46 protein-coding genes are annotated in these 45,825 nt (G+C 56.6%); 42 read left to right on the top strand and 4 right to left on the bottom strand.

Features of this window, described 5'->3' with window-relative positions:
* Window positions 1-242 precede the first annotated feature (242 nt).
* The 34 genes from RQ738_RS05090 (at window position 243) to RQ738_RS04925 (ending at window position 31,840) form a co-directional block, all read left to right on the top strand.
* Complete coding sequence (locus RQ738_RS05090; RefSeq protein ID WP_314162580.1) at window positions 243-770, top strand: PilZ domain-containing protein; 528 nt, start codon at window positions 243-245, stop codon at window positions 768-770.
* 237 nt (window positions 771-1,007) lie between these two features.
* The gene (locus RQ738_RS05085; RefSeq protein ID WP_314162585.1) at window positions 1,008-2,456 is read left to right on the top strand and encodes a sigma-54 dependent transcriptional regulator; all 1,449 of its coding nucleotides are present in this window, start codon (window positions 1,008-1,010) and stop codon (window positions 2,454-2,456) included.
* 132 nt (window positions 2,457-2,588) lie between these two features.
* Entirely contained in the window at window positions 2,589-3,824 is a 1,236-nt protein-coding gene (locus tag RQ738_RS05080) for a sensor histidine kinase (protein ID WP_314162578.1), read from the top strand.
* Complete coding sequence (locus RQ738_RS05075) at window positions 3,824-5,194, top strand: sigma-54 dependent transcriptional regulator (RefSeq protein WP_314162577.1); 1,371 nt, start codon at window positions 3,824-3,826, stop codon at window positions 5,192-5,194. The genes RQ738_RS05080 and RQ738_RS05075 overlap by 1 nt, the downstream gene beginning before the upstream one ends.
* A gap of 24 nt (window positions 5,195-5,218) precedes the next feature.
* Window positions 5,219-5,542 carry a flagellar hook-basal body complex protein FliE gene (gene fliE / locus RQ738_RS05070; RefSeq protein WP_409929524.1) on the top strand — a complete coding sequence of 108 codons (324 nt, stop codon included), beginning with the start codon at window positions 5,219-5,221 and terminating at the stop codon, window positions 5,540-5,542.
* A gap of 27 nt (window positions 5,543-5,569) precedes the next feature.
* On the top strand, window positions 5,570-7,195 hold the full coding sequence (gene fliF / locus RQ738_RS05065; RefSeq protein WP_314162575.1) for a flagellar basal-body MS-ring/collar protein FliF: 1,626 nt from the start codon (window positions 5,570-5,572) through the stop codon (window positions 7,193-7,195).
* Window positions 7,185-8,213 carry a flagellar motor switch protein FliG gene (gene fliG, locus RQ738_RS05060; protein WP_314162574.1) on the top strand — a complete coding sequence of 343 codons (1,029 nt, stop codon included), beginning with the start codon at window positions 7,185-7,187 and terminating at the stop codon, window positions 8,211-8,213. The genes fliF and fliG overlap by 11 nt, the downstream gene beginning before the upstream one ends.
* A complete protein-coding gene (locus RQ738_RS05055; RefSeq protein WP_314162573.1) occupies window positions 8,194-8,877 on the top strand; it encodes a flagellar assembly protein FliH in 684 nt (227 codons plus the stop codon). The genes fliG and RQ738_RS05055 overlap by 20 nt, the downstream gene beginning before the upstream one ends.
* A complete protein-coding gene (gene fliI, locus RQ738_RS05050) occupies window positions 8,861-10,264 on the top strand; it encodes a flagellar protein export ATPase FliI (RefSeq protein ID WP_409929526.1) in 1,404 nt (467 codons plus the stop codon). The genes RQ738_RS05055 and fliI overlap by 17 nt, the downstream gene beginning before the upstream one ends.
* Window positions 10,261-10,707, top strand: a complete 447-nt coding sequence (gene fliJ, locus RQ738_RS05045; RefSeq protein ID WP_314162571.1) for a flagellar export protein FliJ — start codon at window positions 10,261-10,263, stop codon at window positions 10,705-10,707. The genes fliI and fliJ overlap by 4 nt, the downstream gene beginning before the upstream one ends.
* Before the next feature lie 84 nt (window positions 10,708-10,791).
* Window positions 10,792-12,018 (top strand): flagellar hook-length control protein FliK, encoded by a 1,227-nt coding sequence (locus tag RQ738_RS05040; protein WP_314162569.1) that lies wholly within the window; start codon window positions 10,792-10,794, stop codon window positions 12,016-12,018.
* 263 nt (window positions 12,019-12,281) lie between these two features.
* Entirely contained in the window at window positions 12,282-12,827 is a 546-nt protein-coding gene (gene fliL, locus RQ738_RS05035; RefSeq protein ID WP_314162567.1) for a flagellar basal body-associated protein FliL, read from the top strand.
* 2 nt (window positions 12,828-12,829) lie between these two features.
* Entirely contained in the window at window positions 12,830-13,855 is a 1,026-nt protein-coding gene (gene fliM, locus RQ738_RS05030; protein WP_314162566.1) for a flagellar motor switch protein FliM, read from the top strand.
* On the top strand, window positions 13,848-14,261 hold the full coding sequence (gene fliN / locus RQ738_RS05025; RefSeq protein ID WP_409929523.1) for a flagellar motor switch protein FliN: 414 nt from the start codon (window positions 13,848-13,850) through the stop codon (window positions 14,259-14,261). The genes fliM and fliN overlap by 8 nt, the downstream gene beginning before the upstream one ends.
* Before the next feature lie 11 nt (window positions 14,262-14,272).
* On the top strand, window positions 14,273-14,728 hold the full coding sequence (fliO, locus tag RQ738_RS05020) for a flagellar biosynthetic protein FliO (RefSeq protein ID WP_314162565.1): 456 nt from the start codon (window positions 14,273-14,275) through the stop codon (window positions 14,726-14,728).
* Window positions 14,729-14,787: 59 nt separating this feature from the next.
* Window positions 14,788-15,483: a flagellar type III secretion system pore protein FliP gene (fliP, locus tag RQ738_RS05015; protein WP_409929525.1), complete on the top strand. Its 696-nt coding sequence runs from the start codon at window positions 14,788-14,790 to the stop codon at window positions 15,481-15,483.
* 9 nt (window positions 15,484-15,492) lie between these two features.
* A complete protein-coding gene (gene fliQ, locus RQ738_RS05010) occupies window positions 15,493-15,762 on the top strand; it encodes a flagellar biosynthesis protein FliQ (RefSeq protein WP_314162561.1) in 270 nt (89 codons plus the stop codon).
* A gap of 24 nt (window positions 15,763-15,786) precedes the next feature.
* Complete coding sequence (gene fliR / locus RQ738_RS05005) at window positions 15,787-16,563, top strand: flagellar biosynthetic protein FliR (protein ID WP_314162559.1); 777 nt, start codon at window positions 15,787-15,789, stop codon at window positions 16,561-16,563.
* On the top strand, window positions 16,563-17,693 hold the full coding sequence (flhB, locus tag RQ738_RS05000; RefSeq protein WP_314162556.1) for a flagellar biosynthesis protein FlhB: 1,131 nt from the start codon (window positions 16,563-16,565) through the stop codon (window positions 17,691-17,693). Before fliR ends, flhB begins: the two co-directional genes overlap by 1 nt.
* A gap of 53 nt (window positions 17,694-17,746) precedes the next feature.
* Window positions 17,747-19,828: a flagellar biosynthesis protein FlhA gene (gene flhA / locus RQ738_RS04995; protein WP_314162555.1), complete on the top strand. Its 2,082-nt coding sequence runs from the start codon at window positions 17,747-17,749 to the stop codon at window positions 19,826-19,828.
* 80 nt (window positions 19,829-19,908) lie between these two features.
* The gene (flhF, locus tag RQ738_RS04990; protein ID WP_314162554.1) at window positions 19,909-21,192 is read left to right on the top strand and encodes a flagellar biosynthesis protein FlhF; all 1,284 of its coding nucleotides are present in this window, start codon (window positions 19,909-19,911) and stop codon (window positions 21,190-21,192) included.
* Complete coding sequence (locus RQ738_RS04985) at window positions 21,185-22,072, top strand: MinD/ParA family protein (protein WP_314162583.1); 888 nt, start codon at window positions 21,185-21,187, stop codon at window positions 22,070-22,072. Before flhF ends, RQ738_RS04985 begins: the two co-directional genes overlap by 8 nt.
* Window positions 22,069-22,800 (top strand): RNA polymerase sigma factor FliA, encoded by a 732-nt coding sequence (locus RQ738_RS04980; RefSeq protein WP_314162553.1) that lies wholly within the window; start codon window positions 22,069-22,071, stop codon window positions 22,798-22,800. The genes RQ738_RS04985 and RQ738_RS04980 overlap by 4 nt, the downstream gene beginning before the upstream one ends.
* Before the next feature lie 105 nt (window positions 22,801-22,905).
* On the top strand, window positions 22,906-23,298 hold the full coding sequence (gene cheY / locus RQ738_RS04975; RefSeq protein WP_314162550.1) for a chemotaxis response regulator CheY: 393 nt from the start codon (window positions 22,906-22,908) through the stop codon (window positions 23,296-23,298).
* A gap of 14 nt (window positions 23,299-23,312) precedes the next feature.
* Window positions 23,313-24,059 (top strand): protein phosphatase CheZ, encoded by a 747-nt coding sequence (locus RQ738_RS04970; protein ID WP_314162548.1) that lies wholly within the window; start codon window positions 23,313-23,315, stop codon window positions 24,057-24,059.
* Between the two features lie 20 nt (window positions 24,060-24,079).
* Window positions 24,080-26,107 (top strand): chemotaxis protein CheA, encoded by a 2,028-nt coding sequence (locus RQ738_RS04965; RefSeq protein ID WP_314162547.1) that lies wholly within the window; start codon window positions 24,080-24,082, stop codon window positions 26,105-26,107.
* 13 nt (window positions 26,108-26,120) lie between these two features.
* Window positions 26,121-27,176: a chemotaxis response regulator protein-glutamate methylesterase gene (locus RQ738_RS04960; RefSeq protein ID WP_314162545.1), complete on the top strand. Its 1,056-nt coding sequence runs from the start codon at window positions 26,121-26,123 to the stop codon at window positions 27,174-27,176.
* A gap of 4 nt (window positions 27,177-27,180) precedes the next feature.
* Window positions 27,181-27,921 carry a flagellar motor protein gene (locus tag RQ738_RS04955; RefSeq protein ID WP_314162544.1) on the top strand — a complete coding sequence of 247 codons (741 nt, stop codon included), beginning with the start codon at window positions 27,181-27,183 and terminating at the stop codon, window positions 27,919-27,921.
* 18 nt (window positions 27,922-27,939) lie between these two features.
* Window positions 27,940-29,133, top strand: coding sequence for a flagellar motor protein MotD (gene motD, locus RQ738_RS04950; RefSeq protein WP_314162542.1), 1,194 nt, complete (start codon window positions 27,940-27,942; stop codon window positions 29,131-29,133).
* Window positions 29,130-29,921 (top strand): ParA family protein, encoded by a 792-nt coding sequence (locus RQ738_RS04945; protein ID WP_314162541.1) that lies wholly within the window; start codon window positions 29,130-29,132, stop codon window positions 29,919-29,921. The genes motD and RQ738_RS04945 overlap by 4 nt, the downstream gene beginning before the upstream one ends.
* Window positions 29,918-30,616 carry a chemotaxis protein CheW gene (locus RQ738_RS04940; protein WP_314162538.1) on the top strand — a complete coding sequence of 233 codons (699 nt, stop codon included), beginning with the start codon at window positions 29,918-29,920 and terminating at the stop codon, window positions 30,614-30,616. The genes RQ738_RS04945 and RQ738_RS04940 overlap by 4 nt, the downstream gene beginning before the upstream one ends.
* Before the next feature lie 125 nt (window positions 30,617-30,741).
* Window positions 30,742-31,218 (top strand): chemotaxis protein CheW, encoded by a 477-nt coding sequence (locus RQ738_RS04935; RefSeq protein WP_314162533.1) that lies wholly within the window; start codon window positions 30,742-30,744, stop codon window positions 31,216-31,218.
* Between the two features lie 15 nt (window positions 31,219-31,233).
* Window positions 31,234-31,398, top strand: coding sequence for a hypothetical protein (locus tag RQ738_RS04930; protein ID WP_314162532.1), 165 nt, complete (start codon window positions 31,234-31,236; stop codon window positions 31,396-31,398).
* 31 nt (window positions 31,399-31,429) lie between these two features.
* Entirely contained in the window at window positions 31,430-31,840 is a 411-nt protein-coding gene (locus RQ738_RS04925; RefSeq protein WP_314162527.1) for a DUF2802 domain-containing protein, read from the top strand.
* A gap of 54 nt (window positions 31,841-31,894) precedes the next feature.
* On the opposite strand, the gene RQ738_RS04920 is transcribed toward RQ738_RS04925, so the two are convergent.
* Together RQ738_RS04920 and RQ738_RS04915 are read right to left on the bottom strand one after the other, a co-directional pair.
* Window positions 31,895-32,221 (bottom strand): EscU/YscU/HrcU family type III secretion system export apparatus switch protein, encoded by a 327-nt coding sequence (locus tag RQ738_RS04920; RefSeq protein WP_314162521.1) that lies wholly within the window; start codon window positions 32,219-32,221, stop codon window positions 31,895-31,897.
* Window positions 32,222-32,225: 4 nt separating this feature from the next.
* The gene (locus tag RQ738_RS04915; RefSeq protein ID WP_314162515.1) at window positions 32,226-33,641 is read right to left on the bottom strand and encodes a flagellar hook-length control protein FliK; all 1,416 of its coding nucleotides are present in this window, start codon (window positions 33,639-33,641) and stop codon (window positions 32,226-32,228) included.
* Between the two features lie 97 nt (window positions 33,642-33,738).
* On the opposite strand from RQ738_RS04915, the gene RQ738_RS04910 reads away from it, so the two are divergent.
* Window positions 33,739-34,641, top strand: coding sequence for a pentapeptide repeat-containing protein (locus tag RQ738_RS04910; protein ID WP_314162510.1), 903 nt, complete (start codon window positions 33,739-33,741; stop codon window positions 34,639-34,641).
* Window positions 34,642-34,717: 76 nt separating this feature from the next.
* Here the strand turns inward: RQ738_RS04910 and RQ738_RS04905 are convergent, their stop codons facing one another.
* Complete coding sequence (locus RQ738_RS04905; RefSeq protein WP_314162501.1) at window positions 34,718-35,566, bottom strand: class I SAM-dependent methyltransferase; 849 nt, start codon at window positions 35,564-35,566, stop codon at window positions 34,718-34,720.
* Window positions 35,567-35,627: 61 nt separating this feature from the next.
* Window positions 35,628-37,106 carry a leucyl aminopeptidase family protein gene (locus RQ738_RS04900; protein ID WP_314162500.1) on the bottom strand — a complete coding sequence of 493 codons (1,479 nt, stop codon included), beginning with the start codon at window positions 37,104-37,106 and terminating at the stop codon, window positions 35,628-35,630.
* A 98-nt stretch (window positions 37,107-37,204) separates the two neighbouring features.
* On the opposite strand from RQ738_RS04900, the gene pdhA reads away from it, so the two are divergent.
* The 7 genes from pdhA to RQ738_RS04865 all read left to right on the top strand — a co-directional run bounded on the left by pdhA (window position 37,205) and on the right by RQ738_RS04865 (window position 45,789).
* The gene (gene pdhA / locus RQ738_RS04895) at window positions 37,205-38,197 is read left to right on the top strand and encodes a pyruvate dehydrogenase (acetyl-transferring) E1 component subunit alpha (RefSeq protein WP_314162499.1); all 993 of its coding nucleotides are present in this window, start codon (window positions 37,205-37,207) and stop codon (window positions 38,195-38,197) included.
* Window positions 38,197-39,186 carry an alpha-ketoacid dehydrogenase subunit beta gene (locus tag RQ738_RS04890; protein WP_314162497.1) on the top strand — a complete coding sequence of 330 codons (990 nt, stop codon included), beginning with the start codon at window positions 38,197-38,199 and terminating at the stop codon, window positions 39,184-39,186. The genes pdhA and RQ738_RS04890 overlap by 1 nt, the downstream gene beginning before the upstream one ends.
* 90 nt (window positions 39,187-39,276) lie before the next feature.
* Window positions 39,277-42,321 (top strand): FAD-dependent oxidoreductase, encoded by a 3,045-nt coding sequence (locus tag RQ738_RS04885; protein ID WP_314162493.1) that lies wholly within the window; start codon window positions 39,277-39,279, stop codon window positions 42,319-42,321.
* A gap of 50 nt (window positions 42,322-42,371) precedes the next feature.
* Complete coding sequence (locus tag RQ738_RS04880; RefSeq protein WP_314162491.1) at window positions 42,372-42,860, top strand: cyclic nucleotide-binding domain-containing protein; 489 nt, start codon at window positions 42,372-42,374, stop codon at window positions 42,858-42,860.
* A 66-nt stretch (window positions 42,861-42,926) separates the two neighbouring features.
* On the top strand, window positions 42,927-43,787 hold the full coding sequence (locus RQ738_RS04875; protein ID WP_314162490.1) for a flagellar protein MotY: 861 nt from the start codon (window positions 42,927-42,929) through the stop codon (window positions 43,785-43,787).
* 118 nt (window positions 43,788-43,905) lie between these two features.
* Entirely contained in the window at window positions 43,906-45,126 is a 1,221-nt protein-coding gene (locus RQ738_RS04870; protein ID WP_314162489.1) for an argininosuccinate synthase, read from the top strand.
* Window positions 45,127-45,171: 45 nt separating this feature from the next.
* A complete protein-coding gene (locus RQ738_RS04865) occupies window positions 45,172-45,789 on the top strand; it encodes a hypothetical protein (protein WP_314162488.1) in 618 nt (205 codons plus the stop codon).
* Window positions 45,790-45,825: the final 36 nt, after the last annotated feature.

Genomic DNA, 45,825 nt, shown 5'->3' with positions numbered 1-45,825 from the left:
ACCCTGATACGCTGATAGCTAAACAGCCTATCGAGAGAGATACAAGGTCGGATTAGCGCGAAGGCGCGTAATCCGACACGAAACTGAAAATGGGCACGTCGGATTCACTCTAGTATCCACTGTGAGCTTCGCGTCGGATTAGCGCGGAGGCGCGTAATCCGACGCGGAACCTATCGCCCCTCCTGGCTTTTTTGCCCATTTGTGGGCTCAGTTTGTTCAATTTCTTCTGCTATAGTTAATATATGATGATAGATTCTTCACACAGTACCCTCGGTATGGGCATCAGTTTTGCGCTGTCGGCGCCTTTTGGCTGGCGCGCGGCCAGTGGCGAGCTGACTGCGCAGCAGTGTGAGGAGAATGAACAGCTGCTGCGCCTGATTCTGGCCCTGGAGGAGCATCCGCCCGAGCATAGCGAGGAGCTGGCGACGCTTGATTTCAAGCTCAATATTATTATGGAACTGCTTGGTGACCTGCTAACGCACCAGCTGGACCTGCCGGCAACGGTGAGTCTGCGCCTTGGTGCCACGGAACTGGTCTGGACCGATCCTGGTAATCTGCCGGCCATGGGCGAATACATCGAGTTATCGATTTATCTGCATCGCACCATTCCCCGGCCACTGCGCCTGTGCGGCCGGGTCACGGGTGTGGAGGCCGGGCACTGTCATGTCGAGCTGGATGCCCTGCCGGAAGGCTTGCAGGACCTGTTCGAAAAATACATTTTTACCCATCATCGACGTGAAGTTGCTCACGCGCGTAATAGTCAGTCATAACCCGCCACTCACGCCTGCCGGCGTCATGATTATGGCGTCTTCTCCCTGTTTGTAACTAATTGATATTACCGCTCTAAACTTCCAATTAACGGTTTTGATACAATTTTTTACGTATTTTTACTGACAAGTTTTTGACATGCCGGGAAGTGAGTGCTTAACTTATCTATTCCTGAAGAATATGTAGTGAATAAACGCCAAAAGGTCGACATTTCCCGGCCGACTGAGGACAAGGACACGATGCTAACCTCTAAATTGCTGATTATTGAAGATGATCCTGAACAACAGCATGATCTACAGGTCATTTTCGATTTTCTTGAATGTGAAGATCTGATAATCACCGGTTCCGCAAACTGGCAAGAGCAGATGGATGACATCAGCAGCCTGCAAACCATCCTGCTGGGCGGTTGCAGCAGTGACGAGCAACGTGACAAGACGCTGGCCTCCATTCAGGCACTCGACGAGGATGTTCCCGTATTATTGCTCGGCGAGGAAGACTCGGCCGCCCAAATGGAGAGCCTGAGTTCGGCCGTCGGCGTGCTGGGTTGCGTGATACTCCCTGCCAGCCATAGCCAGCTTACCAGCATGCTGCAAAAGGCACGCATTTACCGCGAAAGCCGACGCGTCCAGCAAAGCGAGCGTCCGGTGACGCTGTTTCGCAGCCTGGTCGGTAACAGTCGGGCCGTTCGCCAGGTACGTCGTCTTATTGAACAGGTCGCGGCCTCGACCGCCAATGTCCTTATCCTCGGCGAGTCCGGTACCGGCAAGGAGGTGGTGGCCCGCAACCTGCATTACAATTCCAGCCGCCGTGAACACCCCTTTGTGCCGATTAACTGTGGTGCGATCCCGGCCGACCTGCTGGAAAGCGAATTGTTTGGTCACGAAAAGGGCGCCTTTACCGGTGCCATTACCGCCCGCCAGGGGCGTTTCGAAATGGCCGAGGGCGGCACGCTGTTCCTCGATGAAATCGGTGACATGAGCCTGAATATGCAGGTGAAGTTGCTGCGTGTCCTGCAGGAACGAACCTTCGAGCGCGTCGGCAGCAACAAGAGTATCAAGACCAATGTGCGGATCATTGCCGCCACCCACCGCAACCTTGAAGAACGCATCAAGGAAGGGGAGTTCCGTGAGGATTTATTCTATCGCCTGAATGTCTTCCCGATCGAGATGCCGCCGCTGCGCGAACGCAGCAGCGATATCCCCTTACTGGTCAATGAGCTGATCAGTCGTTTTGAAAAAGACAAGCGTGGCTCGGTGCGTCTGACACCGGCGTCGATTATTTCCCTGTGCCAGTATCACTGGCCCGGTAATGTCCGCGAACTGGCCAACCTGATCGAGCGCCTGGTCATCCTCTATCCCTATGGTGTCGTGGACCTGGCCGAGTTGCCGGACAAATTCCGTATCCAGGGACTCAATATGGCCGAGTTCGGCGACGTTGAGGAACTGGATGACGACGGGATCGAGGATAATTACCGCAACGCTGCAGCCGTCACGCGCCTGCCGAATGATAACTTCGATCTCAAGGAACATCTGTCTAATATGGAATACACCTTCATCAAGCAGGCGCTGGATGAGGCCAATGGTGTCGTCGCGCATGCCGCCAAGCGGCTGAACATGCGTCGTACCACCCTCGTCGAGAAACTGCGTAAATATGATTTGCAACGCGGTGAAGAGGCGACAAACTTTTGACTCGCGAGGCACCCGTCCGGGGTGCCGTGTCCGTAACCCTTTGTTATAAAACATACTGACCCTGTTGGGCACGCTTCTTGCTCCATGATTGACGAACAACGATAAACGTCATGAACATGGAGCAAGAGCAACATGAGCCAAGCGGCCCACTCGAGCAACGCTGAACTACAGAATGCCTTCGAGGTATTCAATGATGTTTCGCGGCAGCTGGCCAATTCCTACCAGGAACTGGAGGGCCGGGTCGCCAGCCTGAACCAGGAACTGGTCACGGCACAGAACGAACGTCTGCGGGAACTCACCGAGAAGGTGCGTGTTGCGGATCGCCTGCAAAGCCTGCTCAAGGCCTTGCCGGCGGGGGTGATCGTGCTCGACGCCGAAGGCGTGGTGGTGGAATGTAACCCGGCGGCCGAAGGCCTGCTCGGCGAACCACTGGCAGGCATGTCGTGGCTCGAGGTTATCAAGCGCGCCTTTGCGCCGCAGGTTGATGATGGCCATGACATTTCCCTGCGTGATGGTCGCCGGGTCAGTATCTCGACCCAGGCCCTGGGCAACGAGCCGGGCCAGATCCTGTTGCTGCAAGATGTCACCGAAACACGCAAGCTGCAGGAAGGCCTGAGCCGGCACAAGCGCCTTTCAGATATGGGTGAGATGGCCGCCCAGCTGGCACATCAGATCCGTACACCGCTCGCCTCGGCGCTCCTGTATTGCTCACACCTTGAACACCCCGGGATTGAAAGCGACAAACGTCTGCGCGTCGCCGGCAAGATCCGCAACAGCCTGCATCAGCTTGAAGGGCAGGTGAATGACATGTTGATGTTTGCCAAGGGTGGCAGCTGCGGTGGTGAGCAGATTCATGTCAATGAATTCCTGAAGCAGATCCATGAATCCATGGAAGCCCAGCTACAGCAATGCCAGGCGCGACTTGATGTGCAGACGACGGCCGGGAACACCATCCTGACTGGTAACCGTGAAGCATTGCGTGGCGCGATTCAGAACCTTATTAATAATGCCATGCAGGCCTGCGGCGAGCAGGCGCAGTTGCGACTGGTCGCAAGCCTGCGTAAACAGAATGGCGTCCAGGCCGTGGTCATTTCCCTTACTGACAATGGTCCGGGCATCCCCAGGTCATTACAGGAACAAATCTTTGAACCCTTTTATACCACGCGCAGCCGCGGCACCGGCCTCGGGCTGGCCGTGGTCAAGGCCGTCGCGCATGCCCATAACGGCACCATGTGGGTGGAGTCAGAAGCAGGCCGGGGCAGTACCTTCAGTTTGTTCCTGCCACTGAATGTAAAGAACTCGGCATTGAGTTCAGGGCAGTCGGGCAACAATACTGTCCGCGCCGCAGCGATGAGTGAGGAGAGATAATGAGTCAGGCAAGCATACTCGTGGTTGAAGACGATGCCGCCTTGCAAGAGGCGTTATGTGACACCCTTGAACTGGCAGGCTTCAATACCCTGACGGCAGATGATGGACGTGTGGCGATGGACATCCTCGCCAACGAAGCGGTCGACATGGTGGTCAGTGATGTACAGATGCAACGCATGGATGGTCATGCCCTGTTGCGCGAGATTAAAAGCCGCAATGCCGTTCTGCCGGTATTACTGATGACTGCCCATGGTTCGATTGAGCGTGCTGTGGAGGCCATGCGCGAGGGGGCGATTGATTACCTGGTTAAGCCCTTTGACGCGGAAGTGCTGGTGAGCATGGTCAGTCAGTATGTCGCGGTGGATGTTGCCGAGACCGATTTTCTTGCAGTCTCCCCGGGTGGTCACGAGGTAAAGAAAGTCGCCGCGCGTGTGGCCGAGAGTGACGCCACGGTGATGATCACGGGTGAGAGCGGCACGGGCAAGGAGGTACTGGCCCGTTATATCCACCGCCAGTCACCGCGGGTCAAGGCACCATTCGTGGCCATCAATTGCGCAGCCATTCCCGAAAACATGCTCGAAGCGACCTTGTTCGGTTATGAAAAGGGCGCCTTTACCGGCGCCTACAAGGCTAATCCCGGCAAGTTTGAACAGGCCCAGGGCGGCACCCTGTTACTGGATGAGATCTCGGAAATGGATCTGGGGCTGCAGGCCAAGATCCTGCGTGTTCTGCAGGAACGTGAAGTTGAACGTCTCGGCGGCAGCACACTGGTCTCGCTTGATGTCCGCGTGCTGGCAACCTCCAATCGCAACATGCGTGCCGAGGTCAGTGCCGGTCGTTTCCGCGAGGACCTGTTTTACCGCCTGAATGTCTTCCCGTTGCACCTGCCGCCCTTGCGTGAACGAACCGAGGATATAGTGCCGATTGCTGAACAGATCCTGCGCAAGCAGGCCATTCGTGGCGGCAAGCCAGTGGCGGCGCTTACAGCAGGCGCCGCGCAGCAACTGACCCGACACCGCTGGCCCGGCAATGTCCGCGAACTGGATAACGTCATGCAGCGTGCCCTGATCATGAATACCGGTAACGGCATTGCCGCGGCTGACCTGGTCTTTGAGGCAGGCACGGCACTGCAGGGTGTAGCCGCTGAGCCACCAGAGTTTATTCAGCATGCCGCGGCAGAGGCCCCGGCGGTCATGGATGACTCGCTTGGTGACGACGTGAAGCGTCATGAACACAACATGATTATTGATATGCTGAAAAACTGTATGGGCAACCGCAAGCTGGCGGCTGAAAAGCTTGGCATCAGCCCGCGTACCCTGCGCTACAAGATTGCACGCATGCGCGATGACGGAATTGTTCTGCCCGGTTAAGACCGTGGCCCGGCTGAGGATGAGATGATGAGTGAAATGAATGTTAATCAATTACTGGCGCAGATGCGCGCCATGGGTGATATGGCCAGGGGCAGCCAGGTTAATCCGGCTGCGGAAACCGAAACGGCCAACTTTTCGGATGTGCTGAAAACCTCTATAGACAAGGTAAACGATACGCAGATGACCGCTGGCCAGCTGTCCGAGGCCTTCCAGAAGGGTGACCCTGACGTGGCCCTGTCTGATGTCATGATCTCCATGCAGAAGGCGAGTGTCTCGTTCCAGGCCATGTTGCAAGTGCGCAATAAGCTGGTCAACGCCTATACCGATATTATGAATATGCCGGTATAAGGCCGTCAGTAAAGAACGGATAAGAATATGGCACTAGTCAAAGCAGAAAACGTCGGCAACCAGTTTAATGGTTTCAGCGGCCTGCCGGTTCTTCGACAACTCGGGTTGATGATAGGCCTGGCGGCAAGTGTGGCACTCGGTGTCGCTATCGTTATGTGGTCACAGACGCCGAATTATCGCCTCTTGTATAACAACCTGACGGCCCAGGACTCGGCCCAGGTCGTTGATGCCCTGCAAAAGTCCGGCCTGAAATACCGGGTGGATGAAACGAACGGCAGTGTCTGGGTGCAGGATGATGCCATGCATGACGCGCGCATGAAACTCGCCTCGCAGGGTCTGCCGGAAGGGGCGGGCAACGGTTTTGAGCTTTTGGATGACCAGGATGGTTTTGGCAGTAGCCAGTTCGTCGAGTCGGTGCGTTACCAGCGCGCCCTCGAAGGTGAGTTGTCACGTACAATCAGAAGCCTGAAGTCGGTGCAACACGCCCGCGTACACCTTGCCATCCCGAAACAGTCTGCCTTTGTGCGCAAGCGTAAAAAGGCCAGCGCCTCGGTGACCGTGGGTCTGTTCCCGGGGCGGATGCTTGAATCTTCCCAGGTGCAGGCAATTGTAAACCTGGTGAGTTCGAGCGTGGCGGAACTGGAGGCTGGTCAGATCACCGTCGTCGACCAGTCCGGGCGCCTGCTTACTGATGAACTGGGCAACACTGACATGGCCTTCAGTGGCAAGCAGCTGGACTACAAACACCAGATTGAAAATTCTTATATCAAACGCATTGAAGAAATCATGACACCGATTGTTGGTCAGGGTAAGGTCAAGGCACAGGTTAATGCCGAGCTTGATTTTACGGTCACTGAACAGACCCAGGAGGTTTTCAATCCTGATCAGGTCGCCATGCGCAGTGAGCAGACCCTTGACGAGATGCGTGGCGGTAGAGGTTCTGCACAAGGCGTACCTGGCGCGTTGACCAATCAGCCGCCGGCCGCAGGCAGTCTGGAGGACAACGCTGAAGCAACGACGAATAACCCGGCGGCGGTGAACACCACGCGCCGTGCAACGCGTAATTACGAGGTGGACAAGACGATTAGTCACACCCGCCTCGCCACGGGCACAATCCGGCGTCTGTCTGTTGCTGTGCTGGTGGACAACAAGATATCGGCGGAAGGCGACCCCGCTGGCCAGACCTACACGGCAGAAGAGATACAACGTTTCGAGCGACTGGTGCAGGACGCGGTCGGTTTCAGCGTACAGCGAGGTGACCGTATCAATGTCCTGAATGCGGCCTTTAGTATCGTGCCTGAGCCCGAGCCGCTGCCGGAAGAATCTATCTGGAAACAGGCCTGGGTGCTGGAGCTGGGTAAGCAATTACTGGGTGCGCTGGCGGTACTTGTACTGGTCTTCAGTGTCTTGCGGCCGGTGATGCGTGAACTGGCACAAAAAGGTGTCGACATGAAACAATATGCAGGCTGGTCCGGGCAAGATGACGATGACGACGAAGGTGACAACGTGACTCTGTCAGGAAAGAAGGCTGCCAGGCAGCTCCAGCAGCAGACGCATGAATCACAGTTGTCGACCGCTCTGAGCATGGTCGATCAGGATCCACGGACCGTGGCACAGGTATTGAAGAACTGGGTGGGCACCGATGCCGGCTGATTTAGTAGAAGCTGAAAATACTCTCGACGGTGTGGAGCGCGCCGCCGTCTTCCTGCTGTCGCTCGGTGAGGACCGTGCTTCCGAGGTCCTCAAGCACATGGGGCCAAAGGAAGTGCAGGCACTGGGTGCGGCCATGGCCGATCTGACCAATGTCTCCAAAAGGCAGGTCACAACCGTGCTGGGCGAATTTATCACCATCGCCGAAGACCAGACATCGCTTGGCATCGGCAATGACGACTATATCCGCAACATGCTCACCAACGCCCTCGGCGCGGACAAGGCGAACGGGGTTATTGACCGTATTCTGTTCGGCAAGAACAGTAAGGGGCTGGAACAATTGAAGTGGATGGACGCCCGCCAGACGGCGGAACTGATCCGTATCGAACATCCGCAGATTATTGCCATCATTCTGGCCTACCTGGATAACGATCACTCCGCGGAAGTGTTGTCCATGTTGCCGCAAAACATGCGGCTTGATGTCATGATGCGGGTCGCCTCGCTGGACGGCATTCAGCCCAATGCCCTGAGTGAGCTTAACGATATTATGGAGCAACAGTTTGCCGGTGATAATGCCAGCAGCATCAAGTCCTCCAGTGTCGGTGGCGTCAAGGCGGCTGCCGACATCCTCAATGTCATGGATACTTCCATAGAGAACGAGATTATGGATCAGATGAAGGAAGCCGATCCGGACCTGGGCCAGCAGATCCTTGATAACATGTTTGTCTTTGCCAACCTGGTCGAACTCGATGACCGCGGCATACAAATGCTGCTGCGCGAGACCTCGACAGACAACCTGGTGACGGCCCTGAAGGGTTCGGATAATGCGTTGAAGGAAAAGGTCTTCAAGAACATGTCCAAGCGCGCGGGCGAAATGCTGCGTGACGACCTTGAAGCCAAAGGCCCGGTCCGGCTCAGTGAAGTGGAAGAGGCGCAAAAGGAAATTATTGCCATTGCTCGCCGCATGACTGAGTCGGGCGAAATATCACTGGGAGGCAAGGGTGACGAGTTCGTTTCCTAAAACGCACCTGATTGATGGTGAGGGTGTGGCCTGTGATCGTTGGGAAGCGCCCTCGGTACAGAAACCGACCGCGAGTGAAATAGCCGCCCAGGCAGCACAGAAGAAAGAAGTCGAACATCAGCACATGCTGACGGCCGAGGCAATTGAAAAACTGCAGGAGCAGGCCTATGCGGAAGGACGTGCTGAAGGCCTGCAGAAGGGCCTTGATGAAGGTCGGCAGGAGATACAACGCAGTGTCGCCAACCTCGAGGCGATCATCAACAAACTCAATCAACCACTGGAAGATCTTGACGAAGAAGTCGTCGGACAAATGGTCACCCTGTCGCTGAGCATTGCCCGGCAACTGGTGCGACGCGAATTGAGAATCGATCCCGCCCAGGTAGTCGCGGTCGTTCGCGAGACGATTTCCAGCCTGCCGGTGGCGGCCAGAAATATTCGGCTCTTGCTGAATCCGGAGGATGCCCGGCTGGTGCGTGATGCACTGTCGGTATCGGGCAGCGAACAGCGTTGGGAAATCGTTGAAGAACCGATAATGAAGCGCGGCGGCTGCAAGGTCATCACTGACACCTCGCGCATTGATGCCAGCATGGAGGCGCGTCTGACAGCGATTGCCACCAACCTGCTGGGCGGCGATCGGAAGTGTGATGATGCCGGCACAGACTGAACGTAGTCAGCAGTGGTGCGCAGAACTGGCGCGTTTCCAGGCATCTGCCGAGAACAGCGCCCCCATTGTTGTGGAGGGCAAGTTGACCCGCATGGTGGGGATGACCCTTGAAGCCATTGGTTGCCTGGCGCCGGTGGGCGCGGTCTGTGAAATCATTGCGCCCAACGGTAATATCGCCAAGGCCGAGGTGGTGGGGTTTTCCGGAGAACGCCTGTTTCTCATGCCCACCGAGGAGATCCGCGGACTGGTACCGGATTCACGGGTGATCCCCACCGGCGAGGTCTATAACGTGCCTGTCAGTGACGCCATTCTCGGCCGGGTGATCGACGGCGCCGGCCGGCCCCTCGACGGCAAGGGCCCAATCGAGGGTGACGAGTGCATCTCCCTGAACGGCGAGTTCATTAATCCGATGCAGCGCAAACCTATCCACGAGCCGCTGGATGTTGGTGTCCGCGCGATCAACGCGTTATTGACCGTTGGCCGTGGCCAGCGGATGGGCCTGTTTGCCGGCAGTGGGGTGGGCAAGAGCGTCTTGCTGGGCATGATGACACGCTTCACCACGGCCGACATTATTGTCGTTGGCATGATTGGTGAACGCGGTCGTGAAGTGAAGGAATTTATTGAGAAGACGCTTGGCGTGGAAGGTATGCGCCGGGCGGTGGTCGTCGCGGCACCTGCCGACAATACGCCGTTGATGCGTATCCATGGCGCGATGCTGGCCACCAGTATTGCCGAGCATTATCGGGACAAGGGCAAGAATGTCCTCCTGCTCATGGATTCATTGACGCGTTATGCGCAGGCGCAGCGTGAAATTGCACTGGCCATTGGTGAGCCACCGGCCACCAAGGGTTATCCCCCCTCGGTATTTGCGCGGCTGCCGCAACTCGTCGAACGTGCCGGTAACGGTGATCATGGCGGTGGTTCGATTACGGCCTTCTATACGGTGTTGGCGGAAGGGGATGACCAGAATGACCCGATCGCTGATGCCTCACGTGCGATCCTTGATGGTCATGTGGTCTTGTCTCGTGACCTTGCCGATGCCGGTCATTATCCGGCCATCGATATCGAGAAATCGATTAGTCGCGCCATGACCGAGATCGTGACCCCGGAACAGCAGGGCCAGGCGAACACGTTCAAGAAATTCTATTCCACCTATGAGAAAAGTCGCGACCTGATCGCGGTGGGCGCATACAGCCCCGGGCATGATGCGCGTCTTGATACGGCAGTAGAACTGCATCCCCGGCTGGTCGAGTTTTTGCAGCAGGGCATGAATGAAGCGGTTGATCTTGACCGGAGTTGTGCCACTCTTGAAGAAATAGTGAATGCCGTGCCGCAACAGGAGCCGGCCAACGGCATGTCTCAACATAGCCCGGTACAACAGTCATGACCAAGTCAGAACGCCTGAAACCTGTTACCCATCTTGCGGAAACCCGTGAGCGGGATGCGGCCCGGCTCATGGGAGAACAACAGCAGCACCTCGATCAGCAATACCGGAAACTCGATGAACTGCGCGGCTACCGGGCTGAATATGCTCAACGCATGCAGTCTGCCGGGACCAACGGCATCGGTGCCGGGCAAATGGTCGAGTATGGCAATTTCCTGCGTCGCCTCGATGAGGCAGCCCGCTTTCAGCAACAAAAGATAGAGGAGAGCAAGCGCCTCCTCGAGATCCGCAGCCGGGAATGGCGAGCCCTGCGGACCAGGACCGAGGCACTGAACAAGGTGGTGTCGCGGTTTCATGCCGAAGAGCAGCGTCTCGAGGACCGGCGGGAGCAAAACGAGAACGACGAGCGTGCCCAGCACCGGCGCAGCGACTTCAACAATTACTGAATAATCACGCACCACGCGGTTGTTGGCACACTCCTTGCTCCTTCCTGGGTAGAGAATATTTCAGGTGAGCACCGGAGTAAGACGATGTCTGATCAATTGCCGTTAAAAGTTGCCCCCAGCCCGGCGCCAGGTAATCATAAGGCCCCGGCGAGCGTGCTGAAAAGTGACGTAAGTGCGGATAAAAAAAGCCAATTTGGTGGCGTCCTCTCAAGCCAGGTGCAGCAACAGGGCAAAGAAAATACCGGGCCAGTCGCAGCCGACAGCAAGCTTTCCCCGGTAACGGCGAAAGCGGGGTTGCCGCAGGACGGCAAGGCCTTGCCATTACCGTTGCCGGAAAGCGCCGAGCAGCTTGAAGGGTTACTCGGTGACGCAGACCTTGAATTGGCGACCGAGGCGCTGGAGGTTAGTGCTGAAGCATCGCTGGAAACGGAGATCGTCCCCGAGGGTGATGAGAGTATCGCACTGGCCAGCCCCGTGGTGGTCGTGGACAGCAGGCCGGTAGCACCGGGCAGGCCGGAGACGGGGACCGACAAAACGACCCCGCCACCGACGCTGGCCGAAACCCTTGCCAGGCTTGCCCCCGTCTCGCCGGCGATAGAGGGCGAGGCCGCTGCTGACACCGCCCAGGCCCAGGCGGCACTGCAGTTACAGGCAGCCGAGTCACGGGAAGGCAAGGTTATTTCGCTGGTTAGCCGTGGCGATACTGAGAAACCCCCGCTGCAGATGGCCCAGGCCAACAAACTCATTGAGCAGTTCACTGAATTCAATGGCCGCCAGACGACGGCCACCAATCTTGCCAGCCCGGTCTCCGCAGGCAGCCCGGTGACGACCTCCGGCACGGCCACCACTTCCGCTACCGGCCTGCAACAGGTGAGCATTGATGTCCCCGTGCAGCATCAGCAGTGGCAACGCGCCTTTGCCGAGCGGGTGGTCTGGTCTGTGGGGAATAACCAGTCTGTACAGGTCCGTGTCAATCCGGCTGAGCTTGGGCCGATTGATATCCAGGTGAATGTGAGCAAGGAACAGACCAACATTACCTTTAATACTGTCCATGCAACGACACGCGAGACAATTGAACTGGCCATACCGAGGTTGCGGGAAATGCTGGCCAATGAAGGCCTCAATCTGGGCGATGTTGATGTGCGTCATCAGGACAGCTCCGCGGGTGGGCAGGCGGCTGCGCATGATCAGGGTAACGGTACGGAACGCAATGCCGGGCCGGGTAACCTCGAGTCACTGGCAGAAGGTCATGCCGAGGTTATGCTGCATCCGGTGATGATCAGCGAGCGCGCCGTCGACTATTACATCTGAATAACGGTTCTTCAGCCCCCGATAATCAGTAGCTTGGCGAATTTTTAACCACCGGTGTCATGTTTTTGTCGGCCCCGGTCATTGACCCGGCCGGAGACGGTCTCGCGGCGAGCCGTTTTTACCGCGCTTAACTGGCTGTTTTACATGCGTAACTTCCTGCCTGGCGCAGGATTCCTCACATTGTCCCTCACCTTCGATCCGGCTACCTCGCGGTGGCATGCGTCTTGCTACATCAGTGACCAGAAGGACGAGGAGTCACATTTATGGCAATTGACGAAGAAGATCTGGAACTTGGCGATGACGATGGCAAGCCGGTCAAATCAGGCAAGCTAAAGATAATCATTATTGTGTTGGTGGTGCTGGTCCTGATGGGGGCATCCATCGGCGGCACGCTGTACTTCCTCGGTGGGGCCGACGAGGAAGCAGTCGCAGAAGACACTGCTGGCAAGACCGCGAACAAAAAGGCGCAGGCCAAAGATGCCGGCAACACGAAGGTTATCTACCATCCCTTCGATCCACCTTTCGTGGTGAACTTTGAAGACAAGGGTGTGGTGCGCTTCCTGCAAATCGGCCTGAGTGTCATGACGCACGATGAAGCAGTGGTAGAGAGTCTGAAACAGCATGACCCGGTTATACGCAATAACCTGGTGCTGTTGTTCAGCAGCCAGAGCTTCAAGGACCTGAGTTCGCGCGAGGGCAAGGAAAAGCTTCGCACGGAAACCCGCAAGGAAATCCAGTCGGTTCTGCAGAAGTACACCGATGACAAGGGTATTCAGGAAGTCTTCTTCACCAGTTTTGTGATTCAGTAGCCATGTCTGTCAACGATTTACTCTCGCAGGAAGAGATTGATGCACTGTTGCACGGCGTATCAAATGGCGATGTCGAGACAGACGGTGACGATGGTGGCGATGACGGTTCAACCCGTTCATACAACTTTGCGGTTGAAGACCGCATCGTACGCGGCCGCCTGCCCACGCTGGAAATGATCAACGAACGTTTTGCCCGCCTGTTCCGTGCCAGCCTCTTCAATCTGCTGCGTCGTTCTGCCGAGATATCGGTCGGCAGTGTGCAGATGATGAAGTTTTCCGAATATATTCACAGCCTGTATGTGCCGACCAGCCTGAACCTGGTGAAGATGGCGCCGTTGCGGGGTACGGCATTGTTTGTCCTTGACCCCAAGCTGGTGTTTATCCTGGTGGATAATTTCTTCGGTGGTGTGGGACGACACGCGAAGATAGAAGGTCGCGAATTCACGCCGACAGAACTGCGCATTGTGCAGGTGGTGCTGGCGGATATCTTCAAGAGCCTGGCTAGCGCATGGAAACCGGTATTTGATATTGACTATGAGTACCAAAGCTCTGAAGTCAATCCGCAGTTTGCGAATATTGTCAGCCCGACCGAGGTTGTCGTATTAACCAAGTTTACCATTGAGCTTGACGGCGGCGGCGGTGACCTGCACATCACGATGCCTTATTCCATGCTGGAACCTATTCGGGAACTCCTCGATGCCGGCGTGCAGAGTGACCGCGCAGAAACGGATACGCGCTGGATAACCGCGCTCCGCGAGGAAATAAAAAGTGCCCGGGTAGATCTGAACTGCCAGCTGGCTGAAGCAGAACTTACCCTCCAGGAAATCATTGATATGAAACCTGGCGACATTATCCCTATCGATATGCCGAAGACGGTGTTACTCCGCTCGGGTGGTATTCCCATATTACGTGGGACCTATGGTGAGGCACATGGCAATAAGGCCGTGAAGATTACCCGTCCGGTTGAGAGGCCGGAAAGTAAACAACTTGTTGAATTGATACCGAAGAAGGACGTGTCGAATGAATGATACAACTGACGAGAACAGTCAACCGACTGAGGATGCTGAGGATATGGCCGCCGCCGCGGCCTCGACGGATGAGGCGGTCCCGACAGATGCCCCGGCGGCTCCTGTAGATCATTTGCAGGATGATGCTGCCGAGGTAACCGATGAGGATGCCAATATCGAAGTGATTCTGGATATCCCGGTTACCATCGCCATGGAGATTGGCCGTACCACCATCAGTATCCGCAACCTGTTGCAGTTAAACCAGGGTTCCGTGGTTGAACTGGACCGGCTTGCCGGGGAGCCAATGGATGTCATGGTAAACGGTACACTGATCGCGCACGGCGAAGTCGTGGTCGTGAATGACAAATTCGGGATCCGCCTGACTGATGTGGTGAGTGCCGCCGAACGACTGAAGAAACTCAAATAAGTATCGCCTGCATGACTATTCGAAATAAGCGTTTGCCGGGTTTGTTGTTCAGCCTTTTCTTTGCGACAGGCGCTATTGCCGCGGAAGTGACCGGCAAGACAGAAAAGCTGGCCGGCCGGGTCAATGTTGAACCACTCTCGGGCGGCAGCATGGCACAAGTGGCTCTCGGCTTGTTGTTTGTCCTGTTGCTGGTGATCGGGGTTGCCTGGTTATTAAAGCGCGTCGGTGGCTTTGCTGTTACCGGTAACGGTGCGTTAAAGATCCTGGGTGGTCTCTCCATGGGGGCACGTGAGCGCGTTGTCCTCATGCAGGTCGGAGAAAAGCAGATACTGCTGGGTGTCAGCCCCGGGCGTATCCAGACTCTGCATGTGCTCGATAAGCCGATCGATGTCGATGACAAGGGCACGACCGCGCCGGGGTTCGCTGAACGACTCAGCGAGGCAATGGCCCGGAGGCGTGATAAATGAAACGCCGGAGCCTGCATTTCCTTGCCTTAGTGATTCTGTTCTTCGGGGTTACCGCCGCCATGCCCGCATTAGCCGAGCAGGGGCTGACCGCACTGACGGTGACCACTGATGCGGATGGTGGGCAAAAATATTCCCTGAGCATCCAGGTGCTCATGGTCATGACGGTGCTGACCCTGTTGCCGGCCGCACTGATGATGATGACCGCCTTCACCCGTATCGTTATCGTCCTGTCTATTTTGCGGACGGCGATCGGTACCGCGCAAACGCCTACCAACCAGATTATTATCGGCCTGAGCCTGTTTCTGACCATCTTCGTCATGTCACCGGTAATCAGCAAGGTGCATGTTGATGCCGTCCAGCCTTATCTTGAAGAAAAGATCGGTGCCGAGCAGGCTCTCGAACTGGCTCGCAAACCGGTTTCAGGTTTTATGCTACGGCAAACACGCGAGGCCGACATAGAACTGTTTGCCGGGATTGCCGGTCTTGAAGGACTGGAGTCGGTTGAAGATGTGCCGTTCTCAATTCTGATCCCGGCGTTTGTGACCAGCGAGCTTAAGACCGCCTTTCAGATTGGCTTCCTGCTGTTTATCCCGTTCCTGGTCATTGACCTGGTGGTCGCCAGCGTCCTCATGTCCATGGGGATGATGATGCTGTCACCACTGATTATCTCGCTGCCGTTCAAGATCATGTTGTTTGTGCTGGTGGATGGCTGGTCACTGGTGCTCGGTACGCTGGCCTCAAGCTTCTATATATAGGATATCGATATGTCGCCACAAGACGTCCTGCAAATCATGCAAAATACCCTGCACATCATTGTCATTATGGTTTCCGTTGTTTTGTTGCCGGCACTGGGCATCGGTCTGCTGGTAAGCATGTTCCAGGCTGCGACCCAGATCAATGAAATGACCCTGAGCTTTATCCCCAAACTTCTGATCACCCTGTTAACCCTCGCCCTGGCCGGGCCATGGATGCTGCGCCTGCTACTGGATTTCACGCGACGGTTAATCGAAAACATTCCCTATGTAATAGGGTAACCGGGCAAGGCGAGCGTCGCGACGATGAACTTTACCAGTACCGAATTGCTTACGCTGTTAGCCGGTTACCTCTGGCCCCTGTTCCGTATTGCCGCGCTGATCACGGCCACCGCTGTATTTGGCGGCGCTCTGCTGCCGATGCGCATCAAGCTTGTTTTTGCTCTCGCGCTAACGATAGTCATCGCCCCTGTGCTGCCGCCCCCGCCGGCCATTGATATGTTCAGCCTGACGGGTTTTGTCGTGGTCCTGCAGCAGGTACTGATTGGCGTCGCCATGGGCTTTACCTTGCAACTGGTGTTTTCTGTCTTTGTGCTGGGCGGGCAGGTGATTGCTCTGACCATGGGGCTCGGCTTTGCCTCACTGAATGACCCGGCAACCGGTGTGATCGTGCCAACCGTCAGCCAGATATATTCGATCTTCGTTACCCTCGTGTTTTTCGCGATTAACGGCCATCTGGTCATGATCGAAGTTATCGCTACCAGCTTTTATACCCTGCCGGTCGGAGCCACGGGTCTGGGTGTCGATAGCCTGTGGAGCCTGCTGAGTTGGGCCGGCTACATGTTTTCCGGGGCCGTCCTCATGGCATTGCCGGCAGTGGCCTCGATGCTGGTGGTCAATGTCGGCTTCGGGGTGATGACCCGTGCCGCACCGCAGTTGAATATTTTTGCCATCGGTTTCCCTGTGATCATGACACTTGGTTTTGTCGTCATCCTGGTGTCCTTGCCGAGCATTATCCCGCAGTTTGAGAACATCTTGCAGGCCGGCTTTGCCCTGATGCGCGAGCTGGCAGGAGGTCGCTGATGGCGGAGAAGGGCGGTCAGGAAAGAACAGAGCAACCGACACCGAAACGTCTTAATGACGCCCGGGAGAAGGGCCAGATTGCGCGTTCCCGGGAACTGAATACCACTGCGGTACTGATGACGGGGGCTGCCGGCATGTTGTTCCTCGGCGATAACCTCATGCAGGGCATCAGTGGTGTCATGGCGCAGGGACTGACAGTAGAACGCCCTCATATATTTGATACCGCCGCGATGTTGCAGTTGCTGGAGGCGCGCAGTATCGACGCCTTGTTAACGCTGGTACCGCTGTTCACGCTATTGGTCGTGGCTGCTTTTCTGTCACCGATGGTCCTGGGGGGATTCTCTTTCAGTACCAAGGCGCTGGCCTTCAAATGGGACAAGCTGGACCCGATCAAGGGTCTTGGCCGGGTGTTTGCTGTGCGCGGCCTGGTGGAACTCCTCAAGGCGCTCGGCAAGTTTCTGATCATTGGCGGGGTGACGGTGACCTACCTGTGGTTTCATATTGATGATTTCCTGCAGCTTGGCGGCATGGGCATTGAAGATGCGCTGGCGCGCGTGGGTGATTTGTTGTTCTGGTCGTTTCTGGCCATTAGCAGTGCGTTGATCATGATTACCCTGCTCGATGTACCGTTCCAGCTCTGGGATCACAATCGTCAGTTGATGATGACCATGCAGGAAGTCAAGGACGAGAACAAGGAGACCGAGGGCCATCCCGAGGTCAAGCAGCATGTGCGTAACCTGCAGCAACAGATGGCCGAACGTCGCATGATGCAGGATGTGCCGAATGCCGATGTGGTCGTGACTAACCCGAGTCACTATGCCGTAGCCCTTAAATATGATCAGAACAGCATGGGCGCACCGCGTGTGATTGCCAAGGGCGCCGACCTGATTGCCGCGGAAATCCGTAACGTTGCGCACAAGCATAATGTACCGGTTGCCACCGCGCCGCCATTGACGCGTGCGTTGTTCTATAGCACTGAACTAAATGACGAGATCCCGGCCGGTCTGTACCTGGCCGTGGCGCAGGTGCTGGCCTATATCTACCAGCTGCGTGAACGTCGTAGCTATAAGCCGAATACAACAATCGAACTGCCGGATGTGGATATTCCGGATGACTTGCGACACGACTGATGTCGTAACCACCAACCGATAAGCGAGTAGCAAGAATGCAACAGGCAACAGTTATGGGAGGCTTACTCAGTGCCAGCCGCAGCGGTATAGGTGCACTGTTTATGCTATTGATGATGTTGGCGATGATGGTAATCCCGTTGCCGACAATCCTGCTGGATATCTTGTTCACCTTCAATATCGCCCTGGCACTGGTCGTGCTGCTGTCAGGAATCTATACTCAGCGACCCGTTGACTTTACCGCCTTTCCGACCATTCTTTTGATCGCCACACTGCTGCGCCTGGGACTGAATGTGGCCTCGACACGTGTGGTTCTGCTGGATGGGCACACCGGTTCTGACGCCGCCGGTGAAGTCATCTATGCCTTTGGTGACTTCGTGGTGGGAGGTAATTACACGGTCGGGCTGGTGGTGTTCGCGATCCTTGTGATTATCAATTTTGTTGTCGTCACCAAGGGCGCCGGCCGTATCTCGGAGGTGAGTGCGCGGTTTACCCTGGATGCAATGCCCGGCAAGCAGATGGCCATTGATGCGGATCTGAATGCGGGCTTGATCGATCAGGATGAGGCCCGTCAGCGGCGCAGTGATATTGCCAACGAGGCTGACTTTTACGGTTCCATGGACGGTGCCAGCAAGTTTGTTCGTGGCGACGCCATTGCCGGCATCCTGATCCTGTTTATCAATATTATCGGCGGTCTTGCCATCGGCATGGTGCAGCATGACCTGCCATTCTCCACGGCGATCGAATACTACACCTTGCTTACTATCGGCGATGGCCTGGTCGCACAGATCCCGTCACTGGTGTTGTCTACTGCCGCGGCGATTATCGTTACGCGCAGCTCCGGCAAGCACAATATGGGCGAGAATATTTTCAGCGAGCTGTTCAGCAATCCCCGTGCCCTGTTTGTGACCGCGGGTATTATCGGCATCATGGGCATGATCCCGGGCATGCCAAACCTCGCCTTCCTGACCCTGGCGGCGATCTGCGGCGGCGCCGGCTGGATGATCACGCAGCGGCAACAGGTTGCCGCGCAACATAAGGCGGCTGAAGCGGTGGCCGAGGCACAGGCAGAACCGGAGCATCTCAGTGAAAACAAGGAACTGAGCTGGGACGATGTCGTGCCTGTGGATGTGATTGGTCTTGATGTCGGCTACAAGTTGATTCCACTGGTGGACAAGAAACAGGGTGGGCAGCTACTGAGTCGCATTAAAGGTGTGCGCAAGAAGCTCACCCAGGAACTGGGCTTTTTGATTCCCTCGGTACATATCCGTGACAAGCTGGACCTCGAGCCCGGTCGTTACTCGATTTCGCTGATGGGCGTGCCGGTGGGCGAGGCCGAGATCTACCCGGAACGAGAAATGGCGATTAACCCGGGGCAGGTCTTCGGGGTCATTGACGGCCTCACCACCAAGGACCCGGCCTTTGGTCTGGACGCCTTGTGGATTGACCCCGCGCAACGCGATGAGGCGCAGACCATGGGCTATACGGTAGTGGATGCGAGTACCGTCATCGCCACCCACCTGAGCCAGATCTTGCACAACCATGCGCATGAATTACTGGGGCGCGAGGATGTGCAGCAATTACTCGAGAACCTGGGCAAGACGGCGCCGAAGCTGGTTGAAGGGCTGGTGCCGGAGACCCTGTCGGTCGGCGTGGTGCAGAAGGTTCTGCAGAACCTGCTCGAGGAGCGCGTTCCCATCCGTGATATGCGGACGATCGTCGAGACTTTGGCGGTCTCCGGTGCCCAGAGTCAAGATGCTGCCGCTCTGACCGCCCAGGTGCGAGTCGCCCTTGGCCGATCAATTGTTCAGTATATCAATGGGATGGAGAGTGAGCTGGCGGTTATCACCCTGGATCCGACATTGGAACAGATGTTGCAAGAATCTCTCCTGAGTGCCACGGATGCCGGTGCCGGGCTGGAACCCGGGCTCGCTGACCGCTTGCTCAAGTCGTTGCAGGATGCCGCGCGGCAACAGGAGACAGCAGGCAAGACCCCGGTACTTGTGGTCTCACCGGGGATCCGTCTGTTAATGGCGCGTTTTGTACGCTATGCGATTCCGGAACTGCACGTGCTGGCGTTCAGCGAAATCCCGGATACCAAGCAGATACGGATCGTCGCCAGTGTGGGGCGTGAATAGATGGGCAACAAACGGTACGGAAAAGTAAAAACAGATGACATTGGTTCAGGCGTTATAGCCAGAGTCAGGAGCAAGACAGAATGAAAATCAAAAGATTCTTCGCCAGGGACATCAGCGGCGCCATCCGCAGTGTGCGTGAAGAGCTTGGCCCGGATGCGGTGATCCTTTCCAATCTCGAGGTCAATGGCGGTATTGAGATCGTGGCCGCGACCGATTATGACGAGGCCTTGTTTGATGGCCTTGGCATGCAGGGCAGTGAAAGTAACAAGCGTCCCGCGCCTGCTGAAGCTGCGCCGGCAGCGGTTGCACAACCTGAACCTCCCCGGGCCTCGACGGCGGTGCAGCCCGAGACTGCAAGTCCAGCATCACAAGCCGGCGTCGCGACTGCCGCCAGGCCAAAGCCGGCCATGAAGATCGAATGGTCGCAGGAACCCACTCTTGTCGAAATGCGTCGCGACATGGAAAGCCTGCGTGGCATGATGGAAAATCGTCTGACCGGCCTGGCATGGGGTGAACAGGCGCGCTTGCACCCGCAACGTACCCGCCTCTTGCGCGAACTTATGAACATGGGCCTGAGCCCGTCACTGTGTCGGGAACTGACCGGTGAACAAGGCGAGGCTGACTACGATTATATGTGGCGTGAAAGCCTGGGTCGCCTGGCCCACAGGTTGCCCGTCAGTGATGAAGATATTCTTGATGAAGGTGGCGTCATTGCGCTACTCGGGCCTACCGGTGTTGGCAAGACCACGACCATCGCCAAGCTGGCGGCTCGCTATGCCTTGCGGCATGGCAGTCAGAGCGTGGCGCTGGTCACCACTGACAGTTACCGGATCGGCGCTCACGAACAGTTACGTATCTACGGCCGTATCCTTAATGTGCCGGTACGCATTGCCAACGACGGTCATGAGCTGCGCGAAACGCTCAACAGCCTGCAGGACAAGCGACTTGTCCTGATCGATACCGCCGGTATGAGTCAGCGGGATGTCCGTCTTTCCGAACAGATAGCGGTTATTCATGATGGCTCGGCTCAGGTGCGGAGCTTCCTGGTCCTGTCTGCCACCACGCAATACACGGCCCTTGATGAAGCCGTCAAGGTCTTTGCGGCAGCGGAGCCGGAAGGCTGTTTCATCACCAAGACCGACGAGGCCAGCAGTCTGGGGCCGGTCCTGTCAGTCGCTGTGCGGCATAAACTGCCGGTAGCTTACGTTGCCGATGGCCAGCGTGTGCCGGAAGACCTGCGCCTGGCGCGGGCCCATAACCTGGTCAAGCAGGCGATGGAACTGAAACAGAGTGATGAACGAATGCTCGAGCAGGACCTGCTCGCGATGGCCACTGAGAGGCAGAATACCCATGTACATGGCTGAAGCGAGTATGGATCAGGCCGAGGGTATGCGGCGTATCAGCCAGCCGAAAGCGGTTCGGGTGATCGCGGTTGCCAGCGGCAAGGGCGGGGTCGGTAAAACCAATGTCTCGGTGAATCTGGGCATGGCCATGAGCGGACAGGGCAAGCAGGTGATGTTACTTGATGCCGATCTCGGGCTGGGTAACGTCGATGTGTTACTGGGTGTGCATCCGGTACATAACCTGTCACATGTCATTAGCGGCGAGCGAACCCTTGAGGAAGTCATTGTTGACGGTCCGGCCGGTCTGCAAATCGTCCCGGCCGCATCAGGTATCAAGCGTATGGCCGAACTGTCACCCGAAGAACACGTCGGCCTGGTGCGCGCCTTCAGCGAGCTCAATAATAATCTCGATGTACTCATCATTGATACTGCCGCGGGTATTTCAGACAGCGTTATCACGCTGACCCGTGCCGCCCAGGAAGTGCTGGTCGTTGTCTGTGATGAACCGGCCTCGATCACCGATGCCTATGCACTGATCAAGGTACTCAACCAGGAACATGGTATTAACAAATTCCATGTGATGGTCAACATGGTGCAGAGTGTGCAGCAGGGGCATGACTTGTTTGCCAAGATGCTCAAGGTCACCGACAAGTTCCTTGACGTCACCCTCGACTTTACGGGGACGGTTCCTTACGATGATTATCTGCGCAAGGCGATTCAGCGCCAGCGCGCAGTCTCTGATGCCTATCCGCGAAGTCGTTCAGCCCTGGCCTTTAAAAAGCTGGCCCAGGCCGTCGACAAGTGGCCTATGCCGAATACGGCAGGTGGGCATCTGGAGTTTTTTGTTGAACGACTGGTTCAGAGTGAAGCCGATCAATGGCTTGTGGAGAATGTGTCATGAACGGACTTGCCATGTATACCGAAAACCAGGGGCGCACGTCGGATGCACTGGTCATAGAGCATGCGCCACTGGTGAAGCGCATTGTCTATCACATGGTGACCCGCCTGCCGGCAACGGTTGCGGTGGATGATCTTACCCAGGCCGGCATGATCGGCCTGCTGGAAGCCTCGCGTCACTATGACCCGACCCAGGGTGCCAGCTTCGAGACCTATGCCGGTATTCGTATTCGCGGCGCGATCCTGGATGAAGTGCGCAAGAATGACTGGGCGCCACGTTCAGTCTACAAGAAGGCTCGTACCATCTCGGAAGCGGTACGCCAGATTGAAAACCGTGAAGGCCGTGACGCACGCGACCTCGAGGTTGCCGAGGAACTGGGTGTCTCCATCGAGGAATACAACCAGATGCTGCAGGATGCCAGCGGTCAGCGCCTGACCAGTTTTGACGAGGTCAGCGGTCAGGATGAGGCCCTGCTTCTTGGCGCGAGCGGCGATACTTCTGAGCCTTTCGATGGTGTCCAGAATGGTCATTTTCGCAAGGCCCTGGCCGAGGCCATTGCTGGCCTGCCGGAGCGTGAACGTCTGGTTATGGCCCTGTATTATGATGAAGAGCTGAATTTGCGCGAAATCGGCGAAGTGCTCGGCGTGACCGAGTCACGTATCAGCCAGATCCACAGCCAGGCGATCCTGCGCTTACGGGCGCGCATGACAGACTGGGTCTCAGACAGCTAAACCATTTCGACTACCTGCCGACAACATAGACAGAACAGGGGGCATATCCCCTTTTAACCATGAGTGATTTGTAAGTTTGAGCGACTATATAGATGGGAGGTTGCTTTGGATAAGAATATGAAGATCCTGGTTGTTGATGATTTTTCGACCATGCGTCGCATCATCAAGAACCTGTTGAGGGATCTCGGCTTCAACAACACCAGCGAGGCCGACGATGGCCAGACGGCGCTGCCGATGCTGCAGTCAGGGAATTATGATTTTCTGGTAACCGACTGGAATATGCCCGGTATGTCCGGGATCGACTTACTCAAGGCAGTGCGTGCGGATGCCAAGCTGGCCTCGTTGCCGGTGCTGATGGTCACCGCCGAGCAGAAACGTGAGCAGATTGTTGAGGCCGCACAGGCAGGTGTAAATGGTTATATTGTCAAACCGTTCACAGCAGAGGTTTTACGCGAAAAGCTGAACAAGATCTTTGAGCGTGTCGACAGCGGTTCGTGAACGGGGGTGGGGTAATGGAAGAAGACAGTAATATCAAGGATAAGTATTTATCCAAGGCTGAGTTCCTGCTTGCAGCGATCGAGTCGGGCAACACCGGCGCCGCGGATCAGATTATTGAGGAACTGGCGAGTGTGCGCGATAAGAGCATGTTCCAGGAGATCGGCAAACTCACTCGCGAGTTGCACGAGGCCCTGAACAGTTTTCGCCTGGATGCCCAGCTGACTGAAATTACCGGCAAGGATATTCCTGACGCGCGCGAGCGTTTGCAGTATGTCATTACCATGACAGAGCAATCTGCCAACAAGACGCTGAATGCGGTCGAAGAAAGCATGCCGGTATGCGAGGTCTTGGAAGCGCGCAGCAAGGAGATCCACGAACGCTGGCAACGCTTCATGCGGCGCGAGATGGAACCGCAGGAGTTTCGAGGGTTATGCCAGGAAATTACCGAGGTGTTCGAGCAACAGCATAAAGGCTCGGCCCAGGTAAAAGGTGCATTGACCGAGATCCTGATGGCGCAGGATTTTCAGGATATCACCGGCCAGATTATCACGCGCGTCATAACCCTGGTTTCTGATCTCGAGACCAGCCTGGTCAAATTGATCAAAGACAGTGGTGGCATGCTGGCAGAAGGCAATACATCTGAGAAAACAAAAACCGAACGCGACAAGCTCGATGGACCCCAGGTTCCGGGAGTGAAAAGCGAAGGTGCGGTATCTGGTCAGGATGAAGTAGATGATCTGCTCTCCAGTCTCGGATTTTAGGATTTTTAGGGAGTACCCGTATGTCTTTCGATGCCGATGACGAAATCTTGCAGGACTTTCTCGTTGAGGCCGGAGAGATCCTGGAGCAACTCGGTGGGCAGTTGGTCGATCTCGAGCAGAGTAGCGGCGACAGCGAGCTGCTCAATGCTGTTTTCCGTGGATTCCACACCATTAAAGGTGGTGCAAGCTTCCTGAGCCTTGAGCCACTGGTGCAGCTTTGTCACCTGGCTGAAGATGTCTTCAATGCACTACGTAACGGTGAGCGCGCTGTTGATGCCCAACTCATGGATGTCATCCTGCCTGTTCTCGACAGCGTCAATGAGATGTTCGATCACCTCAAGGCAGGTCAATACCCGCCTGATGCCGATCCGGCACAACTGCAGGCACTGAATGCCCTTTTGCATGGGGAGGCTGCCGCACCGTCGCCGGTCGAGCAGGCACCGACAGCAGAAGCCGATATCACGGATGAGGAATTTGAGGCCATGCTCGAGGCCGCCAATGCAACCAGCGGTGCGCCGGTAGCCGCCGCCAATACCTCGGATGAAATCAGTGATGACGAGTTCGAGGCCTTGCTGGATGATTTGCATGGCAAGGGCCAGTTTGGTGCCGTGGTGGCAGGTAATGAGGACGCGACGAGTGAACCACCCCCATCACCAGCAGCCGCCAGCAGTGACATGATCAGTGACGATGAGTTCGAGGCCCTGCTGGATCAACTGCATGGTGAAAAGGCTGCCCCGGGCGCCAGCGTGGCGACAACCGCCGAACCCGTGGCAGCGACACCCGCCGCCGCAGCACAACCTGCCGCGCAAGCGACGGGGCAGGCTGTCGAGAAGAAGCCCGCAGCCAAACCTGCAGCAACCCGCGAGGCGCCGGCGCAGGCTGAAACCAGTGTGCGTGTTGATACCAAACGTCTCGATGACATTATGAACCTCGTCGGTGAACTGGTGCTGGTGCGTAACCGTCTATCAACGTTGCAGAGCAGTGTGGAGAATGAACATGTCTCCTCGGCGGTTGCCAACCTGGATGTGGTGACGGCCGATTTGCAAAATGCGGTGATGAAGACGCGTATGCAACCGATCAAAAAAGTCTTTGGACGTTTCCCACGGGTTGTTCGTGATCTGGCGCGCACGCTGAACAAGGAGATCGTCCTCGAGATGGAAGGTGAGGATACCGACCTCGACAAGAACCTGGTGGAAGCGCTCGCCGACCCGCTTGTCCACCTGGTACGAAACGCAGTAGACCATGGTATTGAAATGCCTGATGCCCGTGAAGCGGCCGGCAAGACACGCGCCGGCACGGTCTTGTTAAAGGCCTCCCAGGCAGGTGACCATATTGAATTAATCATTGCCGATGATGGCGGAGGCATGGACCCTGACAAGTTGCGCAGTATCGCCGTGTCGAAAGGCTTGATGGACGAGGATGCCGCAGGGCGTCTCTCAGATCACGAATGTTACAACCTGATCTTTGCGCCGGGGTTTTCGACCAAGGAAGAAATCTCCGACATCTCGGGCCGCGGGGTGGGGATGGATGTCGTCAAAACCCGCATCGTGCAGCTCAACGGTTCGGTCGAGATTGACTCGAAGCTCGGCGAAGGCAGTCAACTGGTTATCAAGGTCCCGCTGACACTGGCGATTATGCCGACCCTGATGGTGGTCCTCGGCAAACAGGCCTTTGCCTTGCCGCTGGTGAATGTTTGCGAAATCTTTGATCTTGACCTGAGTAAGACCAATATCGTCGATGGCCAACAAGTAGTCGTTGTGCGCGATAAGCCGCTGCCACTTTATTACCTCGGGGAATGGTTAATCAGGAACCGTAGCAAGGCCGACCGTCAGAACAGTGGTCATGTCGTGATTGTTGGTGTGGGCACACAACGCGTCGGCTTTGTAGTGGACGAATTACTTGGCCAGGAAGAAGTCGTGATCAAACCGCTGGGCAAGATGATCCAGGGAACCGATGGACTGGCCGGTGCGACGATCACCGGTGATGGCAATATTGCCTTGATCCTCGATGTGCCGAGCCTGTTAAAGGCTTATGCGCGCAGAATGTAAAGGTAGGCACTAAATGGCAGTACGCGTTCTGGTTGTTGATGACTCGAGTTTTTTCCGTCGCCGGGTCACTGAAATGCTGAATGCCGATCCTCGTATCGAGGTGATCGGTACGGCGGCTGACGGGCTTGAGGCCATCAAGCAAACCGCGACCCTGAAGCCGGATGTGATCACCATGGATATCGAGATGCCGGTCATGGATGGCATCACCGCGGTGCGGCGTATTATGCGCTCCTTGCCGACGCCGATCCTGATGTTCTCTTCGCTTACCACTGACGGTGCCAAGGCAACCCTGGATGCACTGGACGCCGGTGCGGCGGACTTCTTGCCGAAGAAATTCGAAGACATTTCCGAAGACCGTGACGAAGCACGCCGGATACTCTGCGCGCGAGTCCGGCTCATCGGCGCACGCGGTGTGGCCAGGGCGGCAACACCGGCAGCGGTCGCCAGTAAAGCGGCTGCCACACCTTCCCCGGTTGCGCCGGGCAAGCGGCCACGCAAGGGCGACTACGACCTGGTGGCGATTGGTACCTCGACCGGAGGACCCGTCGCGCTGCAGGATGTTCTGACCCGGCTACCGGCAAATTTCCCCAAGCCGATTATCCTGATCCAGCACATGCCGGGCAGTTTCACGCCGGCGTTTGCCCAGCGACTGGATTCGCTGTGCCAGATAGCGGTAAAGGAAGCAGCCGATGGCGATATATTAAAACCGGGGCTGGCGCTGTTGGCGCCGGGCGGCAAGCAAATGGAACTGGAGTCACGGGGTGGCAGTGTGCGTGTCCGTATCAAGGAAGCTGCGCCGGGACAGACTTACAAACCGAGCGTCGATCTCGGCTTCAGTTCTGCGGCGAAAGTGTTTCCGGGCAAGGTCCTGTCGATCATCCTCACCGGCATGGGCGCCGATGGGCGTGAGGGTGCCCGTGAACTGAAGCAGGGTGGTTCCACGCTCTGGTCACAGGATGCAGACAGCTGTGTTGTTTATGGTATGCCGGCGGCCGTCGCCGATGCCGGCCTGTCTGACTATATTCTGCCGCTCAGCGAGATCGGCCCCAGCCTGGCCCAGGCGGTATAGTTTTATGGATATTCTCAGTATCGTCGGCGTCATTGTTGCGCTTGCCGCGATCCTTGGCGGGAATATCCTCGAGGGTGGGCATACCGAGTCGCTTGTACAGTTAACCGCATTTGTCATTGTCATGGGTGGCACAATCGGCGCGATCCTGTTGCAGGTGCAGATGAATGTGTTTATGCGTTCCATGCGCATGGGGCTTTGGGTTTTCGTGCCGCCCAAATTTGGCAGTGCGGCAGCGATCCAGCGTATCGTTGAGTGGAGTAACACGGCGCGAAAAGAAGGCCTGCTCGGGCTGGAGGCCATCGCCGAGGCAGAGAAGGACCAGTTCTCCAGCAAGGGCCTGCAGTTGCTTGTCGATGGCAGTGAGCCGGAGGTGATTCGTAAAATCCTCGAGGTCGAAGTGGACGTGAAAGAACATCATGACACCCAGGCGGCCAAGGTTTACGAAGGCATGGGTGGCTATTCACCAACCATCGGTATTATCGGTGCGGTGATGGGGCTCATTCACGTCATGAACAACCTGGCAGATCCCAGCAAGCTTGGCCCGGGTATTGCGGTGGCCTTCGTCGCGACCATCTACGGGGTCGGCATGGCGAACCTGTTTTTTCTGCCCATTGCGAGCAAGCTCAAGGCCATAATTCACCAGCAGACCCAGTACCGGGAGATGGTAGTAGAAGGCATTATCTCGATCGCGGAAGGCGAAAATCCACGCAATATCGAAACCAAGCTGCAAGGTTACCTGCACTAAGTGACAGGATGAACCGACATGGCCAGAAAAAAGAAACACGAAGAGCACGAGAATCACGAGCGTTGGCTGGTCTCCTATGCTGACTTCATTACCTTGCTGTTTGCGTTCTTCGTGGTGATGTATTCCATTTCATCCGTTAATGAAGGCAAGTACCGGGTGCTTTCCGACACCATGGTCGCGGCCTTCAAGGACACTGGCAAGCGCTTTGACCCGATCCAGATTGGCACACCTTCAAAGATGCTAAATCCACTCAGCCACGGAGTGATCAGTCCAGAGGTAAGTCCGAAACCCCAGGCACCCATCCAGCAGGTCCAGAATGCGGCGGGCTATTCGGAAACAGGAAGCGGCCGGCCGGATGTGAGTGGCAGTGCAGTGGGGTCGACCTACACCGAGAGCACGGCAGGCAAGGGCGGTTCTCAAGAGATGCTGGATTCAATGAATAAAGAACTGCAGACGAGTATGGCCTCGCTGATTGATCAGAACATGATGACGCTACGTCGTCACAAGGATGCGCTGGAGATCGAATTAAAATCGAATATTCTGTTTGCCCGCGGTCAGGCACGGTTGTCTATCCCGGCAGAGAAGATCCTGATTCGCCTTGCCGCGACATTGGCCAGGTTCCCTAACTCCATGCAGGTTGAAGGGCATACTGATAATCTGAATATCAGCTCGGCACAGTTCCCGAGTAACTGGGAACTGTCTTCGGCACGGGCCTCGGCGGTCGCGCATTTATTTGCCGAGCACGGCATCGACCCGGAGCAGATGTGGGCAACCGGCTACGCGGAGTACCGGCCAAGGGTTGAGAACCTGAATGACGAAATGCGGAGCCAGAATCGTCGCGTGGTATTAATGATCCGTCCGAACCTGGCAGGGGCAAAGGAAAAGCCCGAATCACGGCAGAGTGCGCCGGCCGTGTTGAATAATGCCGAGCCGCAGCCTGAAGCGCAGACCGGTGCCGGTGAACTGAATATAACCCCACAACCGATGTTACAGGACACCGCAGATAGCGGTGAGGTGAGTGAGCTGAATACTACCCCGCAGTCGATGCTACAAGATGCCGGGAGCCAACGTGACAGCCTGGATCCTGACTCTGGGCACTCTGCCGGTCAGGGCGCGGAGAAGATAGCGCCGCAGATCGCACCGATTCAATTGCCGTTTCCGTCGCGGCCAGCGCTCATTCGTGAGACACCACCCACCGGAGCCGGGCAATGAAAATATGGGCAATAGCAAACCAGAAAGGCGGCGTTGGCAAGACGACCACGGCCGTGACCCTGGCCGGTCTGTTAGCACAGGCCGGCTACCGCACCCTGCTGATGGACGCCGATCCCCATGGTTCCATGAGTGTCTATCTCGGCCACGATCCTGATGTCATGCAGGGCGGCCTGTACCAGTTGTTCCACGAAATCGATAACCTGAGTACCGCGTCGGTGCGCGATATTCTCCTGCATAGCGAATATGAAAATATCGACCTCATGCCGGCCTCGAGTTCCATGGCCGCCCTCGACCGACAGATGGGCACCCGCGGCGGGATGGGGCTGGTCTTCAGCAAGGCGCTGCAGCTGATAAAGGAAGACTATGACTTTGTATTGATTGACTGCCCGCCCTTACTGGGCATTCTCATGGTCAATGCCCTGGCCGTATGTGATGAACTGCTGGTGCCGGTACAGACCGAATTTCTGGCCCTGAAGGGGCTTGAACGCATTGTGCATACCCTGAATATGATCATGCAGTCACGCAACGAGGTCTTGCATTATACGGTAATCCCGACCTTGTATGACCGGCGCACCAGGGCCTCCCGCGGGGCGCTCGAGGCGTTGCAGGAGCAATATCCGGAGACGCTATGGCCGGGCGTGATCCCGGTAGACACCCAGTTTCGCGAGGCCAGCCGGGTGGGTGCGCCATTGTCCATGATGTCCCCGCAAACGCGAGGTGCCCAGGCCTATAGCAACCTGCTGGAGTACCTGCTTTCGGCCGATCAACAAGCAGCAGCGAACTCATGAATACGCAGCCCGAAACCGGGAAAAGACCCACCAGGCTCGTAGACCCGGACGAGGTCTTGACCGACTACCTGAATGCCTTGCTCAGTGAGGTCGAGACAGTCGAGTCGACGGAAACTGCAGCGGAGATCATTACCGAAATGGTCGCGCCGGCGGTGGTAGCCGAGGCCGAGGTCACGGTGGCAGGCGAGCCGGCAGAGGATAGCCTGCCCGCCACGGAACAGGCCATTGAAACGGCCGCGCCGGCGGCGGCCAATGACATCCAGATCCTGTTGTTCGAGGTGGCGGGCATTACCCTGGCCGTGCCGCTGGAACAGCTGAACGGTATCCTCGAGTGGAATGACGAGGTCACACCGATGCCAAACAGGTCGGCGTGGTTTCTGGGACTGTTGGCCGAACGGGGGCAACAGATCAAGGTCATTGATACCGGGATGCTGGTGGTGCCATCGAAGTTTCGCGGCAGCCATAGCCGCGAGGATATGCAAAAAATAATCCTTATCGGTGACAGCAAATGGGGACTGGCCTGCGACAGCGTTTCCGAGGTCATTACCCTGTCCCGTGACAAGGTGCGCTGGCGTGGGGAGAACAGCAAACGGCCCTGGCTGGCGGGCATGGTCGTGGATCGTATGTGTGCATTGCTGGATATCGACAAGTTTGTCGAGCTCCTGGGATCGGAGCAGTTGACGCCCGCGGAGTAAGATGTGGCACGAAAACTGCTTTATTTTACTAATAACAGGCAAAAGTGACGGATTTTTGGCAATATCGGCAAATTCCGCGCCAGTAACCTGAAAAACAAAGATTAATCAGAGATGAGGTCGTAGTCATGACAAACGCGGCAGAACTGACAGACGATATTATGTTGCAGTGGGTCACGTTCAGGCTCGAGGATGAGCTGTATGGCATTAACGTGATGCAGGTGCAGGAAGTGCTCAGGCATACCGAGATCGCGCCGGTACCGGGTGCGCCGGATTACGTCCTCGGGATTATCAACCTGCGGGGCAACGTGGTTACCGTCATTGAGACTCGCCGCCGTTTTGCACTGATGGAGCGCGAGGTTGACGACAATACCCGCGTCGTCATTATCGAAGTGGATGGCCAGGTAGTCGGCTTGCTGGTGGACAGTGTTGCCGAAGTCGTTTATCTGCGGGAATCCGAAATTGAAAAGGCCCCGGAAGTCGGTAATGACGAAAGCTCAAAATACATTCAGGGTGTAGTTACCCGGGAAAAGGAATTACTGATCCTGATCGATGTGAACAAGTTGCTGAGCACCGAGGAATGGCAGGAGATGGCCGAAATATAATCGGCCGCTATCGAGATGGTCGAGATCAGGGATATCAGACCACTGGGGCCGATTTGGCATAAGCGGCCGGGCGAGAAAGCCCGCAAGAGCGAGGATAAACCCTCCTCCGACCAGCAACATCCCGATAAGGATACCGGCAAGGATGATGATGATCATCCACATGTGGATGAATATGCCTGAGCAAGCGGAATATTAAGAGGTAAGGATGGCGATGGAAGTTTATTCACTGACCACATTTCAGGGCATGCTGCTGGCCATTCTCGCCGCGAGCCTGTGCCTGCATATGTTGCAGGCGCGCCGGCTGCGCCGGAACCAGCGCCAGCTTACCGGCATGGATGAACAGCTTCAGAACCTGGGTAATGATCTGCGCGCCCTGTTCAGTGCCTCAACGGGTGTTGATAAGCGCCTGGCAAGAATTGAAAAGAAGCTAAAGATGCAGACCGAGCGACAGGATAAACTCGAACTGCATGAACCCAACCTGCAGGCCTATGGGCAGGCGGCAAGAATGGTGCGCAAGGGCGCAGATGCCGACGAGCTGGTGGACACCTGTGGCCTGTCACGCGGTGAAGCCGAACTCATTATGTTTCTGAATGCCGAGCAAAGCACGCAACCGGCGCACTGAAATAAACGGCCCGTGCCTTGTGGCTAATGTTTTATACTGATTGATTTGTTCGTATCAACTATAGTCCGGGGCCTTGCCACTTATCAGGTAGGCGAAGGCAATCACTTCAGCAACCGCGATATACAGTTCCCGCGGAATCTCATCACCGATATCCAGGCGTGATAACAGGGCTGCCAGATCAGCATCTTCGTGCATGGGCACATTGTTTTCGCGCGCCAATTCAAAGATACGCCGGGCAATCTCGTCGTTGCCTTTGGCCGTGATCCTGGGCGCATTTTCGCCGTCATATTTGAGGGCGATGGCGCGACTAATGTCTTCCGAGGCTGGCCCATTGACAAGTTCACCATGCAAGTGGCGGTGCTTGTGCTGTTTCTTCTTCATCGCCTCATACCTCTGTATTTAGCAGGTTGCTCGACCCCGGCGTATCGATATCCACCGGGGTTTCGCCTGTCGAGAAACGGAAACTGCCGGTTTTCAGTCCGGCCTCCTGCAGGCGTTCCTCGAGCAGGTCGATATGCTGGCGGAACAATTCGGTGGCGGCATCATTCTCGCTGCGAAACTCAGTACTGACCTGATGCTGTTGAATACTGACAATGGCCTGGACCTTGCCGAGGCCCGGTAAATCAAAGTTCACCACGGCCCGCCAGTTATGTTTGCTCTTTTCCTGTTCCTGGGGGGAAACGTCTTCCTGTTCGATACGCACACCGACATTGCCGAATTGCTGGTTATTGGCTACCGCTATCTCGACGTTGAGGAGGGTACGTACCGGTTCATCGCCGGGCACCGCGGCGAGTTGATGTTGCTGAATCCGCGCCAGCCCGGATTCGAGCTGGTTGAGAATTTCAGCGGCGATACGCAACAGCGCCTGACCAGCCGTGACACTATTGTTATTCGCTGTATTGGCACCTGCTTGCACAGTCGGCACAGGGGGCGGTGTTGATAATGAGGCCGGCAGGAGACGTTCGAGTAACTGTTGCAGGCCGCTAAACAGGGGTTTGTCCTGTGACGCAAGAGGTACAGCCGTTGGCAAGGGCGGCAATAGCGGACGTGATGCCAATGGCAGGTTGTTAGCTTGTGGTAGTGATTTGCTGCCCGCGGCGTTGAGCAGGGCATGGTAAAGCTCGACCCCGGCAGCACGTGATGCGGTATTTGTGGATGAGCCTGGCGCACCGGCCGTTATCGGACTGGCCGGTTGCTGTGACTGCCATTGTAAAACCTGTTGTGCCACTCGCAGGAAAGCCGCCTTTAGATCCTGTTGGGTAGCCGGGGGTTGTTGCTGCAGCGAAGCGCGTAGCAGCCGGGCCTCTAGTCGCGTACCGGCGTTTTGCAGCACTTGGCGCAGGTTGTCGGCGCGGCTCAGGTTTTCTACAGAGGCGGCCTGCTGCACGAGGCCCTGAATAGCACGGTGAAGCGGCTTGGGCAGTTGCTGGCTCGCGGGCTGGCTGAGCAGCTGTTGCAGTTGTGTGAAGACCTCGGCAAGGGGTTTTTGCCGGGGAATGGCACTACGCCAGGCGTTGGCAATGGTTTCAAGTTGCTGGACTTCCTGCGAGGCCCTCAGGACGGGGCCCTGTTTCGTGATCTCAACACTCAGGGTGAGTGGCTGACCGACCGCAAGGTTTACCGGCGTATGCACGCGCAGCAAGGAGGAACCAAGACGGATGTCGGCTTCTCCGCCCGGCAAGATGCGTTCCACACTGGCATGCAGGGTCTGTCCGGAACGTAATTGCAGCAGCAGCTCACTCGGCCGAGAAGGACTCAGCAAGGGCTGACCGGGCGGGGCTGTCGGACCGACTGTATTCATTGCAGGCTATACCGCTATTGTATGAATCGTTATTATGACTAGTATATAGATGTGACAGAATCTTGCCCGGAAAGCCTGGATTAAGCGACGGAATAATATGAGTAAACAGATTGGTGGACGTTGGTATACAAGACGCGGTGACAGGATCAAGGGACCTTTCACTGCGGGGCTGATAGGCCGCCATATTCTCATCGGCCGGCTGCGTCTCGACGATGAAGTCAGCAATGACAAGGAAACCTGGACGCGTCTCGCCAGTGTGCCTGAACTGATTCCGGAGGTTATGAAAGGGGATCAGGATGACCCCTTTGTTAAGGAACGGTTGCTGGCAGCCCAGCGCTGGGCCGATGAACGGCTGCAGACAGAGCCCCGTAGCGGGGAGGTCGCTTCCGGATATACCGAACGGCGGCGTGCCGGAGATCGCCGTGAAGGCGAACTCGATGAGGTCCTTGAACACCGTGGCGTCTTGCGGCAACGCCGCCTTGGCATGAATAGCGAAAATACCTTGCCGGGCTGGATTCTCTTGCTGTTGATCCTCGGCGGGATTGGCTGGGGTGGTTATTACGCTTATGAGAATCGTCCGGAGGAGGTGGTTATTGATTGCCAGTCGCCGCCCTTGCCGAAGGTTAATTGGCAGAATTGCATGTTACCGGGGCGCCAGCTAAGTGCGGTAGACCTGAGTGGCGCGATTTTGCGTAATGCCAATCTGAGCGGTGCAGACCTGCAGTCGGCTATGCTGGCGAATGCGATTGCTGACTTTGCAAATATGAGCGAGGCTAAACTGGCGAATGCGGATCTCGGCCAGGTCAGTCTGCTCGGGGCGAACCTGCATAATGCGGACCTGCGCAATACCAACCTGCAAAACGTGAACCTGTCATTTGCCAACCTGATGGGGGCAAAGCTTGATGGCGCGAACCTGCAAGGTGCCAACCTGCACAAGACGATCTGGACGGATGGTGTTACCTGTGCCGAAGGTTCGCTGACCATCTGCAATAAGCCGTAACAGTTTCTTGAAGATGATTAACGGCTTGACGGGATCACCGGCACAGCCCGGTTAGTTGCGCCGGGCTGTCGGGGCATTATTTCTCGGCGACGATATAACAGACCCAGCCGGCGTCGGCGTCACCGACATCGGTCGGCTCATAGTTGCCGTCACCCTCGCCATCTTCATCCTCGCCTTCCCAATAGGTCTGGACATTGACGAAACCGGCTTCCTTGAGCAGCTCATGGAGTTCCGGCATGGTCCACAGGCGCCATTCGTAGGTGAAGGCCTCCTTCAGTTTTGAACCATCAGGGAACTCGAAATGAATATGGCAAACATAGTCACCATTAATGGGGTTGTACTCGGACTGATCCCAGGTATAGGTGAAGTTGTCGTGCTCGGTGCTTTCTTCCAGCAGGCGGAAGGCCTCATACCCACCGAAGCAGTCGAGGAAGAAGACGCCATCATCTTTCAGGACTTCGTGAATGCGTTTGAAGTAACTGCGCAAGGTGTCACGATCCTTGAAGCACCAGTAGCTGAAGTTCATGGCCAGTACCGTATCCATGGGCTCGGTGGTGACGGTCAGCACATTGTCTTCCAGCAGGGTAACGCGAGACAGCTGGTCTGCATTGAGCTGCGAGAGGTTGTGTTCACGGCCCCATTGCAGCACCTCCGGGTCGAGGTCTACGCCAATGGCGCGGTTATCCGGGCGACGGCGTACCCACTCGCAACAGACCTGCGAGGTGCCGGAGAAATCTTCGCGCAACAGGCTCATCTTGCGGCCGCGAATTTTCTCGAAAGTCTCGTCGACAAAGTCGATTTCGGTTTCGGCGTTTTGCACTGACTCCTGGTAATAGACGTGGCGGTCAGCCTGCTCGGCCATGGTTGGGCCAGTGTCCTGCCGGGCGGTGGATTTCTTGCGTTGTTTTCGGGATGGTTTAGCCATAATCAAACTACTCTATCATGGCCCGGCTAAACGGAGAAAGCCGGGCGCCTTTATTATTCGGTTACAGGTCGTCCTGTGCCTGGCGAGATAATAACAGCTCGAGGGTAAAACGCACGCCAAAGCCGGTAATATCAGTCGGTATGTGTGCGAGACCGCCCTTGTTGTTGCCGGCGGAGAGGTCAACATGTAGCCACGGCACATCATCAACAAAACGTTGCAGGAAACGACTCGCGAGGATGTGATCAGCCTCGCCATCGAGGGTGCACTGTTTGACATCGGCAATCTGACTCTCCAGTGCCTTGTCATAGTCTTCGTCGATCGGGAAGGGCCAGACACGTTCACCACTCTCGTGGCCGGCCGCGATGATGTGCTGGTGCAAGCCGTCGCGGTTGGTAAAGGCGCCGCTGTAACAGGTGCCCAGCGCGGCGACGCAGGAACCGGTGAGCGTCGCATAGTCGATGATTAGCCGGGGCTTTTTTCTGGCCGCAAAGGTCAGGGTATCGGCGAGTACCATGCGCCCCTCGGCATCGGTGTGTATGATCTCGATGGTTGTGCCGTTGCCGGCAGTCACCACATCATTCTGTTTGTAGGCCTTCGGACCAATATGATTCTGTGCCAGGGCCAGCCAGCAGTCGACGGGGAAGTCGACCTTGAGCTCGCTCAGGGCGAGAAAGCTGCCGAGGGCCACGGCACTGCCTTCCATGTCCTCGTGCATGCCGTGCATGTAACGCGCCGGTTTCAGGTTCATGCCGCCGGTATCAAAACAGATCCCCTTGCCAACCAGTGCACAGGCCGGCTTTGTGGATTTTTTCTTCGGTTCATAACGCAGGTGCACGATACCGGCATCGTCCTCGGGACTGCCCTGGGCGACGGCGACAAACGCGCCGGCCTTTTTCTTGCGCAGCGCAGCCATGTTATGGAATTGCATTTTCCAGCCATGCTGCCGGGCCAACCCGGCGACGCGTTTTTTATAAAGCGCCGGGGTCAGTTCATTGGGCGGCAGACTGGTGAGGTAGCGGGCCAGGTTATTGCCGGCCGCACTGGCCTCGACGCGGCGCGTGTCGAGCGGCTTTTTCTGGTTATATATAAGAATGGTCTTGAGCCGGCTGGTCGGGGCCGGCTTTGACTTCATGCTGGGCATGGCCTCGTTGGCGGCGAGCAGGGCGGCAAGCAGGGCCTCGGAGACGCGACTGGCCAGCTTCGCCGGCAGGCCGGGCATGCACAGGCTGATACTGGCCGGGTTCTGGGCCAGCTGGGGGGCTACCAGCTGGCGCGCCAGGCTGAGCAGGGCGAACGGGCTGATATCCTCTTTCACACAGCCAAAGCTGACGTGGGTATGGGCGGCATTCGGCAGGTCACATTCAAGTACGGCCGATTCGGCCGGATCCCGGCTCAGACGCGACTTGAAGACATCGCGCCAGGCCACGGTCGGCCATTTTTCGTCCCGAACGGCTTGCGGAAGGACCATGACGAGGTGCTGGCAGGTCTCCAGATCTGACTTTGTGAGTGTGCTTACATGTTGTTTTATCTTGATTTTCATATCATTAGCCGCCTTTAACGCAAGTGAATTCCTTGACCTTGAGGTCTAAAACGTCGATCATAGCGCGCCTATTTGTTAACGGGTAGTAAAGGATCCGAATGAAAGCCGCTGACAAGAAACGAGTTTTACGCGAAATGCTTTTCGCTCGCCGCTTCGAAGAACGTTGTTACGAAGCCTATGTTGAACGCAAGATCGGTGGATTCCTCCATTTGTATCCCGGTGAAGAGGCCTGTGCCTTCGGGGTGCTGGAAGCCGCCAGGCCCGGTCATGACTATGTCATCACCAGTTACCGTGATCATGTGCATGCCCTCAAGTGCGGCGTGCCGGCGAAAGAGATCATGGCCGAGCTGTTTGCCAGGGAAACCGGTGTCTGCAAGGGCCTCGGTGGCTCCATGCATATCTTCGGTGTCGATCACCGCTTTATGGGTGGTTACGCGCTGGTTGGTGGCCCCTTCCCGCTGGCGGCTGGTATCGCCAAGGGCATCAAGATGAAGGGTGGTGACGAGATCAGCATCTGCTTCCTCGGTGATGCGGCCAATAACCAGGGCGTGTTCCATGAAAGCCTGAATATGGCCAAGCTCTGGGATCTGCCGACACTCTACGTGTGTGAAAACAACCTGTATGGTATCGGTACCCGTATCGATCGCTCGACGGCCGTGATTGACCAGTACAAGCGCGTCAGTGGTTATGATATCCCGTCGGCGCAGGTCGATGGTCAGGACATTGATAAGGTCTACGAGGCCGCGCAGCTTGCTGTCGAGCATGTGCGCAGTGGCAAGGGGCCGTATTTCCTCGAGCTGATGACCTACCGTTACCGCGGTCACTCCATGTCTGATTCGAATGCCTACCGTGCCAAGGAAGAAGAGCGCATGTGGGGCAAGCGTGACCCGATCATTATCCTGCGCGACCGTCTGATCGAGGCTGGCGAAATCAGCCTGGATGAATACAGTGCAATGGATACCGAAATCCTTGAAGAGATCGAGACGGACGTGATCAAGTTTGCTGAAGAATCCCCGGAACCGTCCGCCGAGCTGCTGGACAAGTACGTGCTTGCCGAGAATGACCCCTGGGTTCATGGAGGTGCCAAGTAATGGCTGAGATTATGTATTGGGAAGCTTTGCGCCGCGCCCACGACGAAGAAATGACGAGTGACCCACTGGTGATCTGCATGGGCGAAGATATTGGTGTCGCCGGTGGTACCTACAAGGCCACAAGTGGTTTGTATGACAAGTACGGTCCGGAACGTGTGATTGACACCCCGATTTCAGAAGGTGGCTATACCGGTCTGGGCATCGGTGCCTCCTTCCTCGGTGTGCGGCCGATTATTGAAATCATGTCGGTAAACTTTGCCTGGCTGGCGATGGACCAGATTTTCAACACGGCGGCCAAGGTACGTTACATGTCCGGTGGTCAGTTGGAGGCCCCCGTCGTGATTCGTTCACCAGGTGGTACCGCGCATCAGCTGGGTGCCCAGCACTCGGCACGCATGGAAAAGGTCTTTATGGGCATTGCCGGTCTGCGTGTGGTCACGCCGTCCAATCCGCGCCAGGCCTATGGTCTGCTGAAGTCCGCAGTGCGCTGCAATGACCCGGTGTTCATTAATGAACACGAACTCATGTACAACATGAAGGGCGAAGTGCCGGATGAGGAATACTTCCTGCCGCTGGAAGGGTCTGAAGTGGCGCGTGAAGGTGCCGACGTCACCCTCTTCGGTTACAACATTTCCGTTCACTGGTGCATGCAGGCTGCGGAGACGCTGGCCAGCAAGCACGGTATTAATTGTGAAGTGATCGATCTGTTTTCGCTGTCGCCACTGGATCGTGAGGGCATCAAGGCATCAGTGAGCAAGACACACCGGGCTGTGATAGTTGAAGAAGCCGAGCCGGCTGTCGGTGTGGGTTCCGAAGTGATGGCGATCATTAACGAAGAATGTTTCTTTGAGCTGGATGCGCCACCGGTACGAATCTCGGCGAAAAACGTGCCCATCCCGTTCAACCACACCCTGGAAAAAATGGCGATCCCGAATGCACAGGATGTGGTTAATGGCGTGCTGAAGATGTTCGGCCTCGCTGATAAATAACCGCTGCAAGGCAACAACCACCATTTCTGAACCCCACCGGGCCGGTCATCAATCGACCTGCCCGGCATAACCAGATATAACGACAAGACTATGGCTGAATCCTACATGATCAAGATGCCGCAGCTTTCGGACACAATGACCGAAGGCGTAGTGGTGAGTTGGGAAAAGAACATTGGCGACAAGGTGTCGCGCGGCGACATTGTTGCAACGGTGGAGACCGATAAGGCCATCATGGATGTGGAAATATTCCGTGAAGGCTATCTGTCCGGGCCACAGGCTGCCGTCGGTGACACGGTTGCCGTCGGTGATGCGATAGCCTTTCTGGTCGCAACCGAGGCCGAGGTTCAGGGTGCCGATGCCGAGACGCCGGAAGACAGTGTCAGTGCCGGTAGCGAGGGCAAGCCGGAGATCGAGGTCGCCGCGGATATCGGTGTGCCCGACGGGGTCACGCACACCATCAAGATGCCACAGCTTTCTGACACCATGACCGAAGGTCTGGTGGTAAGTTGGGAAAAGGCCATCGGTGACAAGATCGAGCGCGGCGATATTGTCGCCACGATTGAGACCGACAAGGCCGTGATGGATGTGGAAGTTTTCCGCGAGGGCTTCCTGTCTGGACCGATTACGGCTGTGGAGAGCACGATTGCCGTGGGTGAGCCGCTAGCCTACCTCGTCGACAAGGCTGATCAGGTCGTTGAAGCTGAGCACGCCGGCGCGGGCGGTGCACCCGCTGCGGCGAGCACTGAAGCCGCTGGCCGGGGAGCCGCGGTCAAAAAGACGACGGCGCCCATGCCGGTTATCAGCGATGACGTAACACCGGCCGCGCGCCCGGATAACAGCTACGCCACGCCATTCGCGCGCAAGCTGGCTGCCTCGTTACATGTGAATCTGAATACCCTGCACGGCAGCGGTCCGGATGGTGTCATCACCGCCAATGATGTTCGCTCCGCGCAACCCATCGAGCGTCCGACCGAGATCGGCGCGCAGATCCCGGCGCACGTCATGCCGGAGATCCAGGTGCCAGGTCATGGTCGTAACATGACGGCAATGGAAAAGGCGGTCAGCCATTCCATGACTGCCTCGTTGACCATGCCGACCTTCCACGTTGCCATTAACGCCAAACCGGGCGCGATTATCAAGGCCGCCAAGGCACAGGGTGTGTCGGTGACCGTGGCTATCGCCAAGGCCTGTGCCGTGGCAATGGAAAAACACCCCAGCATGAACTGGGCCTACCAGCCGGTTGACAGGATCGTCGAGCGCAGCAATATTGATATCGGCATGGCCGTGTCTGCCGATGGTGGTGGCCTCGTGGTGCCGGTGTTGCGCCATTGCGAATCACGTAGCCTCGAAGAACTGAACGAGAGCTGGGGCGATTTGGTTGAACGCGCCCGCAAGCGTCGTCTCGCCCCCGAAGAATACGCCAACCCGACCTTCATGGTCTCGAACATGGGGATGATGGGGGTCAGTTACTTTGATGCCATCCCGACACCGGGCACGGCGGCGATCCTCGCGATCTCGGCTGCCGGTCCGGAGGGCATGCCACTGACCATTACCGCTGACCACCGCGTCGTCAACGGCGCCGAGGTCGGTCTGTACCTGAATACCCTGAAGAACGCGATCGAGAACCCGGAAGAGTGGATGGGGCCATCCGGCCCGGCCATCCCGGAAGGTGAGTGGGACTATGATGTCGTCGTTATCGGCGGCGGCCCGGGCGGTGAAGACTGTGCCCGTGACCTCGCTGGCCATGGCATCAAGGTTGCCATGATCAACGACGCGGCGTTCCCGGGCGGCGAGTGCCTGTGGCGTGGCTGTATCCCGTCCAAGGCCTGGCGCGCCGCCGCTGATCGCATCCGCGACCGTGCCCACGATGAGCACCTTGGTGTCACCGGCACTAACAAGGCCAGGCTCGACTGGGCGGCCCTGGAGAAGACCCGTCGCCACGTCCTTGAGACCCGTGGCGAGATGGCGTTGAAGACCGACAAGGGCGTCAAGGTCGATGTCATCCAGGGGTATGCCTTTTTTGAAAGTGACCACCGCGTCTTCGTCGACACGAGTGCCAACAACGACAATCCGCACGCGCGCGCGCCACTCGGTGATGCCTCTGAAGGTAAACACCTCAGCTTTGGCTGCGCCGTGATTGCTACCGGCGCACCACCATTCGTACCGCCGATCCCGGGCGCCGCGGAAGGGGTTGAAAACGGCAGCGTGCTGACTTCGGATACTGTCTGGGGTCTGGAGGGCGTGCCGAAGAAACTCGCCGTTGTCGGTGGCGGCGCCATCGGCGTTGAGATGGCGCAGATATTCCAGGATTTCGGAACCAAGGTCACCCTGTTCGAGGCCCAGGAACGCATCCTCGCCGAGGTTGAGCCGGAGATCGCGAAAAACCTGACTGCCGTGCTGAACGATGACCCGAACCTGACCATCCTGACATCTACCGGTCTTGGCTCCATCAAGGGCAAGCCGGGCGCGGTGAAGCTGGCTTACAAGGATAGCGATGGCAAGTCCCGCACGCAGACGGTTGATTACGTCATCATGGCCACCGGCAAGCGCCCACTGCTCGAGCCGCTGCAACTCGACAAGGCGGGTGTGGCCGTTGAAAACGGTGTTATCAAGGCCGATTCACGTTGCCGCACCAGCGTGCCGCACATCTTTGCCGTCGGCGATGTCATCGGTGGCCTGATGCTGGCGCACACTGCCGGTCAGCAGGGTCGCGTCGCGGCCATGACCATCCTCGGTGAGGACATGCAGTACGATCAGGATATGGACTCCGGGGTGATCTTTTCACGTCCGCAAGCCGCCTTTGTGGGGCTGTCGGTCGAGCAGGCCAAGGCCAGTGGGATCGATGCCGTTGAGGTGAAAATGCCGATGAGTATCGATGCCAAGGCCATGATCACCAACGAGACCCACGGCATGCTCAAGATCGTCGCCGACAAGGCGAGCCAGCGTGTGATCGGGGTTCATTATCTGGCCGACCATGCCGATACCCTGATTGGTGAGGGTGTGATGATGGTCTCTGGCCGGATGACGCTGGAGCAGGTCGCGAACGCCATCCACCCGCACCCGACACAGACAGAAATGTTTGGTGAAATGGCCCGGCGCCTGCTGTCACGTTTGCGTCGCAGCAAAAAGAAGTAATCAGTCTGCCCGCCTCTGCGCGGGCAAGCCGCTAACCGTGAGGAAGTGGGATGTCTGACGGTCTGAAAAATCTTGAGCAACAGGCTGTTGATGATGCTCGTTTGTGCCAGATGCTGGAAAACATCTCCCTGCTGCAAGGCTTCGAACGTGCCGAGATCGAGAAACTTGCCCAGTATTGCCGCGCCTATAAGGCCACGAACGGGACAGTCATTTTCAAGGAAGGTGAAAAAAGCCACTTCATGTGCCTGCTGGTCGCCGGTCGTGTCAATATCCTCAAAGAAAACAAGCAAGTGGCAACAATCCGTGCCGGTAAGAGCATGGGTGAGATGTCGCTTATCGACGGCTTTCCCTATTCCGCCACCGCCATTAGCGCAGTCGATTCCGAACTCGTCATGTTCACCCGTCTCCAGTTTGAACGTCTTGGCGAGACAAACCCGTTAGTGGCCCTGAAACTGTACAAGGCCATCGCCCGGCTGATGAGTTTGCGCCTGCGCCAGACCACGGGCGTATTGATCGATTATCTTCAGGATCCGGCCTAAAGATCCGCTCGCGATTACCGCTATATAGCCTATAGCTTGCTTGTTATGCGGGAACGGAGCGGTGTTTTGTCCAGCTTATTGATTCGTATCGTATTTTTCATCAGCGCGGGGTTCCTCTCCAGTGCTGCCATGGCCAATACCCTGCATTATGAGGCGCCCCTGCACCAGGCCAGCTGGCAGGCCCAGGGTTCGCCACTGGTCTGTCGGCTCAGTCACGAGATAGGCTTCTATGGCAGTGCCGAATTTGTCAGATATGCCGGCCGGCAGATGTACCTGAGTGTGAATGTTGACCAGGGTGGTCCACGTGATGGCAAGGCCCGCTTAAGGGCTCGCCCGGCGGCCTGGCAGCATGGCCTGGCGGAGCAGAACCTCGGTGCAGTAGCCTACCGCGGTGGACGTGACCCGTTCCGTTTTAGTCGTAAGCAGGTGAAGCGTATCCTCGCCTCGCTGGAACAGGGCATGCGGCCTGCCTTGTATTACCATAGTGGTGCCGACGGTATTGAGGTGGTGCTGTCGTCAATGAAATTCCGGGATGGGCTGGCAGATTTTCGTCGCTGTATGGCCAGTTTGATCCCGGTGGACTACGCGTCAGCCAGTGATAGCCGGATCTTGTTTGGTATCGGCGATACGCTTCTCGACAAGCAGGCAAAATACCGTCTTGATGCGATTGCCGCCTTTGTCGTCAGCGACCCGGATATCAAGCAGGTCGAGATCCAGGGGTACAGTGATAATGTGGGGACCCGCGGGGATAATTATGCACTCTCCCGGCAACGGGCGGTGGCGGTGCGTGAATACTTGCTTGGTCGTAAGGTTCCGGCTGAAATGATCAAATTTGATTATTATGGCGAACACAAGCCGCTTAAATCCAATCGGAGTGCGGCGGGACGGGCTGCCAACCGTCGTGTCGAAGTGAAGCTGCAGAAGTAAGCTGACAGCGGCGACAAGCCCGGGCTCTCTCAGGTATAATTCCAGGCTATCTTATTCATTTACAGTCATTTTCATGACGGTCACTGGCCGTCATGAGTTGAACGTTCGGGAAATAAATATGGCAAAGCGCAACGTAAATAAAGTGGTCCTCGCATACTCGGGTGGTCTGGATACCTCGGTGATCCTGAAGTGGCTGGAAGATGTCTATGACTGCGAGGTGGTCACCTTTACTGCCGATATCGGGCAGGGCGAGGAGGTCGAGCCGGCGCGAGCCAAGGCCCAGGCAATGGGTATCAAGGAAATTTACATCGAAGACCTGCGCGAAGAATTTGCCCGTGACTTCGTCTTCCCGATGATGCGGGCCAATGCCATTTACGAAGGTGAATACCTGCTGGGTACCTCGATTGCCCGACCGCTGATTGCCAAGCGCCTGATAGAGATTGCGAATAAAACCGGTGCCGATGCGATTTCACACGGCGCGACCGGCAAGGGCAACGATCAGGTACGTTTCGAACTCGGTGCCTATGCCCTGAAGCCCGGGGTGGAAGTGATCGCCCCCTGGCGCGAGTGGGATCTGAACTCGCGTGAAAAGTTGATGGCCTATGCCGAGGAGCATGGTATCCCGGTAGAAATGAAGCAGGGCAAGAAATCACCTTACTCAATGGATGCCAACCTGCTGCATATTTCCTATGAGGGTGGCATTCTCGAAGACCCGTGGGCCGAACCGGAAGAGAGCATGTGGCGCTGGACGGTCTCGCCGGAAACAGCACCGGATAAACCAACTTACATTGAGCTTGGTTACGAACAGGGCGATATCGTCAGTATCGACGGTCAGACCCTGTCACCAGCCCGGGTCATGGAGGCCCTCAACAAAATCGGTGGTGAGAATGGCATCGGTCGCGATGACCTCGTCGAGAACCGCTTCGTCGGAATGAAGTCACGTGGTTGTTATGAGACCCCGGCGGGCACCATTATGCTCAAGGCGCACCGCGCGATCGAATCCATTACCCTGGACAGGGAAGCGGCACACCTGAAGGATGAACTGATGCCGCGTTACGCCACTATTGTCTATAACGGTTTCTGGTGGAGTCCGGAACGGGAAATGTTGCAGCAGATGATTGACCTGTCCCAGCAGTATGTAAATGGTAGCGTTCGGCTCAAGCTCTACAAGGGCAATGTGATCGTGGTTGGCCGCAAGTCAGAAAGTGACAGCCTGTTTGATGAAAATATTGCAACCTTTGAAGATGATGCCGGAACCTATAATCAGCAGGATGCAGAGGGTTTTATCAAGCTGAATGCCCTGCGCTTACGAATCGCTGCACGCAAACGCCAAAAATAAAAAACACCCCGGACTATGCTGGTGGTGCATAACAGGTAGGAGCAGGTGACAGGTAATAACAAGCTAAAACTTGAGTCTGTTGCCGAACAGACAGCATCAGTAGCAGAGCGTGATGCATTACGTGCCGAGCAGGTGCGAATACTCACTTCCCAGGCACCATTAGGCTTGTTGGGAACAGTACTCTGCGCACTGATTGTTACTTATTTTCTTTTTAGTAATAGCAACACCACCTGGTTGCTGCTCTGGTGCGTGAGCCTCCTGCTGCTCACCTTGCTGCGCTATACACAGATTATGATGTATCGTGTCCGGCCCCCCACTAAAGTCGGGCCGCAGTGGCTCAATCTTTTTGATCTGGGGGCCGCGCTATCCGGCTTGGCCTGGGGCTCACTGGCATTGTTTGCCTTTCCATCAGGGTCTCTTCTTTATCAGAGCTTCCTTGTCGTGGTTGTCGGCGGCATCGGTGCGGCTAGTATCATGATGTATGCGATGAGTGCGCGATCCGCGCCCGCGTTCATATTGCTGTCACTGGTACCTGTCATCATACGTCTGCATATTGAAGACACGGCGTTGACCGACGCCCTCGAGCTTCTGATCCTGTTTGCCACCGGGGTCTTTGTTTTTCTGGCTCTTCCCCAGATGTGGTGGGTAAGATTTACCGTATAACACCATCAGGATAAAGATCCAGTCCGCCAAGGTGAA

The organism is Sulfuriflexus sp. (assembly GCF_032250955.1).
GTDB lineage: Bacteria > Pseudomonadota > Gammaproteobacteria > AKS1 > AKS1 > Sulfuriflexus.
The sequence above is the reverse complement of the archived record's forward strand: the minus strand, read 5'-3'. Positions and strand labels throughout refer to the sequence as shown.

What these genes read in the sequence shown, in the direction of transcription:
- RQ738_RS05090 (WP_314162580.1), top strand. Translation starts at nt 243, where the DNA reads ATGATGATAGATTCTTCACACAGTACCCTCGGTATGGGCATCAGTTTT.
- RQ738_RS05085 (WP_314162585.1), top strand. Translation starts at nt 1,008, where the DNA reads ATGCTAACCTCTAAATTGCTGATTATTGAAGATGATCCTGAACAACAG.
- RQ738_RS05080 (WP_314162578.1), top strand. Translation starts at nt 2,589, where the DNA reads ATGAGCCAAGCGGCCCACTCGAGCAACGCTGAACTACAGAATGCCTTC.
- RQ738_RS05075 (WP_314162577.1), top strand. Translation starts at nt 3,824, where the DNA reads ATGAGTCAGGCAAGCATACTCGTGGTTGAAGACGATGCCGCCTTGCAA.
- fliE (WP_409929524.1), top strand. Translation starts at nt 5,219, where the DNA reads ATGATGAGTGAAATGAATGTTAATCAATTACTGGCGCAGATGCGCGCC.
- fliF (WP_314162575.1), top strand. Translation starts at nt 5,570, where the DNA reads ATGGCACTAGTCAAAGCAGAAAACGTCGGCAACCAGTTTAATGGTTTC.
- fliG (WP_314162574.1), top strand. Translation starts at nt 7,185, where the DNA reads ATGCCGGCTGATTTAGTAGAAGCTGAAAATACTCTCGACGGTGTGGAG.
- fliI (WP_409929526.1), top strand. Translation starts at nt 8,861, where the DNA reads ATGCCGGCACAGACTGAACGTAGTCAGCAGTGGTGCGCAGAACTGGCG.
- fliJ (WP_314162571.1), top strand. Translation starts at nt 10,261, where the DNA reads ATGACCAAGTCAGAACGCCTGAAACCTGTTACCCATCTTGCGGAAACC.
- RQ738_RS05040 (WP_314162569.1), top strand. Translation starts at nt 10,792, where the DNA reads ATGTCTGATCAATTGCCGTTAAAAGTTGCCCCCAGCCCGGCGCCAGGT.
- fliL (WP_314162567.1), top strand. Translation starts at nt 12,282, where the DNA reads ATGGCAATTGACGAAGAAGATCTGGAACTTGGCGATGACGATGGCAAG.
- fliM (WP_314162566.1), top strand. Translation starts at nt 12,830, where the DNA reads ATGTCTGTCAACGATTTACTCTCGCAGGAAGAGATTGATGCACTGTTG.
- fliN (WP_409929523.1), top strand. Translation starts at nt 13,848, where the DNA reads ATGAATGATACAACTGACGAGAACAGTCAACCGACTGAGGATGCTGAG.
- fliO (WP_314162565.1), top strand. Translation starts at nt 14,273, where the DNA reads ATGACTATTCGAAATAAGCGTTTGCCGGGTTTGTTGTTCAGCCTTTTC.
- fliP (WP_409929525.1), top strand. Translation starts at nt 14,788, where the DNA reads ATGCCCGCATTAGCCGAGCAGGGGCTGACCGCACTGACGGTGACCACT.
- fliQ (WP_314162561.1), top strand. Translation starts at nt 15,493, where the DNA reads ATGTCGCCACAAGACGTCCTGCAAATCATGCAAAATACCCTGCACATC.
- fliR (WP_314162559.1), top strand. Translation starts at nt 15,787, where the DNA reads ATGAACTTTACCAGTACCGAATTGCTTACGCTGTTAGCCGGTTACCTC.
- flhB (WP_314162556.1), top strand. Translation starts at nt 16,563, where the DNA reads ATGGCGGAGAAGGGCGGTCAGGAAAGAACAGAGCAACCGACACCGAAA.
- flhA (WP_314162555.1), top strand. Translation starts at nt 17,747, where the DNA reads ATGGGAGGCTTACTCAGTGCCAGCCGCAGCGGTATAGGTGCACTGTTT.
- flhF (WP_314162554.1), top strand. Translation starts at nt 19,909, where the DNA reads ATGAAAATCAAAAGATTCTTCGCCAGGGACATCAGCGGCGCCATCCGC.
- RQ738_RS04985 (WP_314162583.1), top strand. Translation starts at nt 21,185, where the DNA reads ATGGCTGAAGCGAGTATGGATCAGGCCGAGGGTATGCGGCGTATCAGC.
- RQ738_RS04980 (WP_314162553.1), top strand. Translation starts at nt 22,069, where the DNA reads ATGAACGGACTTGCCATGTATACCGAAAACCAGGGGCGCACGTCGGAT.
- RQ738_RS04970 (WP_314162548.1), top strand. Translation starts at nt 23,313, where the DNA reads ATGGAAGAAGACAGTAATATCAAGGATAAGTATTTATCCAAGGCTGAG.
- RQ738_RS04965 (WP_314162547.1), top strand. Translation starts at nt 24,080, where the DNA reads ATGTCTTTCGATGCCGATGACGAAATCTTGCAGGACTTTCTCGTTGAG.
- RQ738_RS04960 (WP_314162545.1), top strand. Translation starts at nt 26,121, where the DNA reads ATGGCAGTACGCGTTCTGGTTGTTGATGACTCGAGTTTTTTCCGTCGC.
- RQ738_RS04955 (WP_314162544.1), top strand. Translation starts at nt 27,181, where the DNA reads ATGGATATTCTCAGTATCGTCGGCGTCATTGTTGCGCTTGCCGCGATC.
- motD (WP_314162542.1), top strand. Translation starts at nt 27,940, where the DNA reads ATGGCCAGAAAAAAGAAACACGAAGAGCACGAGAATCACGAGCGTTGG.
- RQ738_RS04945 (WP_314162541.1), top strand. Translation starts at nt 29,130, where the DNA reads ATGAAAATATGGGCAATAGCAAACCAGAAAGGCGGCGTTGGCAAGACG.
- RQ738_RS04940 (WP_314162538.1), top strand. Translation starts at nt 29,918, where the DNA reads ATGAATACGCAGCCCGAAACCGGGAAAAGACCCACCAGGCTCGTAGAC.
- RQ738_RS04935 (WP_314162533.1), top strand. Translation starts at nt 30,742, where the DNA reads ATGACAAACGCGGCAGAACTGACAGACGATATTATGTTGCAGTGGGTC.
- RQ738_RS04930 (WP_314162532.1), top strand. Translation starts at nt 31,234, where the DNA reads ATGGTCGAGATCAGGGATATCAGACCACTGGGGCCGATTTGGCATAAG.
- RQ738_RS04925 (WP_314162527.1), top strand. Translation starts at nt 31,430, where the DNA reads ATGGAAGTTTATTCACTGACCACATTTCAGGGCATGCTGCTGGCCATT.
- RQ738_RS04920 (WP_314162521.1), bottom strand. Translation starts at nt 32,221, where the DNA reads ATGAAGAAGAAACAGCACAAGCACCGCCACTTGCATGGTGAACTTGTC.
- RQ738_RS04915 (WP_314162515.1), bottom strand. Translation starts at nt 33,641, where the DNA reads ATGAATACAGTCGGTCCGACAGCCCCGCCCGGTCAGCCCTTGCTGAGT.
- RQ738_RS04910 (WP_314162510.1), top strand. Translation starts at nt 33,739, where the DNA reads ATGAGTAAACAGATTGGTGGACGTTGGTATACAAGACGCGGTGACAGG.
- RQ738_RS04905 (WP_314162501.1), bottom strand. Translation starts at nt 35,566, where the DNA reads ATGGCTAAACCATCCCGAAAACAACGCAAGAAATCCACCGCCCGGCAG.
- RQ738_RS04900 (WP_314162500.1), bottom strand. Translation starts at nt 37,106, where the DNA reads ATGAAAATCAAGATAAAACAACATGTAAGCACACTCACAAAGTCAGAT.
- pdhA (WP_314162499.1), top strand. Translation starts at nt 37,205, where the DNA reads ATGAAAGCCGCTGACAAGAAACGAGTTTTACGCGAAATGCTTTTCGCT.
- RQ738_RS04890 (WP_314162497.1), top strand. Translation starts at nt 38,197, where the DNA reads ATGGCTGAGATTATGTATTGGGAAGCTTTGCGCCGCGCCCACGACGAA.
- RQ738_RS04885 (WP_314162493.1), top strand. Translation starts at nt 39,277, where the DNA reads ATGGCTGAATCCTACATGATCAAGATGCCGCAGCTTTCGGACACAATG.
- RQ738_RS04880 (WP_314162491.1), top strand. Translation starts at nt 42,372, where the DNA reads ATGTCTGACGGTCTGAAAAATCTTGAGCAACAGGCTGTTGATGATGCT.
- RQ738_RS04870 (WP_314162489.1), top strand. Translation starts at nt 43,906, where the DNA reads ATGGCAAAGCGCAACGTAAATAAAGTGGTCCTCGCATACTCGGGTGGT.